This is a genomic window from Acinetobacter sp. CY79 (assembly GCF_059515845.1).
The window spans coordinates 1-55,023 of sequence record NZ_JCAKMY010000025.1; the positions used below are offsets into that span (position 1 = coordinate 1).

A 55,023-nucleotide genomic window follows, 5' to 3' on the forward strand; every position below is an offset into this window, starting at 1 on the left:
GTAAACATCCGCTGAACCCCATTGCTATGTTTTAACGGGGTTCAGGTTTCCAGCGGTGTGGCAGTAATTCTTCTATTTGAGTCACTTTATGTGTCGGCAACCTTTTCAGCACATCACTTAAATAGGCATACGGATCCAGCCCATTCAGTTTTGCTGACTGGATTAAAGTCATGATATTTGCCGCTCGCTGACCACTGCGCAGCGAACCTGCAAATAACCAGTTCTTACGCCCCAAAGCCCAAGGCCGCATTTGATTCTCTGCCCAATTATTGCAAATAGGTAGATTGCCATCATCCAGATAACGGCTTAAGGCTTCCCAACGTTTTAGGCTGTAATTGATGGCTTTAGCAGTTGCAGAGCTTAAGGGTACTGCAAGTTGATGTTGTGTCAGCCATTCATACAGTTGCTGCATAACAGCTTGACTATACTGTTGCCGGTACTTATAGCGTTGTTCTGCTGTACCGTCGGTATTTTTTCTTATTTCAGCCTCTATCGCATAGAGCTTCTGAATCAAGAACAAAGCCTGTTCTGCAATCTGACTTTTTCCAGTCACATGCAACTCATGGAATTTACGACGTGCATGCGCCATGCAGCCCACCTCAATGACCTGACCTGATCTAAAGCGTGCTTTGTAGCCACTGTAATCATCACAGACCAGATGACCCTGCCAGCCTTTCAGGAACTCTTCAGCATGCTGACCTGAACGGCTATCCTGAAAGTCATAAATCACGGCTTGAATTGGATTATATTGAGTTGTTGCATAAGCCCAGACATAACCTTTCTTCGGTTTTTTATCTTTATCATCCATCCGCATGATGGTGACAGGTGTTTCATCTGCATGAATCACCGCTTGCTGTAGGATCACCTTCCTTAATGCATCGGTTAGGCCTTCTAACTCTACACCACAGCGACCTATCCAGTCAGATAAGGTTGATCTGGACAGATCAACACCTGCGCGTAGAAAGATTTGACGTTGACGGTACAGTGGTAAATGATCGGCATATTTAGACACCAGTACATGGCTAAGCAGTTCAGGTGCAGCGATTCCTTTCTCAATCACATAGGCCGGCATTGCTTGTTGGGTCAGTGTGTCACATTGATCACACACCCATTTGCCACGCACATGCTGTTCCTTATAGAACTGTGCCGGTCTGAAATTCAGTTTTTCACTGATATCTTCGCCAATACGACGCAAGGTGCAGCCACAAGCACATTGGGTTGATGCAGGTTCATGCTCAATACGGAGGGTTGGCAGGTGATCTGGCAGTGGTCGACGTTTAGGTTTGTTGACTGGGGCTTTCTGCGCAGCTGCATTGGTTTTATCTGCATTCAGCCGTTCCAGTTCCAGATCAACCGCAGCAATATCTTCTTCGACCGCTTCGTCCCATAGATGGATTTGTTTTGCGCTTAGATGTTCGTTTTTACTGCCGAATTTATGCTGTTTAAATAGCGCAAGCTCATGCTCGTATTTTTGATTAAGAATGGAAAGATGTTGATTCGTGACTTCAAGATGTTGAACTTTGGCATCTAATTGTTGTTTATCTTCTGCGAGTTGTTGATGCTGCAGCGCCAACTGCCGGGTAAATTCCAGCAGTTGTTCATGGGTCAGTTGGCTTAAATCAGGCAGCGTATTCATGACCGCAGTATGGCTGAGATCATGAATATGTGTAAATAAAACGTTTGGAGAATAGCAGAATGGATGAGCTTGGTTTAGAGCATATTCACCACCTGCTGTAAGCCGATTCTCTGCCAGGGCAGACCCTGAATTAACGCCTGTAACTGTTCCGGGCTGATCGCCACGGTTTCACCCTGGTGAACCTGAGCCCAGTGAAATTTGCCCTGTTCCAACCGCCGGGCACACAGCCAGATGCCCAGTCCATCATGCACCAGTACTTTCATGCGATGGCCACGTTTATTACAGAACAGGTAGGCGCAGTGTGGTTTGATATAGCCAAATGCTCTCAGCACCTGAGCCATGGCAGTATCCATACCTGCACGCATATCCATCGGCTGGGTAGCAAGCCAGATTTCATCGATACGGATCATTTGATCAAGCCCTGAATTAAAGGCAGTAATTCCTTTGCCGATTCCACCGGCCAGTCGATCTCGATCATCTGATCCCGTGCGGAACCTTGTTCCTTATGCAATGGAATCCTGATATGAGCGACAGCATTCTTCTCTGGCACAGGTGGCGGAGGTGCTTCTTGTCTGACTGGAGTCGGGTGAAGAATGATGGGAAGAAAGTCGGTCTGTGGACTGGATGGGCTTTTTAATGCAGGGGGCATTGATCTGGACTGGCGAATCCATTTATGCAGCAGATTGGCATTGATCTGATGTTGCATTGCAACCTTAGCTACTGACGTATCTGGCTGCTGGCAAAGCTCGACCAGGTACTGTTTAAACTCAGCTGCGAAGATTCTGCGGGTTCTTTCTGTCGTTTGTTCAGTGTCTATAAAAGTGTCTAAGGCCATAAACATAATGTCCATTTAATAAATAATGGACACTATCGGGATATTGAGCAAATAAGAAAAGTGGGGTTCAGCGGACGCTTACGATTTATCTTATGATTTTAAAGAAAATCCTTATCCGTGATTCGCGGTTAATTAATAATTTTTTAAACATGATTCAACTCCATATAAGCCATTGAATTATAAAAGCCGTAGATAGAAAATTACATGACAAAAGTAGCCCTTATGCCTTCAAAACGCTTATATAGAAGGAGTTAAATTTTATTTATACTTTATTAAATACTTAGTCCGTTGATTTGTCATATCAATCTTACATTGCATAGCTTCAAAATGACTTTCTCTTCCATATTGTTTTTCATCAGCAACACAAGAAGACTCTACCTTTTTAATCCAATTGCGTTGTCGATGTTTAAGTTGAAGTTGCTTAGATTTACTTAAACTGCTCATTTTGTTTTTATAAGCAACATTTAACTTTTTATCTGCATCTTCAAAATCATCAATATAACAGCCTAAAATATCGTTAAAAACGACACTATCAGGAACACATTCAGCTCTGTATTCTTCGGACGTACTAGCAACAGTATTAAAGTTTGCAAATAGAGCAACTAGGGCTACAGAAAAACTGTATTTATTTATAGCAATCACAGTTAACTCCTTTTTCAAAAATATCTGCTTCTTCTCTGCGTCTCTTACCAACGCCACTATTTCCTTTAGGACCTGTTTTATTCCAAAGCTTAGACATATCCCTCATAATATTCGGAATTTTTTCAGGAGTATTTGCTTTAAGTGCATCACGGATTTGTCGCATGTGTACTCTGGTTAAACCATTTTTAGGATCTTTCAATGATGGACCTCTATTGAAGACTAGAGAAAGAAGTACACCTTGACAATGTGGATGTAGATCTAAAGCTTCAGGGTAAACAGATAGTACTTGTTCAGCATATCTTGTCTTTAATGCAGTTGCTAACTGATAACCTTTTTCTTTTGTAATCGTAATATCTGAAAGAGATGGTACTAAAGCTTTCGCTGCTGCACCTTTCTTACCTTGAGCTTTAAGCAATCTATCAATTTGAGCTTTTGTATAATAAGGTGCTAAGTCTTTTTGAATTTGAGCAACAGATTGCTGACCTAAATCATAACCAATCGCAAGTGTTACACCACTTACATTATCGCCTGGCTGATAAGGTTTTGATTCGAATTTTTCAAACTCTAAAATCTTTTTCCATGTTTCCATAGAAATAATATACGGACCTGGATTAGTGTTAAAGCTGATTGTTTCTACAACACATTCAGGAGGACAAGCTGTATTATTTTCAGCAACAAGACTATTTTGTAAAGCTTGCTGAGTATTAATTGGAGTTGATAGAGAAGGTACTGAAGAACCTCCGCCACCTGAACCACTACCGCTTGTTCTCACAACTAATGTTTGTTGAGGTAAAAAAGTAGCTCCGCAGCTAGTCTTATCACCTGCCATGATGATAGTTTTTGATCCTACTGTAAGAAAACCTTTACCTGAAGAAATAGCAGATACAGTCGTTTTACACTTAGGGCATACATGCTTCATACCCTCTAAATGAACTGCCTTACCTTCAACTAGAAAAGAACTATCAGCTTCTACGACAATTCCACCGTGATCTGTTTTGCAACCTATTGTTATGAGGGCTTTCATTTTTTTGTTTAATACTGCTTATATAATAGTTTATTTAAACACAATAAATGAACAACTGTAAACATTACATCTAATAACAAGAAACCATATCGGCTTTTAACGAAATTACGAATAGTCTCATCATTTTATCGATTTGGTATGACAACTCATTACATATTTTAAGAATAATTTGCATGAGGTTGAACAGTAGCAAGGGGGGAGTGTAAAACTTGAAAATGCTTCACTGACCTAGACCGCCCCCATCCCACGTATAAAAAAAATTCTGTTTTTAGCCAAAAAGTGCATGTAAAGCTAACTTTTTGGCTGTAAGCCTTTATTTACAAGGTTTATCGCGTCTTTGAGATTAACTTGTAAATTAACTTTCAGCATGTTTTCTAACCCAAAAGTTAACTTCTAAAGGTTAAAAGTGCATATAAAGTTAATGAAAGTGCATATCTGCACTTCTGACAGTTTTCAGCATAATCATATTGTTATGGGTTGGATTTAGAATCCAGACCTTTTCGCTACTTATAACGACAACCTAATTTATTGTTTTTAAAGCAAAGTGTAAAATTTCTCTGTCATCCATTCAGTATTTAAAATATGAAAATTGTAGCTTTTCAATTAGGATTTTCTAACATACATTTCTGCTCAACATCACTCATAAAGTTTGACATGATTACGGCGCTACCAATCATATCGGGGATTATTGGTTGTTCATAAGCTTCATCAATGAGTTTATTAATTTCTTCTTTGTTAAATTTATCACTCAATTTGCGAACATCTTTTTTAAGATTTTTTATCTTTTCCCCATCTTGCCTTAACCCCATGATTAAATAAGCTCTATTTGCTAACACAAAACAATAATCACCCTCCTGATTGCCAAGTATATCTTCAAGTTCATTTTTTTCATTAGCAAGCACTGAAAATGGAAATAAAAGGGCTGAAATAAGAAGGAGATTTATTTTTATAAATTTCAAGTTAATTCACTCTAAATTATGGTCTTATTATATTAGCCTAAAACTAACATCATCCATTGGGAAATTACTGGCTCTCGGGTTCACGACCCAATACACCCATTAATATAACTTTGTTCATGTTTGGCATTGTCCTAAATCTCTTAATTTTTTTGAGGATGTGCATTTATTAAGGGCAACATGGGCAACTTAGGCAACATGCTTGCTATGGTAGTGTTTCAGGCTGTTGCCTGTTTTTTTTAGCTTGGGCAACATGGGCAACACGTTAAGATTTAGCTTAATTGTTGCCTTTGTTGCCTGTTGCATTTTCAATAGGGCAACACGTTCAAAGCCTTTATTTTCAAGGCTGTTGCCCTTGTTGCCTTTGTTGCCCTCTATTTTCACTATCCCCAACTAAAAATAGCGTCTTTGACTGCATAAACTCGAATGGCTTTGCTTCGACTGGGTAATCGAACGGTTTTTGTGTTCTTACCTGTGTCATGCTCTATCAATTTCTCAATCAATAATGCTTTGGCAACCTTTCGACTGTCCTGTCCTTTACATACCTCATTCTTGAATTGCTCAGGCAGTACAAGAAATAACTTTTCGCCGTTTTCGATCTTCCAATAGCCCACACGATTGATAATTTTCTCGATGTGGTCGGGGTCAGGTGTAATTGCCTCGAATCGGCTTGATTCATTTGCCTCAAAGAACGCTTTTACATGCAAAATGTATTCTCTGCTCTGATAGTCCCCAACATACTCAAAGTCATTCACCCATGCATTAAAGACAGTTTTCACGGCATGGACTGCTGTACCTGTTTGCCATCCTGTAATCCCTGCTTGAGTTGCCAATTCGCCTGCAACGGCAATCAAAGCAAAAGCATTCGCCACTCGTACAATATGACCTTGTTGATGCTCAGCGACCAATTCAAGGTGGTATTGCGCTAGTAGCTGTTTGGCTTGGCTTATGACCTTATCCTTATCATGGGTGAGGTATTTCAGCCACTCCATGCCTGCTACGCCATAAGATTGATTAGAACGCTCTACCAATAGTCGGGACTGTTTTGCACCATCTTCGGCAAAGTCAATCTGATCAAATAAACCATATTCGGATTGGTCTATATCAATATCAATCAAACGGATTTCTTGCCCTAGCTTGGTCTTTTGTCCGTTCTCTTGCATGATTTCTTTAAGACTCTTTTCACCAGTAGACAGAAATATGACTTTCCATGCATAGGAGGGTTTAGCCGTAATTTGTTTGGTGAGTCGTGCCTTACCTTTACCATTGGCAAGCATATAGGCAATATTGCCTAGCTCTTTAGGATTGGCGACTTCACCAATTTCATCCAGTGCCAAGAATCCATCATTATGAATATAGGCGGTATGTTCTAAAGCATTGCCTGTAGACTTCCACGTTTTGCAATAATTGCTTGGTTTACCCCATACACTACACCCGACATATAACGCTGTAGTTTTACCTTTAGATGATTGCCCTTTGAAGTGTACGCCTGCGCCTGTTTGTTGCTCCAGTGGTGCAAGTAATTGCCCTGCAAAAGCAGAACTCAATGCAACGACTAATTTTGAGTGAGTTGCCAGGGGAATAGAAATATCCTTTTGCCACTGCTCTAGTGTGCCGTTGCTTTGATAGTTGCTATCAAGTCCTTGGGTCGTTTGATATACGATTAAATCACCATTTTCATGCTGTCCGATCTGTTTATTGGGCAATACAAAAACATCGTCATGCCATCCAACACGATCAACACATAAAGCCCTTGTTTCAGTCGGGTAGCTCATCAAATAACTTTGGAGTAAATTTCTAGCTCTGCCATCAGGGGCAATGATGACGCCTTGATAGGCTAGGGCTTTGCGTAGTTCGATGCCATCAGACTGAAATAGCTCCATCGACAAGGCTTGAGTATGTTTAATCCCATCAGCATCGTACCATTCCACTAAACGTCCCCAAGCGTTATTGGTGGTATCTCTTGTTTGAGCCAATACTTTGATCGGACTTGAAACATAGCGTTTGTGTTCATCATCTTTGGTCTGTTCAATGTAGTACAAGCCACTTTCTAAAAGATGGAATACGCCATCACCATAGCGGAATGGTTTAGCTAAATGACCCTTTGGTAGAGCATTATTTTTTGGCAATTTCTCGATTGCCTCATCAATGAATGCTTGTATTTCCTCGGCATCATCATCCTTAGATAGATCGGTATGCAAAGCAATATTTTCATATTGCACGGTTTGACTCAGCAACTTAACTACCGTGTTTTGCTCTAACTGCTGAAATGGCTCAAGCTGTATATGTTCGGCTCTCACTGGCATATATACCTGTGTATAGCCTGCCTTTGATAATTGCTGAATAACAAACTGTATTTGTTCAAAATCAAAGGCTTTGAGTGCTGTTTGAGTCTGATTACACAATTGAGGCAAAACCACCAAAACAACGGCATAACCTGTTTGAGCAATCTTAAAGAATGCCTCTAGGTTGTGAGAAATAATCACTGGCTGATCTTCTTTGAGTTCGCCAAAGTATGCAAAGCCTTTTGCTATGCTTCCCTCGCTAAACTCTACACGCTTACCCTCATCTAAAATGGCACAATGAATAGACTCTAAACGTCCGTTATAAATTGGCAATATTAAAGGCTGTTCATAAGCAATATCGTTTATTTCAACCGTGTTTTGATTCACATAGATCGGCTGTAATGGACTGCCAAATCGTTGAATAATGCCATGCTGTAAATACTGTGCATCTTGTGGCATCCACTTCACACAATCCGCTATAATTTGATCGGGTGTTATCTGTTGTTGGGGGGTATCATGATGAATCATTGTGTACCCCTTTTTAATTGCTTTAATTCGTTTTGCAGATATTTAGCAACATCCGATAGGCTCAAGGTATGACAACTCATTACATATTTTAGTGTTTTCATGCTCAAAGCTCCTCTTGAGTGATTTCAATCACTTCAATCATTCGTTCTTTGATAGCTTCCATTGAGAAGGTTTTACCCTCCTCAATATCAATAATTAAACCGACTGCAACATCGTAAATACTAAATAAACGAGCCTCATCATCTGTGATTGGTTGGCTGTCATGCTTAATTTTGGATTTAAAATCTATAATTTCACCCATGCTTTAAGCCCTCAAATGCAAGTTGTATATTTGATTTGCATGTTGCTATACGAATCGCATTTAAGAGTTTTTCATGTTTACGGCGGTGCATACCTAAGCTGTGAAATGTGCCTTTATCTTTAGATACTTTTTCTTGCATACAAAGGCGGTTTAATTCCTCAAAGGCTATCTGACGTGCTGAATAACTGCCTGTCTTACGAATCGTTGGTAGCACCTCTGCAAATACCCAATTTTGAAAATTCAATGCTTCAGGTTTATTGGATCGGAAAACAATGCGGTATAGATTTTCCTCACTGATAAAAGTAATGTTTTGATTACCGCTTGTGGTAGGGATACACAAACTATGTGTACCCTTTGGATTTAGGTTAAATCGGCTTGGGTTTGCTCGTTGCATCCCTAGAGCATTACAAGTATCAGCAAGACAAAAAAGAGGTTGCTCATTTTCATCAAGCACAATTCGAACACCGTGATGATTAAAATTAAAAATAGATGGTTTCATGGTTACACCCCTTTCAATTCATAACGTGCATGACTACCAGTCCCCGAACTATTACGCTCGTTGTAGGTCACAATGTCATAACCTGAATTACGTAAACGCTTGATGATTGCACTTAGCCGATAACATTTAAAAAGTCGGATGGCTTCTACTTGAGTGATGCTTCGACCTTGCTTGAGATGGGATAAAACTTTTTCAACTTGGGTGTTGTATATGTTTTCCATTTTTTAAGCCTCCATTTCTGCAAGGCTTTGTTTTTTGCTGTTATGCCATTCCAAAAGCTCAACATAGTCGAAATAAACTGGTGATTGTTTGCTTTCACCTGTTTTGATTGGTCGAGGGAATGAGGCATCTGTACGCACGATATGGCGCAATGATTCACGGCTTATATCTAGTAGTTTACAAGCTGTTTTAAATTGAATTCGAATTGGTTGAATAGCCATAAAGAGCCCATATATGAAAGAATATGGACAAAGTGTGGGATTTTTTTTTGATTATTAAAATTTGGGCAAGTACGCTTAATATAGATAAAGTAACACTTACTCTAGATTCTTTTTCCTTCCTGCCAATGTTGCGTATGTAGGAGTGACAGATTTAATCCAGCCTTTGATAGACTCCGGTTTATCTGGTAACTCATCCCTATACTCTGAATCGTATAGTGTATTCCAAACTATTTGACACATTTCTCCTGTTTTAATTAATTCTTCTTTATCATTCTTCCATAAATGCAATGCAATTGCCCTTGCTGATATTTGGGCATACTCCTTTGCAATACTCTTCCCTTTTGGCTTAGAAAAATCATGCCTTTCGTCTAAATCTTTTTGATTGATACTCTGACTATCACGAATACATAATTCAGAATTTAATACTCTAAGTAGCTGATTATGAGTTATACAAAGATCCTTTTGTCTCACTATAGGGTGATATATAAAATTGCCTTCATCATTTTCAAACTCATAATATTTTTTAGGTCTACTAAAATCCTGTTCACTTATTGATTTAAGCATTGGATAAATAGCTAATATTTTGATTTCATTTATTTCCTTCTCTTCTATATATTTTAAATATCTATGCTTCATAGTTGTGTAAGTTAGAAAATTCGATATATTTTGTGCTTCAGCTTGCAGATTCGTTATATTACAAAATCCAAAATCGTTGGTCTCAGCTTTGCCGAAGAGAACTATTTGATGAAGTGAAGAATATTCTACTTCCAACAAAGTCCCCCACATCATTTCCGTCTGAATAATTTCTTCTGTTATTCTTATTAATTCAAAGTATTTACCACCCTCTTGAGGCAATGCAATCGGACAGTTAACATCTACTGATACATCAAAATTTCCTAAAAAATATGTATGTAATTTTAAATCATATACTAGGGCTATATTTAACAATTTCTGAATGTTATAACAATCGGACTCTAACGTCTTATTCAATTCCTTAACTGCGTCTTGTAAACTATAAAATGGTGCGGGATGTTTAATACTTTTCATTCTTAGCCTTATTTTACCTAAGCATAATCATTAACTAATACAATTCAGTACTAACCTTTCAACCCTTCAGGCTAGACTTAGCAAACTGAATATAAACGATATTTGGCTATATATGTGTATTTATTGGAATGAGTGCGAAAAGTCTTGTCACTTAACTTTTTGAATTGAACAGCGTTTTGATATTTCTCGGTACGCAGTACGCATTAAAGTACGCACACTTGTTCTTATTTTTTATGCGCACTCCCATCATCAAAACATTTACTTAGCTTTTTTAAATTGAATAATGCTCTGATCTGCTATTTCTTCTAAATGGTCTGCATACCACTGCATCATTGTCGTTCTGTCTTGCAGGTACTGGGCTTTGTTATATACCCCTGCTACACCATCCTTAACATGGGCTAGAGCTGATTCAATGTGTCGCTCATCAAAGCCACGATTATTGAGTAAGGTACTGGCAATATGCCGAAATCCATGCGGTGTCTGTCTACCCTCGTACCCTAAACGCCGTAAAGCCATGATAAAAACTGCATCGGACTTCGGTTTATTCTTGTCGGATCGGCTTGGAAATAAATAATCAGAATGAGTTTCATACGTTCTCAATTCATTGAGTATGGCTACGGCTTGACTCGGCAAAGGTATAACATGCTCACGGCGTTTCTTCATTCTTGTTTCTGGAATATTCCAAACAGCATTATCTAAATCAAACTCATGCCACTGAGCTTCCCTTAATTCAGTAGGGCGACAAAACAACATAGATAAAAGCTGTAATCCCGACCTTACATCCATTGTTGGGTAGCTATTAATCGCTCTAAGTAGAACAGGTAGTTCTTGCTCACTCACATGAGCCATATTTTCTTTTTTGCCCTGCTGTAGATACTTTTGAATACCCTCTAATGGGTTGTAGTCTATACGTCCAGTCACTTTAGCAAAGTCATAAATATCACGACACATGGCACGAATACGATTTACCTGTTCAAAAATGCCCTGCTCTTGTTGTATCCCTTTTAAATGATTCATCCACTCAATCGGACGAATTGTGGTGTACAAGCGTTTCCCAAAAGTCGGAAATATATGCTTTTCTAAAGCTCCTTTATTTCGAGTCATTGTATCTACGACCCACGAATTAACTTTAGTGTCTAAATACTCTCTCGCTAAAACTTCAAAAGTTGCATTGTTCTGTTCTAGCTCTTGGCGTTTACGTTCCTGTTTAGTGATGATTGGATTATCGCCGTGAGAAATATCCTTAATAATCTCAGATGCTTTTTTTCTTGCACCTTTACCCGATAATTCGGGATAAGTACCAATACCAAGCCACGACCACTTACCATCAGCCTTTTTGTATCTGAATAACCATGCTTTTTTACCATCAGGCTTTACACGGAAGTACAGTCCATCACCGTCTAGCTCTCTATATTCTTTTGATTCGGCTTCGAGATTAGCTAAAACAGTATCAGACAATGGACGGCGTTTAATATCGGCTCTTTTCACTCTTGTACACCAATCAGTTCGATAAAACATGAAATGTACATGAGAGTGTACACGCCGTATGTACACTGTAGCTAGTTATATTTAGTTATGTTCAGGCATAAAAAAAGGCTTAAACCCTTACAGTTCAAGCCTTTCCACTTTATATTTTGCTATGTTTGCGCATATAAAGTTAGTGTTTTGGTGGAGATGGCGGGAGTCGAACCCGCGTCCGCAAGCACTACACTCGAGAATACTACATGCTTAGATATCGTCAATTATTTTAACCCGTTGCGACCCGACGAACAGGGTGCTAAGGCGATCCTCTAAATTTAGTACAAAGCCCCGAGGCGTGACTTTAATACGGACTTGTGTGCGTGCGCTTCAGTCGGACTCTCTAACCACAAGTATTCGGAGAGGCGGACAAGCTGCCCTTAGGCAGCTAGAGCGTATGATTCGTCGTTTGCGACTAAAAAATGCAAATTTGATTTACGAGAGAAAATGCGCTCTCGGCATGCATCTATGAGCTTCATCACCAGCGTCGAAGCCAGGAACATCCCCAAAGTACAGCGTAATCATAGCATACTTGTAGAAAAATACGATGTAATTTTCAAACAATTACACATCTTCATGCGCTTAATTTCATAATTGCGCTAATATTTTGTTTTTCAAGTCTAAGATTTAAAAATATATGAGTTACTTACTTGCACTTGATCAGGGAACGACGTCCAGTCGTGCGATCATTTTTGACGAACACGGAAATGTTCACGCAACAGCTCAACGTGAAATCCACATTAAGACTCCGCAATCTGGCTGGGTTGAACAAGATGCTCAAGAAATATGGACCACTCAAATTGCAGTCGTTCAGCAAGCGATTGCTTCCGCTCGTCTACTCGCCAAAGACATTAAAGCGATTGGACTCACCAATCAGCGTGAAACTACCGTGGTTTGGGACAAGCGTACAGGTCAGCCACTCGCCCCTGCAATCGTCTGGCAAGATCGACGTGCAAGCTCATGGTGCCAACAACTCATTCAAAATCAGCATGAAAAGTGCATTCAAAACATTACAGGTTTACGCATCGACCCCTATTTTAGTGCTGGAAAATTGGTCTGGTTATTCGAACATGTAGATGGCTTACGTAACCTTGCAGAAAAAGGTCATGTCGCTTTTGGAACGATTGACAGTTGGTTAATGTGGAATCTAACTCAAGGTTCCGAACATGTGATTGAAATGAGTAATGCCTCTCGAACCATGCTCATGGATTTGCAAACTCAGACTTGGAGCCAAGAATTACTCGATTTATTTAATATTCCAAGCGGTGTATTACCTCAAATCGTCAGTTCCGACCACTATATTGCTAACACTGCCAAAGGTTTATTAGGTGCAGAAATTCCAATTATGGGCGTTCTAGGCGATCAACAGTCGGCATTATTTGGTCAATCTTGCTTTGAAGTTGGTACTGCTAAAAATACCTATGGCACAGGTTGTTTTGTGCTATTCAATACAGGCGATCAGATTCAGACCAGTCAAAATCACCTGCTGTCTACGCTCGCTTGGAACTGTCAAAACAAAAATACCTATGCACTTGAAGGAAGTGTATTTATGGCAGGTGCAATTGTACAGTGGTTACGTGACGGTTTAGGCATCATTAAAAACAGCCAAGACATTGAGCGTTTAGCCTGTCAGGTCGAAAGTGTTGAAGGTGTCGTTCTCGTTCCTGCATTTACAGGACTGGGTGCACCGCATTGGGACAGTGATGCGCGTGCCTTGCTTTGTGGCATGTCGCGTGGAACGAATAAAGCACATATTGCACGGGCAGCATTAGAAGCAATTGCATTTCAAGTTTCTGATGTACTTACAGCGATGCAGTCGGATATTGGACAGCCACTGAAAGAACTGCGTGTCGATGGTGGTGCGAGTAGCAATGATATGTTGATGCAATTCCAAGCAGACATTTTAAATGTCCCTGTCCTACGTCCTAAAATGCTTGAGTCCACCGCTTGGGGTGCAGCAGCCATGGCAGGTTTAAAAGCCGGTGTATTCACACAGCTTTCAGATATCTCTGAATCTTGGCAACTTGATCGTGCTTTTGAGCCAAATATGAGTGATGATCAACGACAAGCTCATTTAAAACTTTGGCAAAATGCCTTAAATCGAGCGAAGTCTTGATAGCGTTTGAATGACATCAAAAAGCCCTCACTTTTAGCATTATGTAAATTGAGGGCTTTTATTCTTTTATCCTTTAATAAAGACTTACCAATTAGTAAGCATAAGACGCGATACCTGTTGCGATTGGCTTACCTTCATCATTGACCATATTCATGCGCATAGTACAGCCTTTACGCCCCATACGAAGGACTTCAGCCGTGGCAATAAAGTGTTTTCCACGACCCGGTGCGAGATAATCGACACGCATATCAACCGTGGCCAAACGAGAGACTTTCTTTAACGTTTCCGCCATCTGATCAGGTTCAGCACGATTATAAAGCTCTGCCATCGCCACGATACCGCCAATACTATCCAGTAAAGTTGCAGATACACCACCATGCAAAATTTGGAATGAAATATTCCCGATCAGATTCGGTTTCATTTCGATATAGCCTTGGATTTGACCATCGACTACACGCATTTGCATTTCATTGTATGAAAAATAAGGCGAAGTATTAAATACTTGAACCAATTGGTTTAAAACCACATTCAAGTCAACCTTTGCACCGTAATGCAAATTGCCCGTCCACTTTTTTTCTACATCATTCATAACAAACTCAAATCAACATAATGAGAAAAAACCATTCAGGAATTCTCCCCAAAACCGCATTAAGGGGGCTACAATAACCGCAAGTTAAATACCGAACATCGAGAATGTGATGACTTATACGTTTAATCGCCCAGCTTTTCCTGCTACACGTATGCGCCGTATTCGAAAAAATGAAAAACTCCGTGAGATGGTGAGAGAAACGCATCTATCTACAGAGCACCTCATTTATCCGGTATTTGTGCTACCAGGTCAAAATAAAACCCAAGACATCCCTAGTATGCCAAAAATCCAACGCCTTTCCGCGGATTTGTTGTTAAACAAAGCAGAAAAACTTTTGGAATTGGGTGTATCTAAATTGGCACTTTTCCCTGTAACCCCTCAAGAAGACAAAAGTTTATCCGCTGAAGCTGCTTGGCGTGATGACGGCCTCGTTCAAACTACAGTTCGTTTACTTAAAAAAGAACTGCCTGAAATGGTGCTGATTACTGATGGCGCACTTGATCCATATACCACACATGGTCAAGATGGCATCATTGATGAAACAGGTTATGTGCTCAATGATGAAACGGTTGAATGCTTAATTAAACAGGGGTTAAGTCATGCAGAAGCAGGTGCAGATGTGTTTGCACCAAGTGACATGATGGATGGTCGTATCGCTGCGATTCGTCAAGCTTTTGAAACCAATGGTCATATCTATACCAACATCATGGCGTATTCTGCGAAATATGCATCGAGTTTCTATGGCCCATTCCGCGACGCTGTCGGTTCTTCAAGTAACTTGAAAGGTGGTAACAAATATAATTACCAAATGGACGTGGGTAACCGAGCTGAAGCGCTACATGAAATTGCTCTCGATATTCAAGAAGGCGCGGATATGGTCATCGTAAAACCAGGTATGCCTTACCTCGATATCGTGCGTGAAGTGAAAGATACTTTTGGTATTCCAACCTTTGTTTATCAAGTCAGTGGTGAATATGCCATGTTGGCTGCTGCCATTCAAAATGGCTGGTTATCTGAAAGTGTAATTTTAGAATCTCTGATGAGCTGCCGTCGTGCAGGCGCAGACGGGATTTGGACTTATTTTGCTGAAGATGCAGCAAAAATGCTCAAAGGGATGAACTGATTCTTGCCATCTCACTGCATCACACACTAAAAGGCTGATCCATGATCAGCCTTTTTATATGTTTAATGCTCCTTAATCCTGTGCTCGATGCAGATGAATATTTCTTTTAAAGTTATAGTGATGAAAATGTATTTGAACATCAAATTGATTTCAAATCACTTGCAATCTAAGCGCTGTGTTTTAATATCTCACACTGTTATGAACTAGATTGAGTTTAAGATGCATATTGCCATCATTGGCTGTGGGATTAGCGGTCTATTATCTGCACTTGAATTACTCGAGCAAGGGTGCTCGATCAGCTTATTTGATCAACAACAGGCGGGTAAAGCCGCATCTTGGGCAGGTGGTGGAATTCTTTCTCCAATGTATCCATGGCGTTATCCTCAAGCCGTAAATGATTTAGCTCAGCATGGCAAACGTTTATACCAACAATGGAATAAAAAACTAAAACCAATCACAAGGATCGACTTTGAGATTCATGACAGTGGTTTGCTGATCTTTGATGAAGACGATTTTGAGATTGGTCAGCACTATGTAGATCGCCACCATGAACCAATGCAACGCTGCCAACTCCTCAATCGTGAAAAACTAGAACAAACCAATCCGCATATTGCTCAACAATTTCAGCATGCGATGTATTTCCCTGAAATTTCCAATGTACGTAATCCGCGCTTACTCAAGTCCATCATCACCTATTTAAAACAACATCCCAAAGTCAATGTATATGAAAATACATGGATTGATCATTTTGAGATTAGAAATAATAAAATCAATTCGATTAAAACCACTCAAGGTCAACACTTCACGGCGGATCAATATGTAATTGCCACAGGTTCATGGTCAGAGCATTGGTCAAATCAACTTGGACTGAAAATTCCCGTATACCCCGTTCAAGGTCAAATGCTTTTATTTAAAACCCCTGAACAATGGCTACCGACCATGTGTATGAATAAAGTCATGTATTTAATTCCGCGACAAGATGGACACATCGTCTGTGGCTCAAGCATGGATGATATTGGTTTTGACCATCGTCCGAATATCGACACGCAACGTAGAATTTATGAAGCAAGTGTGGAAATGGTGCCTGAACTCGAACAATTTCCGATTGTAAAATCATGGGCAGGATTACGTCCAAGCTCTCCGACAGGCATCCCCTATATCGGACCACTCCCAGAGCTTGAAAATGCGTGGGCGAACTTTGGACATTTTAGAAATGGATTATGCATGGGACCTGCCTCAGCCCAAATTTTACGCCAATTGATCTTAAATCAAGACACCTTATTCAATGCTGAAGCATATAGTCCAAATCGTTTACAGCCGACTGAAGCCATTTAAAGGCTTCAGTTTTAAAATATTTCTTTCAATACTGATTTTACCAATTAACCAAACTTTTTCATTGCCATACGTTGTGCTTGTTTGCCGTAAAACCAATAGGTAATGAGGTATAAGGGAATAGCTAAGATCATGATCATAATAACCGTAAGACTTAAAAATTTCCCATTAGTCATATAAAGCGTAAAGTTTTGCCATACTTCAGGGTCATTACGAGAAAACAAAAATACTCCGAACAGCACCCCTGCGATGTTATAACCCCAAAATATAAACGTATAGGCTAATGTAAACTTTTTTCGCTCTTGGTCTGTAGGCGCACGGCGTTGTTGTTTAATAAATAAATTGAGTACAAAGATCATGGCGATCATATAAGGTAAAGCCGTTACAATTCCTGCCACTTGTGGTGGTAATAATGCAGCGACTACGCCTGCGATCAATGTTAGCCCTAAACAAAGTAAAAAGAACCATAGGTAATATTTGTTCAAAGAGACCATTTTTGTTCAACCAACACTGAATAAAACAGCAGTATAAAAAAAATTGAATTTTTTTTCAGTTTATTGTCAACGGATCTGTGTAAGCCGACGTTATATAGAGTAGAAGGTCAGTAGCAACCATGAATCATTTGCCACGGCATCCGCAAATGTTCTTGGTGACCTCTAAACCAATCAGACTTATAAATCATGCTTCAAGCATTAAAGTTTAGTTGTAGCAGCCTAAATTTTCATGATCGAAGTATTTTAGCCGACGATTTTCTATCACTCGAATCGTCGGCTTTATTTTGTCTAATTTTTCGAAACTCATAATCGTAATGACAACTTTTTTTATCAATGTCATAATTACTCAGCTCCAAAAAACTAAATAAAATAGAAAAGAATCGATGCCTCCAAAGCAAAAGAACTCCAAAAACTCTAAATTTAATTTATCTGTTGGAACTCTCTTTCAAAACCCATTTATTATTTTTTTAACGACCATTGTCTTAACACTTTACTTCTATATTTGCTATGTTGCATTCCAAGAAGAAAAAAGTCTCATCCCACTGACGATGGTGACATTGATTCTAGGCTTAATCTATCAAAGTTATAAAATCACTAAAAGTTTCAAAAAAATCCTCTTTTATCTAACCATTAGTTCATTTGTAAGTTTGTTAGCATTCAGTCAAGGAGAAAATGAAACGCATTATGTTTTCGCAGAACATATAGAGATATGGATTTATTTTTTTCTTGCTATTTATCTCATTATTATGTCTATAGAGCATGATAAAAAAATAACAACACCTTTCGGTGAAGGGCTCAGTTTATTGTTTTGTTTGGCTTTTCTATATTGGCTCTTTGAAAATTACTTATTCGACTTTTCATTTATTTTGACCCAAGTCTTAAGCATGACGGTGCTTTCAATTACAGCATTTTCTGTCATACATGCATTATTTAAAATTAAACATAATGCTGTCAGTCGCTTCATTTTAAGTATAAGTACCTGTATTGCTGTTGTGATACTGTCTTTAGATAACTTATTTCAACTGATGGATCAAGGTGAACCGAGCTTAAGTAAAACACTTGCTGCAAATATGATTTTACTGATTCAATACTTCCTACTTGGCATTTCTGCATTATTTCTATTTCAAAATATCATGTTGCTACTGCAATACTTGCCCAACAAATATACTCGTTCTTACTTTTTAGATATTAAAGAAAATACTCAAGCTCATATCGAACGTTTTTCTTTAGATCAAATTTCATGGATAGAAGCGAGTTTATGTTTATTTATATCAACGTTTGCTTATACCTTGAATTATTACTTCCAAATCATTCCACCCAATATGTGCATTTGGTTGGTGATTTTGTTATGTCCACTACTCATGCAATATCTATTTGCACACTCCACACTAAAAGTTTTTGAAAATCAAACACCATTGAAAAAACACTCGACCAATCCGAATAAACGCAGAGCTAAAAGAAAGAGAAAATAATAAATATCGTTCAGAGAAATTCGTGACACAAATTGTCGTCTAAATCTTGCGTAAGCAAAGATTTCTGAATAAATATTCGCTACTATGCTTCTCAAGGCATGGGGCAAACAATATGGCAGTTCATTTTCTACATACATCAGATTGGCATTTAGGACAGTTTTTCCATAATCATAATCGTGAATTTGAACATGCTCAATTTCTGAGCTGGCTCTTAGAACAGATTAAGCTCAAACAACCCAACGCATTATTAATTGCTGGTGACATTTTCGATGTCATCAACCCAGCATCCTCTGCCCAAAAACAGCTTTATCAATTTTTAGCCGATGTACATGAAATCGCCCCACACCTACAAACCTTAATGATTGCAGGTAACCATGACTCTGGTTATCGGATTGAGCAAGTCGACCCACTATTAGCCAAATATAACGCCAAAGCAGTTGGTGTGATCCAACGTACAGACCCAAAAACCTTAGATCTTGATCGTTTGATTGTGCCTATTTATGACCAACAACAAAAAGTTGTGGCTTGGTGCTTGGCGCTTCCCTATTTGCGAAGTAGTGAGATCACAGGGATTAATGAACAGACCACCAATCAACAAAGTGCCATTAGTTATTTGCACCAACAGCTGATTGCCGAAGCAAAAGCACGTAAACAGCCTGACCAAGCCTTAATTTTGATGTCACACGCGCATATGCAAGGTGGTGAAACATCAGATTCTGAGCGTCCAATTGTGGTCGGGAATGAAGAAGCCATCTCCACCACTTTATTTGATGATGTGATTGATTATGTTGCGCTTGGTCATTTGCATAAACCACAGAAAGTAGGACAAGAGCATATTCGTTATAGTGGCTCGCCTATTCCTCTGTCTTTTAGCGAGCGCAACTATAAGCATCAAGTGGTCGAAGTCAAAATTGATCCTGAGCTTAAAGATCATGCATTTAGTTTTGAACCTTTAATTATCCCAAGAACAGTCGATTTAATTCGGATTAGTGCTGATCTATCCCATTTAATTGAGACCTTAAAAGTATTACCTGATGGCGAAATTGAAGATTTAGCCGCACGCCATTTTATCGAGATTGAATATAAAACCGATGCACCGCCTCCTGTAGATTTAAGACAACAAATTGAACTAGCCCTACCCCCTAATCGCTATCGTTTGCTGAGAATTGCACGTTTATATCAAAAAATTGATGATCGAGATCAGGCGCACAGCTCTAAAATTGATTTAGCACCGCCAACACCTGAGTCTTTATTTTTAAGGATGTGGGAAAAGAAAGGTTATAGCGAAGATCCTGCAGTCAAACAAGATTTCTTACATCTGTTGCACGAAGCACAAGACGCCCTTGACCAAGATTAATCAGGATAAACCATGAGAATTATACGTTTAAGTTTAAATAACTTGGCATCTTTGGCAGGCACGCATGAGATCAATTTTGAAGATACGCCTTTAGCGCAAGCAGGCCTCATTGCGATTACAGGCAAAACAGGGGCAGGTAAATCTACGCTTTTAGATGCAATGTGTTTGGCACTCTATGATGGTATTCCACGTTTACCTGATAGTGATAATCCTCGCTCTCGCCGTGATAACACGATTCTAGATGCGAGTGGTCAAGCGATTGCGATCAATGATCCTAAAAATATTTTACGCCGTGGCACGACCTCAGGCTTTGCTGAACTTGAATTTGTCGCACTCGACCAAAAACGTTATATCGCACGTTGGGAAATCCAGCGCGCACGTAAAAAAGTGGACGGCAACATTAAAGTCGATCGCTCGGTATTTTGTGTTGATGAATCACGTTTAATGACACAAAAGACTTCAGAGTGCACACCATTTATTGAGCGGATTACAGGTCTTACCTTTAAACAATTTACCCGTGCGGTTTTACTTGCACAGTCAGAAGTCGGTGCATTTTTAAAAGCCAAAGATCAAGAACGTGCGGATTTACTGGAATATCTCACCAACTCACAAATTTTTAGTGAAGTCAGTAAACGTGCCGCTGAAAAGTACAGTGAAGTCAGCCGTAAAAGAACTGAACTTGAAAAGTATGTAGGAAAGTTGGAACTTCTGTCGGATGAGCAAATCGAAAAGTTACAATCAGAGTTTCAAGCGTCTAATCTTATTTTAGAGAACTTAAGCAAAACCGAAAAACTGCTCGAAAATGACTTGAAGTGGCATAAAGATCGTCATGAATTGTATGCCAACATGCAGGCAAAAAAAGAAGTCTATGATGTACAGATAGATGCCGACCAAAAGTTACAATCTCAAAAACAATTATTGGTGTATTTAGATCAATTTCAGCCGATTCGAGATTCTTTTAATCAGCAACGAAACACACGAATTCACTTGAATACACTTCAAGAAAGTTTAAAAACCTTTCAACCTCAGTTAGATCAAGCACAACAGAATTTTAATGCACAGCAACAACTATTTGAACAATCTCAAAAACAATTGACCGAATGGCAAAATCATCGTGAACAACTCAAGCCACAGCTTGAACAGGCGCGCCAAATTGATCATGAGATCCATACGCAAGCTGAATTATTTAAGAAAACTGAAGCCGATAAAAATCATCTACTCAAAGTGGATATTGCCCCGTTACAGCAACAGATCACGTTGCAACAACAGCAGTTTAATCAACAGCAACACGCTTTACTCGAAATTGAGCAACATCTTAGCCAAACTGCGGATTGGACAGTATTTGATGATGTATTGCCATCGGCCTTACAGAGTCTAGAACAGTACCAAAACTTATATGTTCATCTACAACAACATTATCCAATGGCTTTGCAATCTTCAGAGGCAGATCTCATTCTGCAACAACAAGAGATTCAGTCTCAAATTGAAACTTGGCAGACGACATTTAAAGATTTAAATACATTAGAACAAGACTTGAATCAGAAACAAAAACAGCAAGAAAAGTATGCGCAAGATTTACATCATTTAGATAACTTGAAACAGCACTGCCAGCGTTGGCAACACGATGTTATTTTATTGAAGAACATCCAACACGATGATCTCAAAAATCAGCAAAAAAATCAGCAACTGAACGCTCAACTTGACCATCAACAAACGGCGTTACAACAAGCAGAGTTACATCTAAAAAAAGTGAAGGACATTTTTGAGCAACAACGTTTATTGCAAAACCAAAGTGTGCAAGATTTGCGTGTGCAGTTACAACCTGATGCTCCCTGTATGGTCTGCGGTAGTCAAACTCACCCCTTTGTCGAACATCAAGCCTTACTTCAAGATGCTTTAGCCAATCTACAGCATCAACAACTTGAAGATGCAGAACAACAAGTCAAATTAGCACAGCAACAGTTAAATGATTTAAAGATTCAAATCTCCCAGTTGGACAGCACGCTTGCACAGCAACAGCAGCGTATTGATGAATTGAATCAGCAAACCACAGCGCAATATCAACAGATCAGTGACATGATCCAAACCCATGCTTTATCCATTGTAATCGACCGCCCTAGCGATGAGCTCAATCAAACGATTCAGCAAAATATCGATGCGATTATCCAACAGCAACAACAGCTGAAATTACAGCGTGAACAGCAGGAGACTATTTTACTTACGTGGCGTAATCATTTAGGACAGTTAGAACAACTTAAAATTGCACTGCAACAAAGACAACAACTGTCGCAAATTATCACGCCGATGATGTCTCCATTGCCACAGCATCTACAGCAAAAGTGGCGAGATCAATCCTTGGCACAATGCCAAACTGCACTTGCAGAGCTACAGGTACGCCAACAAGGTTTGAATCAGCGCTTAGGTTTGCAAAATCAATTGAAGGATCTGCAGCAAAATCTCAAAGCTTTTGAAGAACGTCTGCAATTCTTACAACAACGCGAACAACAACTCGATGCATCCATGCAAGAGGTACTGAAAAAAGGCAAACAACTGCGTGAACAACTGAATGAACTTACCGAAACCTACGCAGGTCAGCAATATCGGAAATTTGCAGATTGGCAACAGGCTTTAGAGACGCAAGATCATGCCTTACAGCAACAGCTCCATGCACAGCGTCACAATGTTGAGCAAACGCAGCAAAGTATGCAAGATTTGCGTCTTGAACAGCAACGTTTACACAGTCAAGTACAGCAACATGAAAACGCCTTAAAGCATGCCACAGATGCCATTTTTGTTTGGAAGCAACAGCATCCTGAGTTTAGCGATGTATGCATTGAACAATGTATGGCGCTTTCACACCAACAAGTCCAAAGCATGCGTGCCGATTTAGAACGACATCATCATGCATTGAGCAGTGCCAAAAGTGCTTGGGAAACACTCGAAGAACACTATAAAAAGCACTTAAGCCAACAGCCAGCGCTTGATTTTGAAATGATTCAGCAAAAGTTAAGTGAACTCGCCGAGCAAAAATCGATACAACAAAATGCATCAAATACAATCGATGCAGAATTGCGTATGAATGACCATCAAAAGTTAACGCTTGCAAAGTATCAATCTGAAATTGAGGTGGTGAAAGCAGAAGAATATCGTTGGGGCAGGATTTACGAATTAATTGGTCATCGTGATGGTGTGAAGTTCCAAAAAATTGCGCAAGAGCATCACTTAGATATTTTGGTGGAATATGCCAATCAACAATTACAACCGCTTGCTCCACGCTATCAATTGCATCGTATTCCAGACAGTCTAAGTTTGGCGATTCTAGATTTAGACATGAACAGCGAAATGCGCCCTGTATTGTCTCTTTCAGGGGGTGAAACTTTTTTGGTTTCCCTTGCTTTAGCATTGGCCATTGCCAACATGGCTTCAGGCTCGATGAAGCTCGAATCCTTATTTATTGATGAAGGCTTTGGCACGCTCGATCCGAGTTCATTACATATGGTGATGAATGCCTTAGACAGCTTACAAAGCCAAGGGCGTAAAGTGGTGCTGATCTCCCACATCCAAGAAATGCATGAACGTATTCCTGTACAAATCCAAGTTAAACCTGTGGGCACTGGTGCAAGTACCATTCAAATCGTAGGTTGAGCGAATAAATAATATAAGATTAAGCCAACTTTGCTTATCTGCATGGTTGGCTTAATTTGGTTGAAAATCTTTATATTTCAATCCAATTGGCGTAAAGTCAAAATTTGTTCGCTACGACCAAAGGGTCCTTGTTCATCATGCAATATCGAGCTGGTTAAGCCAATTCCATCATTGCCATATTGTTGAACGGTCTCTAAACCAAGCCATTTCCCTTGTGGCATTCGATACAGATGAATCTGCAAATCTAAATTCGGAAATGCAAACTGAAATGGCCAACCTTGACGCGAAACAATTCCATTCGCGGTGTCTACCATGCCCATTAATTTGACAAAATCAGCAGTGGGCTGACCTTCAACCATATCATGCGAATTGGTCAACCATACAATGCCTTTCCCTGCCCTGCGTCCGTGAGTGCGGGCTTCAATTGATTGGATATAACCACCTGGCCAATTTCGAATTTCAGTCCAAACAGGTGCATGTTCAGGTGTCTCAACATTTTGATCTTCAATTCCCATCACTGCCTGAGAATCGCTAAGTATCATCCGCCATGTTCTCGCGATAATACAAGGCTTACCTTGCGTACTCATCACAGACTCTAATAATTCAATCGTTTTACCCGGACGAATGACTTTGGTTTCAATACTAAATTCGCCACCGTGAATTAAACCCAATATATCTAGACTGACCCGACCAATACGCATGTCTGCGCGAGGATGGTAACGATATATTTCCTCACAAATAATCCCTGTAGCAGGTGCCATATGTTGTTCATGAGGATTCCATGCCCCTTGAGCCAACGCTGTTGATCGATAATGTGCAATGACGGATCCGTCTTGTTCTTCTTGACGTTGAATGAGTTGATAATATCCAGTCATCTTGTTCTAATCCTTGAATAATAAGTGAAAAATACACTGTTTATGTTTTAATCAAATTATGCAAAAACATCAACCCTAAACTTGATACTTTTCTCATCATTGATAGTTTTAAGCCTTTAATTCCTTTCTATATTTACCTATTCCAAATAAAAAGACTTCCGAAGAAGTCTTTTTTGTTTTTTTATATCAATTAATTTTTATCCGCTGGAAATGCATTCGGTGCTGGTGCATATTCACTGGTCGCATCAACAACAACAGGTTCAGGGTTACTTAATTCAAAAACCACTGTACCAATAATGCCTGTATTATCAATTGAACCATTTGAGGAATTTGCCGCGTAGGATTCATCAGGCTTTCCAAAGGTAAATGAAGCAACCGCTTGATCACTTTTTCGGAAACCTTCAATCGACAAAGTATCATGTGCATTCAACACATAACCCGAACTATAAATTGATGCTTCTTGACCATTCAGAACATCTAGACCATCTACGCTTGCCACGATTTCATAGGTATTTGACGTGTTATTTTCATAACGTAATTGATAACTTTGACCTGCTTTTGCTTTGACATAATAATTCTTACCATCACGGATCATTGCAAGGGCTTTACCCTGATCATCAACAATAGAAAAACTTACTTTACCTGCGGCGATCGACAGGCTATTGACCGCCTTACCTTTAAAATCTTTACTGGCATAACGTACAGTCGCTTGAGCAATCGGTTCATCCGACATACGGTGTAAATCAACTTTGGTAACATGAGAGCTAACATCATCTCCCCATTTTGTTCCTAATTTTTCATTAGATGCAATATCGGCATTTGAGGGTGCAGCATCGGCTACGATTGCCGAATCTGAAGCGGCTTCCTCTGTTTTTTTAGCACAAGCAGTTAGAAATAACCCTATGAGCAGGCAGAGAAAAAAATTGAGAAAATGTTTTAAATTCATGATTCACCTTTAGTTTTATAAATTATTTAAACACCAATACATTTTTATGTAGTTTTCATAAACAGTATATGACATTTGCTTTTATACTGGTTGACATGACTTTGTTATTTTTTTGTACAATTTTAAATCTTAAAAAAAACCCTGAGTTTTTCAGGGTTAAACTTTATGCTCACGAATTAATTAGGCATCTTAGTTAAGTTATAGATTGATATTTATTGAGCATAATCTCGAGCACCAAATAAGGCAGTTCCCACACGAACCATAGTAGAACCCGCAGCAATGGCTTCTGTCATATCTCCTGACATTCCCATACTTAAAGTGTCCCAATCGTCAGGATGTGCGTGATGAGATTTAACCTGTTCGAATAATTTTTGTGCATCTGCAAACGCAGCGGTGTTGTTTGGTGCAGGAATCACCATGAGTCCACGAAGTTTAAGATGAGGCAATTGACTAATTGCAGCAACTAAATCGGCTACTTCTTCAGGCTGACAACCATCTTTTGTATCTTGAGCATCAATATTGACCTGCAAACAAATGCTAAGCGGTGCTTGATCAGCTAATCTTTGATTCGATAAACGCTCTGCAATGATCAATCGATCCACACCATGCACCCATGCAAATTTTTCAGCTAGATGTTTGGTTTTATTGCGTTGTACATGCCCAATGAAATGCCATTCGATATTGAGGTCATTTAAAGCTTCCATTTTATCTAAAGCTTCTTGCAGATAATTTTCACCAAATGCACGTTGACCTGCATTGAACATTTCACGTAAAGCTTCACTTGGATGTGTCTTTGAGACAGCCAAAAGTTGTACAGTATTTTCTGCACGACTGGATTGCTGACAAGCCTGTTGAATCTGTTGTAACACCAGTGATCTGGCTTGTTGAAGACTATTCATTGACACATATCTCACTTAATTCATCTTTTTTTACTTTCCTATTCGGTCAACTGTTGGTTAAGCTAGAGGAAAGCATTATTATTCTAACAAAATAATTAAGATTTATTTGCACTCGGGGTTTTTATGGATATTACAGAACTACTAGCTTTCTCTGTTAAAAATGGCGCGTCTGACTTACATTTATCTGCGGGCATGCCGCCAATGATTCGTGTAGATGGTGAAGTTCGTCGTATCAACCTACCAGCATTAGAGCATAAAGATGTCCACCGTTTGGTGTATGACATTATGAATGATAAACAACGCCGTGATTTTGAAGAAAAGTTGGAAACTGACTTTTCATTTGAAGTTCCGGCCGTGGCTCGTTTCCGTGTCAACGCATTTAACCAAAACCGTGGCGCAGGTGCAGTCTTTCGTACCATTCCATCGAAAGTATTGTCGATGGATGATCTGGGAATGGGACAAATTTTTAAAGATATTTGTGAATATCCACGCGGCATCGTATTGGTGACAGGCCCAACGGGTTCTGGTAAATCAACCACCCTTGCAGCAATGATGGATTATATTAACGAAAACCGTTATGACCACATTTTGACTGTGGAAGATCCGATCGAATTTGTACACCAATCTAAAAAGTGCTTGATTAACCAACGTGAAGTACATCGTGATACTCATGGCTTTAACGAAGCTTTGCGTTCAGCACTGCGTGAAGATCCAGACATTATCTTGGTCGGTGAGATGCGTGACCTTGAGACGATTCGTTTGGCGCTTACCGCTGCTGAAACAGGTCACTTGGTCTTTGGTACTTTACATACCACGTCTGCTGCGAAAACCATTGACCGTGTCATTGACGTCTTCCCTGCTGAAGAAAAAGATATGGTTCGTGCGATGTTATCTGAATCACTTCAAGCTGTGATTTCTCAGACGCTGCTCAAGAAAAATGGCGGTGGTCGTGTCGCTGCTCACGAAATCATGATTGGTATTCCTGCGATTCGTAACTTGATTCGTGAAAACAAAGTTGCGCAAATGTATTCTGCGATTCAAACAGGTGCAAACTATGGCATGACCACCCTTGATCAAAGCTTAAAAACTTTGGTTGCCAAAGGCGTGATTAGCCCACAAATTGCACGTACTGCTGCCAAACAGCCAGAATCGTTCCTATAAAAGCATAAAAATACATGGAATGAACATATGGATTTTAACGATTTATTAGATTTGATGATTACCCATAAGGCATCCGATTTATTCGTGACTGCCGATGTTGAACCCTCAATGAAAATCAATGGTGAAATCATTCCTGTGGTCAAAACCAAGCTCAACGGTGAAATTATCGGTCAATTGATTCATTCAATCATGACCGATAAACAGCGTAAAGAGTTTGCCGATACCCGTGAATGTAATTTTGCAATTTCCAACAAAGATAAAACAGCACGATTTCGTGTCAGTGCATTTCAACAGCGTGATTTACCGGGTATGGTATTACGTCGTATTGAAACACAAATTCCAACCCCTGAAGAACTGAAACTCCCGCCTATTTTAAAAGATCTTGCCATGACCAAACGTGGCATCATTTTATTGGTGGGAGCAACAGGTACAGGTAAATCGACCTCGCTGGCCTCTTTGATTGGTCATCGAAATCGCAACTCTAAAGGTCATATCATCACCATTGAAGACCCGATTGAGTTTGTCCATCAACATGAAGGTTGCATCATTACTCAACGTGAAGTTGGTATTGATACTGAAAGCTATGAAATCGCGCTTAAAAATACGCTACGTCAAGCCCCAGATGTGATTCTGATTGGTGAGATTCGATCTCGCGAAACCATGAACTATGCGATTGGCTTTGCTGAAACAGGTCATTTGGTTTTTGCAACGCTCCATGCCAACAATGCTAACCAAGCGATTGATCGAATTATTCATTTCTTTGAAGCAGATCGACATAGTCAACTGTTTATGGACTTATCACTTAATCTTAAAGCCGTCGTTGCTCAACAGTTAGTGCCGACCATTGATGGGCAATCACGTCGTGCAGCCATTGAAATCTTAATCAATTCGCCTTTAATTTCTGATTTAATCCGAAAAGGTGAGGTTAATGAAATCAAAGATTTGATGAAGCGATCTCGTGAGTTAGGCATGCAAACCTTTGACCAAGCTTTATTTGATTTATATAAAGAACGTCAAATCAGCTATAAAGATGCACTGAAATATGCAGACTCTGAAAATGATTTACGTCTGCAAATTAAACTCTCGGAAGATGGTGCTGATCAATTATTGGGTTCTGCATCAAAATTGACTTTCGATGGACAATAATCGATAGATCCGTTTGAATAATTTAAAAATCAGTCACAAAAAAGAGCTCTTAGGAGCTCTTTTTTATTCATAGATCTGATGAATTACTTTTTACGATACACTTCCTGACACTCAGGAGCATCACAGTAACCGTATAAATTGAGTGAATGACCCGTCAAAGTGAAGCCCATTTTTTCAGCCACTTGATGTTGTTCATGTTCAATAACGTCATTGGTAAACTCAACCACTTTATTGCAGTTGTAGCAAACCAAATGATCATGATGATCATCCTGCATAATCTCAAATACAGAGTGATTATTTTCAAAATGGTGACGCTGAATAATACCTGCTGCCTCAAACTGAGTTAACACGCGGTATACAGTCGCTAAACCGACATCTTCGCCTTGTTCAAGTAAGGTCTTATAAATGTCTTCAGCACTCAAGTGATGCTGTCTAGAGTTTTCCAATAATTCCAAAATCTTGATTCGTGGAAGGGTAACTTTAAGTCCAGCTTTGCGTAAATCTTGATTGGAAATAGGCATATAAAAAGGTCTCTCAACAAATTTTAAGTTGGAATATGCAACAGAGTTTAGATGCAGTATGATCTATCCTTGGATCAATTGCATCATAATTAATTTGGGATAGTGTAGCAAAATGCAAAAAATCATGCTGGCGTTATTCGTCACTTCTTTACTGGGTGGTTGTTCTGTCTTCGGTGTATATAAAGTCGACATTCCACAAGGGACACCACTCACCCAAGCCCAAGCATCAAAAATACAAGTCGGGATGACTCATCAACAAGTACGCTTTTTACTCGGTAGTCCGACTGTAACTGATCCGATGAATCCATTACGTTGGGATTACCTGTACCACTATATCCCAGGCACCTACGCTAAAAAAGCGAAAATCCCTGCTGTTCAAGGTCAACACCTTAAAGTGTTCTTTGACCAAAATGGTGTGGTAAATAAGATTGAAGGTCTGGAAACAATTCCAGAATCTCAACCCGGTTTACCGGCATCTAAAGAAGCAATTCTCAATGCCCCACCACTATAGTAACTTTTAAATAAAAGAAAACCCCTCATTGAGGGGTTTTTAAAAATCACTTCAATAGTTTAAAGCGATTGCCACGGCAATATAGCCCGACAGGGTTTTCTGCCGCACGTTTTCGACGCTTATCTTTGGGATTCACGGTTAAAGCTCTATAAATTTCAACACGATCACCTACTTCAATTAATTGTGTCAAATCTCGAACCCTTATACCAAAAATTCCGCATTGTAATATCTCAGGCAAAGTCGTTAAATTCTTAATTTGACTCATCTCAATAGCATCATTGACCGTCATGCCTTCCACAAAATCAACAGCGATATGAAATTGCTGATCAACACTCGCAAATGCAACCCAAACCTTTTGTGGCATCATTGAATGTTGATTGGTATTCACTGGCTGATTGTCCTGCGTATTCATGATCAAACCAATTGCCCAAGATATGAAATAATTGCCAACACAATGCTGAGTGGCAACACGATACGAACGGCAATACGCCAAATATTATAAAAAGCCTCATTGCTGAAATTTAAGGCTTTACGTAAATGACTGATTTTCATGATCCAACCGACAAAGATTGAATAGATTAAACAAATCAACAAGCCCCATAACATCAATACACTATTTAATACATGAGCCACGAATGGAATGACCCACACTGCAACTGCTATAATCAAAATCACAAATTGAATAATGAACGCAATATTACGTTGTGCGAGTTGCTCTTTCGCCATCTGGATCATCAGTGCAGATGCCATCACCGTTGCAAACAAAATACTATAGGCAGGTAATGCTGTACTCACAGCAAAATATCCAAAGGCAACGACTGCAATAATTTGTGCAATCCAAATCGGTAAAGTTTGTTGAGTCGCTGGCTCATCTTGAGTGTTGTTCACATTATAAGATTGCCAATACAACCCCAACCCTAAGCCACTTGCCACTAAAGCCAAAATTGTGGCATTGCCCCACTCTTTAAATTCAATCGGCGTCATTTGCCATGCTATAACTTGCGTACCTGTTATTTTTGAGAGAACAAGAGAAGCAATTACACCAAGTGCCGTCAATACCACTAAAATCACCCGGGGTACAAATGACAAAGCAAAAGCAATGACAGTACTTACCAGAAATACAAGTTCAACTTTAAAATCTAATTGCCCTTGGCTGACCACGAGCTGACTTAAGTTATACATTAACCCACCAGCTAAGAATGGAATAAATACAACTGACATCCATCCGACAATGCGCCATCTTTGTGATGCATCGGCATCACGAGTCAAACTTGATAATGCATTTAAAGCTGAAGTCTTAGAACGTTTGGCAAGTGCAATTTCTAAGTAAATCACAGGTAAGGCTAAAAGCAACATCGTGCCTAACCACAATGCCCAAAAATCTATTTGGCGGTCAATTTGTAAACCAAGGCTTGGTGCTAACCCAGCAATAATAATAAATGATAGACAAAATGCCATGAGCGGCGATAACCATCGCGACATAGATGTATCCTGCATGACGAGTTCCGTGAAAAAGTCTTGTGCTATTTTGCCTTTGTCCCTGATGAAAATCAAAGCATAGAATAAAAAAAGCAAACCATCTTTACAGATGATTTGCTGCGCAAGCTTGAGTTCATTTATTCTTTTTTCTTGTACTCTTCGTTATTATCTGGAAGAAGTTGCAATTAAGAGAAGAAACGAGAGAACCAATTTTTACCTTTTTTCTTTTCATTGCTTTCAATAATACCAATCATATTCATTTTTACCGCACCAACATAGTCGGCATCATCGTGTTGAATATGATTAATTAACCATTTAGAAAGCACTTCATGTAATTCACTTTCGATCGAATGGCCTTCCGCAAAACGATCACGATAGCTTTCAATACGTTTAATAAATAAATCATGTACACGTTTATGTGGTACACGGTATTTATATCCCGCTTCTTCTTGTAAACTTTCTTCGAATGTAAAATGTGATTGAGTGTAATCAATAATATTATTCAAAATCTGTTTAACACGATCACGATCAGTAGTAGAACTAATCTCATCAATTTCATTGATGAAGTCTAAAATTCGTCTGTGTTGATCGTCAATCACATCGATTCCAGTGTTATATTCTGGTACCCAATACATCTTCATACGATCACCTTAAAACATGAGCTACACTAACTTGAGCCCTATCTTATAGTGGAAAATATGAAATAAAAATAAACTTGATTAGTCGGGATTCAAGATTTACAAGTCAAATCAAGTAAGTAATTGTTTTATATTGTTAATAATTATAATACCAACTAAAACACTCAATTATTTTTTAACCAAAAAATAAATATTTTTCAATAAGTTATGAAATTTTTAAAATTCAGATAAAGCGACCAAAATCACATAAAAAAACTTAATATTGATCTGCTTTGGTGATTCTTTTCAGGCTCGGATTTACTGCTTCGCGTATTAAACGAACAATTACGGTTTGAGCATATTTTATAGGGCGACCATGCTGAAATAAAATCATTTCACCGGGTTGATACGCTTGCCAAATCTCATTATCGGTTAATGGTTCAGTGGTGATCACAGCAACACGATCTTCTGGTGTCGTGACATGACTAAAATCGACTTCTACATCAAGGTCAATCAAACGCGCTTGCTTAAACGGATACTCTCTAACGATCCAATGCAATTTAGTCACAGCATAACTAAACAAGGCCTGTCCATTGGATAGACAAAAATTAAACGTCCCATGTTCAGCAATTTGAGGGGAAATTCGCTCTAGTACAACAAAAATTTGCTCAAGACTCGGCTCCACAAAACCAAACTCTGCAACCAACTGATCTAATAAATAACAAAAAGCTCGCTCACTGTCTGTGTTACCGACGGGTGTAAACTTTCCAGTCAGTGTTGGATCAAAATCATGTAAATCCCCATTATGGGCAAAAATCCACTGTCGCCCCCATAACTCACGTATAAAAGGATGTGAATTCTCTAAAGTAATTTTACCTTGAGTGGCTTTACGAATATGTGCGATCACATTACGTGACTTAATTGGATAGTTTCGGATCAGTTCAGCGATCGGGGATTCAACAGCCGACTGATTATCGACAAATAAGCGACATGCCTTATCCTCAAAAAATGCAATACCAAAGCCATCTGAGTGATCGGATGTCACACCTGCACGTTGAGAAAAGCCACGGAAGGAAAATGTAATATCCGTAGGTGTCGCACAGTTCATTCCAAGGAGTTGGCACATAATTTATCAATAGCTTGTCGTTATATTGATTATTGTGCAACACAGCGTACATGCATGCAAATAACAATAACTTAAAAGGACTAAAAAAAATGCAATGAAGCGACTATTTAAACAACGCCATTAAATATAAAAATACCTGCGCACAAAAAAAAGCCACTCAAAGTGGCTTTTTAGATGACTCTTAGATTAAATAATGACTAACTCTAATGTCATTGAATACTTTTATGGTTTCGCAGTTTTGGCACGATTGGTAATCAAAGTACCGACACCATGATCAGTGAAAATTTCCAATAAAGTTGCATGCGGTACACGACCATCTACGATATGCGCACTGATTACACCACCTTTCACAGCATCAAGCGCACAACCTACTTTAGGAATCATACCCCCATAGATCACACCCGTTTCAATCAAGCGATCGACTTCCTGTGTGCTCAAGCCAGTCAGTAGATTTTTATTTTCATCCAACACACCGCTGATATTAGTGAGAAGAATTAACTTTTCCGCACCCAAAGCTTCAGCAACTTTGCCTGCCACTAAATCTGCGTTGATATTGTACGTATTGCCTTCCTCATCTACACCCAGTGGTGCAATTACAGGAATAAAATCACTTTGCGTGAACATTTCCAAGACATCAGTTTTGACACCAACCACTTCCCCAACGAGACCTAGATCGATCTGTTGAACAGAACCATCTTCGGCTACTTTTTCCATCAAAAGTTTTTGCGCACGAAGTAAATTACCATCTTTACCCGTTAACCCAATCGCACGACCACCATGCTGATTAATCAGATTTACGATTGACTTATTAACGCTGCCACCCAAGACCATTTCCACAACTTCCATTGTTGCAGGATCAGTCACACGCATACCATCAATACGGTCAGATTCACGCCCCAGTTGCTTCAAAAATGAATCGACCTGTGGTCCACCACCGTGGACAACAATTGGGTTTAGACCCACGGTTTTAAGTAAAACAATATCTCGAGCAAATGAACTTTCCAAAGCAGGATCAGTCATTGCATTGCCACCATACTTTACAACGAGAGTCTTACCTGTGAATCGTTGAATATATGGCAAAGCTTCAGTCAAAATTTGAGCTTTGTCGATGCCATTCTGTTGTTGTGGCATTCGCCTCTCCTCTAGTATTCCTAAAATGTACTGCTAGCGCTATTTAGCATTTAAAATGCCTTGGGCGATTTTAGGATATTCGTCACTTAACATCGAGATAAATTTTTGACGAATCTCGCCCAAACTTAACTCACAGTCAGCATCAAATCGTACAGTGAAGAAATCACCTGTATTTGAAGCCCTTAAAATGCCAAAACTATTTTCAAAATCCAATCTAACACCGTCAATATCTTGAACTTGAGCACCAAATTGATGACTTCGCTTAGCAACCAAATCTAGAACTTTTTTAGGTTCAATGCCATGTGTGTGGATATAAGTATCTTCTGTACCACATCGTTCAGGATATTGCTCAAAAATCTGAGATAAAGTTTGATTATTTTGTTGACTCAAATATTCCATTAGGCGTAAAGCTGCATACAAGCCATCATCATAGCCATAACCTCGACCATCATTAAATACGTAATGACCTGCATACTCACCACCAAACACTGCACGACCAGAAGTTTCAGCGATATATTTACGCATAAAACTACTACCTGTACGGATCATGGTGGCTTTGCCCCCTAGTTTCTCAATCGTATTTTTGACCATGCTTGAGCATTTCACGTCAAATACAATTTCATGCTGAGGATGAGCTTCAAGGCATAACTGAGCAAAGAAACTCAGCAAACGATCAGGGCTAATAATTTGAGCATGCTCATCCAAGATCACTACGCGATCACCATCACCGTCGAGCGCAATCCCTAAATCAGCTTGATGTAATCGAATTTTCTCTTGCAGTAGCTTTAGATGCTTTTCTAAAGATGGATCAGGTGCATGATCTGGAAAATGCCCATCATGTTGGCATCGTATCGAAATGACTTCACAACCCATTTTTTGCAAAATATGGTCAGCACAACGTCCTGCTGAACCATGCATACCATCTAAAACAATTTTTAATGGTCTGTGCAAATGTATATCACTTAACAGAGCTGACTGATAACGCAAACAAAAATCGGATTTCATTTGATGTGAATCATATTCACTTATTTCGATTTGATTATTCTTATCAAACTCCAGCGCTGCATATTCTCCGACCGACTGAATCATGGCTGGCGTAGGTGGTTCGAAATTTATAATCCACTTAATTCCATTATCATCTTTAGGATTATGACTTGCTGTCACCATAATACCATTCCCTCCCACTTCACGGGCAGCGAAATACATCTGTGGTGTTGAGCAACAGCCAATTTCAATCACTTTAATGTTATAGACTAAAAATACAGTTTTCAGAATTTGAGCATAACTTGGGCTAGTCAATCGCGCATCGTATCCCAATACGAGCGTATCTTGACCATAATCAATAAACTGTTTTGCCAAGCCATTTGCAATTGCATTTACAACATCAGGGTTTAGAAAACTTACATTACCTCGAATATCGTATGCTCTGAAAATTTGCTTAGGCAATAATTGCTGAAGTGTATTCATATATTTTATAAAATTAAGACTTAAATAAATTTTTTATATTTAAGTAAATGGATTTAGTCATAATGAACTTTAAATCTAATTTTCACTATAAATATTTTATTACATTTTTATAAGTTTTTTGTTTCTGATTTTCCTTATTTAAAAAGAAAAACCCGATAAATCGGGTTTTTCTTTATTCTGAATAATTTTATTCTGAATAATAATGTTTCAATTTCTCATTATTGCTGACCGGTATGACCAAAGCCACCTGCACCACGCTCAGTTGCTTCAAACTCATTCACTAAATCAAATTCAGCTTGAATTACAGGGACGAGCACATATTGAGCAAGACGCTCTCCTGGCTCTAACGTAAATGTGGTCTGGCTACGATTCCATACTGAAACCATGAGTTCACCTTGATAATCCGAATCGATTAAACCCACGAGATTACCCAATACAATACCGTGCTTATGCCCTAGCCCTGAACGTGGTAAAATCAAGCCTGCATATTGTGGATCTTGAATATAAATCGCCATGCCTGTTTTAACCAAAACGGTTTGACCTGACTCAATTTGAATTGCTTCTTCTACGCAAGCGCGTAAATCTAATCCAGCTGAACCTGTGGTTGCGTAGGTCGGTAAAGGCCATTCTTGACCCAAACGTTGATCTAAAACTTTAACTTGAACTTTCATTCGAAATCCTATGGTCTAAAATAACTTTACGTTGTAATCATTTAAAGGATGATCATTAACGTTTTAATAATGCTTTTAAATTTTGCAAATACTGTTGAGCTTGCAGTTTAGGATCAATATTTTCCGTCAGTTTCTTCTTACGACCTAACCAATCCACTTCATCTTGAGGCAACTCATCCAAGAAACGACTCGGCGTCATTTGCTTCATTTGACCACCATTCTTACGCTGCTCAGCCAAAGTCAATGTCAGACCTTGTTTTGCACGTGTAATTCCCACATACATTAGACGGCGTTCTTCTTCAATCGTTTCCGCGGCAATCGAGTTCTTATGGGGTAATAGCTCTTCTTCAAGTCCCATGATATAAACAAATGGAAACTCTAAGCCCTTCGATGCATGTAGAGTCAGCAGATTGACTTTATCCAAATCTTCATCTTCTTGTTGTTGCTCCAACATATCGAGTAACACCATTTTACGAATCACACTTTCGATATTCTTTTCATCCACATCTTCAGCGCGATTAATCAGACTTTGGATACTGCTATAAAGCACTTCAATATTATCAAGCTTGGTTTTCTCTTGTGCAGGCGTTGCAGCAGATTCTTTTACATAATCGATATAACCCGCTTCCAGCATCATCTGACGAATCTTCGGCACAGGTTCATCGTCATCTAAGAGTTCACGTGTGAAATTATTGATGAACTCTGCAAACTCTGCCAACTGAGAAGTCGCTTTCTTAGGCATAACCATGCTAAGGCGCTGATCACTCGCTGCAGCCAATAACGATAAGTTATTCTCTTGCGCAAACAGACCTAATTTCTCAAGGGTCACAGGGCCGATCGCACGTTTGGGCGTATTGATAATGCGTAGAAAAGCACTGTCATCTTCTGGGTTAATGATCACGCGCAAATAACTCATCACATCTTTAATTTCAGCACGACCGAAGAAAGACTGCCCACCTGATAATTTATACGGGATTTGCATTTGGCGTAATTGTGTCTCTAATACACGTGCTTGAAAGTTGCCACGGTAAAGCACCGCATAATCCTTCCAACTTTTACCATTCATGAGCTTATGCGTGAGTAAGTCCTTAACGACACGCTCTGCTTCATCGTCATCATTACGACAAGTGATGATTCGAATCACCTCGCCATGACCTTTATCACTCCACAATTTTTTATCAAAAATGTGCGGATTATTTTCAATCACATGGTTTGCTGCTTTAAGAATACGACTGGTCGAACGGTAGTTTTGCTCAAGTTTAATGACTTTCAAATTCGGAAAATCTTCTTTGAGAAGTGCCATATTTTCAGGCTTAGCACCACGCCAAGCATAGATGGATTGGTCATCATCACCTACAGCGGTGAACTGTCCCATCACACCAACCAAAAGTTTCACCAACATATATTGTGCTGTATTGGTATCCTGATATTCATCGACCAAAAGATAACGAACACGGTTTTGCCATTTATCACGAACTTCAGCATTTTCTTGCAAGAGGCGTGTTGGCATGACGATCAAATCATCGAAATCAACAGCATTATATGCACGCAAATTTCGCTCATACAATTGATATAAATGCGCAAACTGAACATCGTCCTGCGTTTCACAAGTGGTGTGTGCTTGTTCAGGCAAGATCAGATCATTTTTCCAATCTGAAATCATTTTCATTGCTTTCGCAATCAATTCTTTACTTTCGGCACCGGATAAATTGTCACGATGCATCAGATCCATCAAAATCCGCTTACAGTCATCCGCGTCTAAAATAGAGAAGTTATTTTTAAGGGGTGTATGTTTAAGTTCTAAGCGTAGTAGGTTCAAACCAAAGGTATGGAATGTCGAAACCGATAAGCCCTTACCATCCTCTTTTCCCAACAACTTACTGACACGCTCTTTCATCTCACGTGCAGCTTTATTGGTAAAAGTCATCGCGGTGATACGATGTGCAGGAATACGACATTGTTTTACTAGATACGCAATTTTTTGCGTAATGACGGAGGTTTTACCAGAACCAGCACCAGCAAGTACTAACAAGGGACCTTGAGTATATTTCATGGCTTCAAGTTGCTTGTCGTTCAAATGACTTGCAGCTGACATAGTGATTCCTCTCTTATTTCAGCGCTCGATTATAGTCGTCTGGTATGCAGTTGCCTAACGATTTGCAAAAAATTATCAGTTACTCTTAAAAATTCACAAATAAAAAAACCACCCGAAGGTGGTTTTTTTAATCAACAAATAACTTAAAAATTATTTAGTTTGATATACAGAAATTTCTACGCGACGGTTTTGTTCGCGACCAGCAGCAGTTGAATTATCAGCTACAGGTGAAGTTGAACCATAACCACGTGCAGTGATACGGTTAGAAGAAATACCTTGGTTAGACAAGTAAGTTCTTACAGCATTCGCACGGTTTTGAGACAATGGATTGTTCACCGCATCAGAACCAGTATTGTCTGTATGACCATGTACCACAATCGCTAATTGGTTAGCAGTACCATCTTCGCGAAGTACTTTAGCAACATCGTTCAACGCACCTTGGAATTGACCTTGGATTGTAGAAGAATTCGTTGCAAAAGTTACGCTTGGCATAACCATGTTGATCGAACCATCTGGATTACGGTTTACATCAACACCCGTACCTTGTAATTCTTCACGAAGGCGTTTTTCTTTACGGTCAAGTAATGCACCTGCGCCCGCACCAACTACAGCACCGATTGCAGCGGCTTGACCCATTTTATCTTTATCAGCATTTGAGTAAGCAATACCAGCACCCAATAAAGCACCGATACCAGTACCAATTGCTGCTTTATCATATTCCATATTTTGACAACCAGTAAGTGCCATCGCCCCGACTAAAGTTGAGATTACTAGTGCACGCATGATGTGCCTCCTCATTGTGTTTTTTGTATAAGTAGAAATATATTTAACGGTCTAACTATAACCGCTATTATTTGCTTAATAATAAACACATTAAATTGTATTTGTAATATTTAGTTTTATCTTTTGTAAAGCTACCCACATAATTTATACATAGTTGCTAAATATTGCTTTTTTGACAACCAATCAGTCATTATAGTCCCTTCTTCTAAATACTTTAACTTTGTCGTTTAGGACTGTTCGATGGACGCTGAAGCACAAAAACAACCGATTCTAAAAAAAATTTCAAAAGGTTTGGCCGTTGGTTCTGCAATGTCAGCCAGTACTTTTTTATTGGGTCCTGCCATCTTAGCTTTGGGGCTGACTAAACTTGTTAAAAAATCTAAAAAGATCGATGAAACCAATATTCATATCGCGAATCATTGGATTGGTGTCAATAACTGGCTGATCGATCATGTCTTACCCCAACTCAAATGGCACATGAGTATCGATGACAGACTCGACATTTCCATGCACGGTCGTTATTTAATGACCTGTAATCATCAAAGTTGGGTGGATACTACTGTCAACCAATATTTTGGTTTAACACGTATGCCTTTAACACGGTTTTTCACCAAATGGGAACTGATCTTCATTCCATTTGTTGGTCAAGCTTTTAAAATTCTTGGCTTCCCAATGATGAAAAGGCATACCAAGGAACAGATTGCGAAGAATCCAGAATTAAAGTTTCGTGACCTTGAAGAAGCACGTAAGTCCTGTGAGCAACTGTTGAGTCAGCCTTTCACCTTATTAAATTATTTAGAAGGGACACGATTTACGCCTGAAAAACACGCCAAACAAAACTCACCTTATCGAAACTTATTAAAACCTAAAGCGGGTGGATTAGCCCTAGCCTTGAGTATTTTAGAAAATGAAATAGATGCATTGGTCGATATGACCATTGTTTATCCGGATGGCATCCCTGATTATGGCGACTTCTGGTTGGGTGACGTTTCTCAAATTGCTGTAGATCTTCGTAAAATAGACATTCCAGATTGGGTTCGTGGTGGAAATTATGAAGATGATGCAGAGTACCGTGCACGTTTCCAAAAATGGGTCGATCAACTTTGGTCTGAAAAAGATCAATTGATCACTGAACTCAAACAAAAGTTTAGTACATAGCTTTGGGCGTGGTTTCTATTTGTTCTTTTGCTCAAAATTATCCTTATAATTCGCTCTGATGTTTAAACTGTTAAAGATACTGCTATGAATGTAACCAAAAATAAGAAGAAAACAGGATTCGATGCAATTCCACACGATACACTGACGTGGAAACTTTATATTGCGTACGATATTTTTATGATGGCAATTATTGTCATCAATATTATCTGTATCAGTGCCAATGCATTTTTAATGAGTAATTTTGGCGCTTGGGTATTTGAACAGATTCAACTGACTCAGGCACTTCAATATTATAAAGCTGAACTGAATCCGTGGGTCATTAAAACCGAAAGTTGGTTTATTACATTCTTGATTGCTGAATTGGGGATTCGATGGTTTATTGCCATTATACAAAAACACCATAAGCGTTGGTTTTTCTTTCCATTTATCCATTGGTACGAAATTGTTGCGATTCATCCCTATTTCCGCTTCTTGAGATTAATTCGTGCAGGCATCATTGCTTATCGTTTACACGAGTTAGGGTATAAAGTTGTTCCAAACAGCCTCCTTAGACAATTAAACTTCTATTATCAAGTCATTATGGAAGAACTTTCTGATCGTGTTGTATTGACCGTGATTGATAGTGTCAAAACAGAACTCGATACCAGTTCAACACATAAAAAAATTATTCATGATCTTGTCGATCATCATCGTCAAATGTTCGCAACCACATTAACTCAGGTTCTACAAGAAACTTTGGCTGTCGAGTTAAAAGCCCAACAAAAAAATATTTCAGATAATGTGGGTCAAGTGGTGATTAAAGCGATTGAAGATACACCTGAATTGACACAACTTTTGCGACTCATCCCAATTGTCGGCGGACGTATCGAGCAACAAATCCATAGTATCGGACAACATTTGGGTGAAAATATTACTCAAGGACTCATTCAACCGTTTGTTGAGGGTTCACCCAAAAATCCAAATACACACTATCAATTGATCGCTGAAAAAGTCAGTCAACTGAACATTGAAAACCATGCACTGGAACAATTAGTTGAATCTGTGGTGTATGAAAGTTTAAAATCACTTCGACGTCAAGTTGCAGTAAAACAATGGCAAATTCAACTTGAAAAAAATGATCAACTTAAAGAATAGCCAATGCATTGAAATTAATTGTATCTTTGCTAGTGAATTCATCTAAATTGATCTAGCATTTGCAAAATTAGATTGTTTTAACTTCGACGAAACAATACGAAGGATTTAAGGAAAAATTATGGCAGATATTCGGATTACCGGCAGAATGGTTAATTTCACCCGAATAACCTTTGACACCAATGATCACAAAGTTATCCGCCAACAGCTGACTGCTATGATGAGTGAAACCTCTTATCAAGGTGCACTTGTTATTTTAGATAGCACTGTAGAACAAGAACTGATTGCCTTAATTCAACTGCTCGTTAGTCTTGATTTACAACCGATGGCTGTCGTGGACGGCTTAATGGGTGATGAGGCTCGTTCTATTCAATTCCCCGTATTGGCTGCAGACCGTCCATTACAACGAATTAAACCAACTAAAGAACAAGTGGTTGAATCAAAAGTAGAAGATCCAGTTCAACAAACGTCATCTACGGCTCCACAAGCAATTGTAAAATCGGTTAAACACATTACCTCATATCACAATGAAGTATTGCGTACAGGTCAATGCCTAGTTCAAGATCATGGTGATATCATCTCAAGTGCAGGGATCAATAGTGGATCTGAGGTAATTGCTTCAGGAAATATACATATTTATGGTAGTGTCCGTGGTAGAGTCATCGCCGGTGCAGGCGGTAATCATGCCGCGCGTATATTCTGTCATTCATTAGAGGCAGAATTGGTTTCAATTGCAGGAACTTACTGCGTTGCAGATGACATTCCAGCGCATGTAACTAAAAAACCCGTACATATCTATTTAAATGACAGTCAAGAGCTGGTATTTGAACCTTTAGAATTTTAATGTATAAATAAACACCTAATAACCTCATTATTAAAATGAGGAGTAAACCATAACAGGAGTGGATTCGGTGGCGAAAATTGTTGTCGTTACATCAGGTAAAGGTGGCGTAGGTAAAACAACTACGAGCGCATCTTTTGCAACAGGCTTAGCCCTACGTGGCCACAAAACTGTTGTTATCGATTTTGACGTAGGCTTACGTAACCTTGATTTGATCATGGGTTGTGAACGTCGCGTTGTTTATGATTTTGTGAATGTGTTGAATAATGAAGCTCGTCTTCAGCAAGCATTGATTCGCGATAAAGAAATTGAAAATCTTTATATTTTGCCTGCTTCTCAAACGCGTGATAAAGATGCTTTAACAGATGAAGGCGTTGCTCGCGTAATGGATGAGCTTTCACAAGAGTTTGATTATATTATCTGTGACTCACCTGCCGGGATCGAGCGCGGTGCAATTCTTGCAATGTATCACGCAGATGAAGCGATCATCGTGACGAATCCTGAAATTTCTTCTGTACGTGACTCAGATCGTATCATTGGTATGCTGGACAGCAAGACCAAAAAAGTTGAAAACAACGAAGGTCGTATTCGTAAACATTTATGTATCACGCGTTTCAATCCTGAACGTGCCGATAAACAAGAAATGTTAACGATTGATGATATTTCAAAAGATATCTTACGTGTCCCTACTTTAGGTGTTATTCCTGAATGTGAAGTGGTCCTTCAAGCGTCTAATGAAGGTAAACCTGTCATTCTTTTCACGGACACTGAAGCTGGTCAGGCTTATGATGACTTAGTTGCCCGTTTTCTCGGTGAAGATCGCCCTTACCGTCACATTACGGTAAAACCTAAGGGTTGGTTAGCACGACTATTTGGAGCGTAATTATGGCTGGTTTTTGGAGTAAGCTATTTAACGGCGATGACAAACCATCAAGTGCTCAAACAGCCAAAGATCGTTTGAAAGTAATCGTTGCCTCAGAGCAAGGTTTGGGCAAACGCTTGAGCCAAGAAAAAATTGACCAAATGAAAAAAGAAATCATGCAAGTGGTCAATCGCTACGTTCGCGGTGTAGATGAGCAACATATTCAAATGTCTGTTCGTTCTGAAGCGAATTTAGAAATGTTAGAAATGAATATCAATTTGCCTGAAGAACGTTAATCTGAATATTGATTAGTCAAGCAAATTGATTCAAGGCAAAATATGAGCCCTAACGAAGCACTGCTTTGTTAGGGCGCAAGACGAGAATTTTAATTCGAGTGGTTTAGATCAGCGAAGTACTGCTTCGCCCAGTCGCAAGATGAGAAGCCATGCTTCGAGTGGCGGAATAGCAAACTTAAAGCATTGCTTTAAGGCTTTGCCCAGCCATAAGACGAGAAGCTATGCTTATAGTGGGCTGGATCAAAAAATTACTGTTTTTCCTAAATGAGAGACGAGAAGTAATGCTTCGAGTAAGCTCGGTTAAATGATTACTTTTGCATATTCTCTATACTTTGCCTTTTTATTTTTTCAGTATTTACAAGGAGATTGCCATGGCATTATCTCAACCAGCGACATTCAATGAAGAATGGTCAGATGAGCGTGTATTTGCCTACTTAACTCAGCTCCCTCCTGAAGGAGTAAATGCTGATTTTCACGTGCTATACCACGCGTTTAAACATATGCGTCCATTTGATTATGAGCGTTTATTGACTCAGTTTGTGGCTGATGGTCGTGATGTCAATGCAACAAGTCCAGAGGGTCAACGCATCCACGACGTGATTGCAACCTTCCCACGTCAGAAAGATGGTTTCTTAGAAGTTTTAGCTAAATTTGCCTAAGCTTTCTTTGAATAGTAAAAAAACCTGCAAATGCAGGTTTTTTTATTTATAGGTAAATCTCAAAATCTAAACGAGAATTTCACGCTTGCCATTGGCACCCATCGCACTCACGATACCATTTTCTTCCATTTGATCAATAATACGGGCTGCACGGTTATAACCCAAACTGAACTTACGCTGTAAAGATGATGTTGAAGCTTTACGAGTTTCTAAAACAAAAGAAACACACTGATCGTACAAGGCATCACGATCTGAACCGCCATCTCCATCTTCAAAGCCACGAGAAGTCGGTTCTTCATCATACGGCGTCAGAATCTCATCAATATAATTCGGTGAACCACGCTCTCGCCATGCATCACAGACACGGTTAACCTCATCATCTGAAATGAATGCGCCATGTACACGTTCAGGTTCAATCTTACCTGGACCTAAAAATAGCATATCACCATGTCCTAATAAATCTTCCGCACCGCCTGCATCCAAGATAGTACGAGAGTCAATCTTACTGTTCACACGAAGTGCGACACGTGTGGGAATATTGGCTTTAATTAAGCCTGTAATCACATCGACCGAAGGACGTTGCGTTGCAAGCAATAAATGAATCCCCGCTGCACGAGACTTCTGTGCCAAGCGTGTAATCATTTCTTCAGCTTTCTTCCCCACCTGCATAATCATATCGGCGAATTCATCCGCAACAATTACAATCGAAGGTAATGGCTCTAAACGAGGTGCACGTTCACCCACAACCGAATCACTGGCTTTCCATGTTGGATCAATCAGATCTTCACCATTGGCAATGGCTTCTTCCACTTTACGGTTATAGTCTGACAACTTACGAATTTTTAGGAATGACATGAGTTTATAACGACGCTCCATCTCATTTACACACCAATTCAATGCATTTACTGCATCTTTCATGTCGGTGACAACTGGTGTTAACAAATGGGGAATATCATTGTAGTTTGCTAATTCTAGTTGTTTAGGATCAATCAGAATTAAGCGTAACTGATCAGGCGTATATTTCAATAGGGTCGATAAAATCATTGCATTTACAGCAACAGATTTACCTGAACCTGTCGTTCCTGCCACCAACATATGTGGTGCTTTCGCAAGGTCAGTCAATACTGGATTACCAGAAATATCCTTACCCATCGCCATTGAAATTAAACCATTCGGATCACGATAAGCAGGTGTTTCGAGCAATTCAATGAGACGAACCATTTCACGGGTAGAGTTTGGTACTTCGATACCGATATACGGCTTACCAGGAATGACTTCAACCACACGAACAGAGGCCATTGACATTGAACGCGCCAAATCGCGAGAGATATTGGTGACTTTAGATGCTTTAACACCCGGAGCTAAATCCAATTCAAAGCGTGTGACCACAGGTCCTGGCTGAGCCTCGATGACTTTTGCTTTAACGTTGAATTCTTGAAGTTTAATTTCCAACAATTCAGATAAACGTGCCAGTTGCTCTTCCGTGAAATTCACTTTCTTATTTGGATCAACTTTATCAAGAATCTCTAAACCCGGCAAAGGTGAAAGATCTTTACGTCTTTGTGCCACCTGCATCGACAGAGACATTGGGCGTCCAAATGCATCGGTCAGTGGTGCATCCAGATCGAAATCGTCCTCTAGTTTGCTATCTTCTTCAACTTTACCTGTCGTTTCCTGCCACGCTTCTCTAAACGCATCTTTATCGGCTGCAACACGTTGCTTTTCCTCTTCAGACACAATTGGAGCCCTTGGCAATTCAGTTTGAATTGAAGCACGAACTAAAGGGGTCGATTGAGCATAACTACTTAACCGAGATTCAGCCAAAGGATTAGGTTCTGCTAAAGGAGTATGCTCAACTCGATTGGATACAGGTTGGCTTTCAAAATGATCAATCTCTAAGGATTGTGCATCACGATGATCAGCATCATATCTTGAAAACTCATCATCCGCGAGTAGTGCCAAATCATCGAGCTCAGCGGCTAAACTTTGTGTTGTTTGAGATGTTGAACGAGTCAATGGTGCTGAAACTGCTTGAGTAATACCATGCCCGACTGAGCCTCCAGATACTGCATTTGATTTAAATGCCATTGCATCGCTCTTAGTTGAATGATGACTTGAATCGCTTTGTTCCGTATTAAATGGAGAATGCATCGTTTTAGATTCATTGGGTACGACAGCAAGAAGCTCATCAAAGATTTGATCATCATTCCAATCTAAATGATCTTTAGATGCAGTGCCTTGTTCGTTATTCGAATAATGAGTTGCAGATTGAGTTGCAGATAATGAATGAGAAGAGCTCACAGGTTTTGCACTTAAATCATCTTCGGCAGATCTAAGCAGTTCATCGATGTCACGTTTATGATCGTTTTGCTGATGCAAAGCTTTCCAAACTTCACCAGTAGGCACAACACGTTGCGTATCTTGCTCTAAACGATGTGCTTTAGCTAAAGTTTTTTCAAATTCAGCTTCATCTTCATCTTCAGGGTCAATCGCCTGTTGAGCCAACTGTTCTTTATCCAATACATCCTGAAATAATCGCTCAGCCATTTGTTCGCTTCGCTTATCTTTTACAGGCGCAGAAGCAACCACTTCATTCAGCTCTTGATGTAAATTTTCTGGCTCACTGACATTTTCAACTGATTTTTTATGTGTAGCATGTGGTGCTTTAGGACTGGTTAAATCATATGCTGATTCTGTATCAGGGACATTTTTATAGAATAAATCTTGTAGATATGCCGGTGTTGCTTTTAAAGTTACCCATGTACGATTCCATTGAATCCCAAATGCCAATGTAAACAGCACCAAAGTCAATGCAACTAAAAAAATAACGGCACCGTAAATAGTAAGTAAGCTTTTAAGGCTCTCCCCTAACTCATAACCAATAATACCACCTGAGGCATTGGTTAAAGTATCTGCGGGTACATTCCAAAACAAGTAAGCCAGACTCGCCGTGGTTAATAAAATGAAGAACTGCGCAGCATAACGAAATGGAGGATTCAGGAAACTACGAGGCCACCATACTTGAATCGCTTCAATAAATAAGTAGATTGGGATCAATAAACTTGCCCAACCCAAGAAGCCAAACAATAAGTCTGCAATCCAAGCCCCTGCCACACCACTCGCATTTGAAACGTGCTGTGTATCACTTGAAAGATGCATCCATCCTGGATCAAAAGGTGTATACGTGACTGTTGCTAAAAACAGGTAAATACCAAATGAAATCAAGAAGAATGTTAAAATTAAGCGCTGTGCATATACACTTGACACCGCAGTCATAGATTGTCCTGTAAAAGCTTATTCATTAATTTTTTAATGTTTGATTAAATCGATTTCTTCAAAGAAGAAAACTTTATATTATGCACTTCTTATTCAAAAAAAGATGCAACATTGTTACAGTGACTTGTTAACATCACGATAGCTCATCACTATATAGCTCAATTCGATTTAGATGATCAATATAATCCACATCTAATCGACACATCTTTCACAAACTTTCACGTATAATTTGATCAAAATCGATATTTAGCATGATATAAGGAAGACTCGCATGAGCGCTCGTCACTCACGTTTAATCATTTTAGGTTCTGGTCCTGCTGGTTATAGCGCTGCTGTTTATGCTGCACGTGCCAATTTACAACCGATGCTCATTGCAGGTATGCAGTTGGGTGGTCAATTAACGACAACAACTGAAGTGGATAACTGGCCAGGTGATCCTGAAGGCTTAACGGGTCCTGCACTCATGGAACGTATGCAAGCACATGCTGAACGTTTTGGTACTGAATTGGTTTACGACCATATTAACGAAGTTGATCTTAATGTACGTCCATTCGTATTAAAAGGTGATATGGAAGAGTACACCTGTGATGCCCTTATTCTTGCTACGGGTGCGACGGCACAATACCTTGGTTTAGAATCAGAAGCGGCTTACATGGGTCAAGGTGTCAGTGCTTGCGCAACCTGTGATGGTTTCTTCTACAAGAATCAAAAAGTCATGGTAGTTGGTGGTGGTAACACTGCAGTTGAAGAAGCTTTGTATCTCTCGAATATCGCTTCTCATGTAACGCTCGTTCATCGCCGTGACAAATTGCGTTCTGAAAAAATTCTTCAAGATCATCTTTTTGCAAAAGAAAAAGAAGGCAAAATCAGCATTATTTGGAATCATGAAGTTGAAGAAGTTTTAGGTAACCCTGAGGCAGGTGTAACAAGTGTCCGTTTAAAATCGACAATTGATGCGACTCAACAAGATGTTGATGTAACTGGTTTATTTGTGGCTATTGGTCATAAACCAAATACTGCAATGTTTGAAGGTCAACTTGAACTTCGTGATGGTTATATCCAAGTTCAAAGTGGCACCCAGGGCAATGCGACAGCGACTTCTGTTGCGGGTGTTTTTGCTGCAGGTGATGTTGCCGACAATATCTATCGTCAAGCGATTACATCAGCGGGTTCAGGCTGTATGGCAGCACTAGATGCTGAAAAATACTTAGATAACTAAATCTTAAAATTAAGTTTATGAAATCTAATGATAAAACCACCAGCTAGGTGGTTTTATTTTATTGCTAGTTCCGCTATAACTTAAAAAGTATTTTATTGAATAAGCGGAAAATGAAAATGAGTAGCCAATGGACTGATGGATATCAAACAACCGTAAATTATACCTATGGCTATTACAAAGATCTCAGCCCCAATTATCAGCGTTTTTGCCTCCTACTCAACGGAGTAGATTGCCCAGAACCACAAGCCGATCATAAGCATTGCGAACTTGGTTTTGGTCAAGGTGTTAGTTTAAACATTCATACAGCTTCAAACTTGGGTACATTTTATGGTACAGATTTCAATCCAGCCCATGCTGCACATGCAAATGCATTGGCTGAGCAAAGCTGTAATGATCATCACTTCTATGATGATAGTTTTGAAGAACTCTTAAATCGAGATTTACCACAATTTAACTCAATCAGCTTACATGGAATATGGAGCTGGATTAGCCATGAAAATCAATATATTATCTTAAAATTCATTCGGAAATTTTTAAAACCAAATGGTATTGTCTACATCAGTTACAACTGTGTAACTGGCTGGGCTGCCAATATGCCCATTCGAGAACTGTTCCATAGCCACTTCAAGTTTAGCAGCACCAGTACTAACCCTATTCAAAATGTGCATGATTCTTTAAAATTTAGTGAAGAACTATTAAATCAAAACCCATCGTTTGCCCAACGAAATCCAAATGCTTTAAATAAAGTCAAAGACTTGCAAAAACAAAATCCTCATTATTTAATTCATGAATATTTAAATCAAGATTGGCAGTGCTTCTCTTTTCAACAAGTCGTTAGAACCTTAGAAGACATTAAATTATCGTATGCAGGGTCGACTGATTTAAATACCCAACTGAACAACATTAATTTTAGCGAACAACATCAAAGCTTTCTAAATGCTATTGAACATCCAATTTTTAAAGAACAATGTCGCGACTATTTCGCGAACACACAATTTAGACGCGATCTATTTATTCGTGGTTTAAACAACTTAACCCCTTTGCAAACACAGCATCGCTTAAGAAAAATTCCTTTCACTCTACTCGTTGCACCTGAAAAATTCCCGAAAAAGATTGCAGGTTATTTAGGTGAATTCAACCTTATTCAAAGCATATATGAACCGTTAGGAAATGAATTCAAAGCTAAAAACTATCAAGCTCTAACGATTGCAGAATTAGAAAAAAGTCATCCTGACATCAGTTATAACCAAATACTCAATGCCTTGGTCATTTTATGTCATTTAGGACTTGCACAGCCTTGCCAGGAAGAACCGACTGAAAAAATGCTAGAACAATCTCAAAAGATGAATCTTTATTTACTTGATCAAGCAAGTTATCAGGCAAATTATCAAATTTTGGCATGTGCAAAAACTGGAATCGGGATACCCACGGATCATTTCACCCAGTTGTTTTATCGAGCTCATTTTGTAGATGGTTTGAAGACAGCTAAACAATTTGCTGAATATGTATTCAATGTGATTAATAATCTGAAATGGCTCGTTTTAGACAAAGATGGCAATACTGTTACTGATAAGCTAGAAAGTATTAAAATCATCCAACAAAAAGCCCAACAGTTTTTAGATGAAGACAGAATCAAGATTGCAAAACAACTTAAACTTTTTGCATAAAAAATAAAGTCACGGTATAAGGATCAGTTAAAATCAAGCTAGTCCTTATACCTGTTCAAAGCATGCTAAAACCATCTCAATTTATATTTCCAAATCCATTAGAAACAGATCCTGAAGGTAAAGGACTGATTTGCATTGGTGCAGATCTCTCCCCTTCAACACTGTATGAAGCGTATACGCATGGATTATTCCCATGGTTTTCAGAGGGTGAACCCATTTGTTGGTGGTGTCCAGAGCCACGCTGTATTATTCGTCCAAGCGATTATCATCCAAGTAAATCACTTCTTAGAAATATGAAAAAGCTAGATTACAAGATCACTTTTAATCAAGGCTTTGAACAGGTTATACGCTCCTGCTCACTCCCTCGTGTTTATGCCGATGAGACTTGGATTAGTGAAGATATTATCCAAGGTTACTGCCAACTGTTTAAAGCAGGCTTTGCCTATAGTGTTGAAGTCTGGAATAAAGAGGATAGTCTAGTCGGTGGGCTATATGGTGTCAGTATTGGTAAAGGATGCTTTGGTGAGTCGATGTTTAGTACTGAAACCGATGTCTCCAAGATGGCTTTTTACAGTCTGATGTTATTTGCACAGGAAAATCAATTGCCATGGGTCGACTGCCAATTGGTCAATGATCATTTACTGAGTTTAGGTGCGAGTACAATTTCTCGCCAAGACTACTTAATATCGTTACAAGATGTAATAAAAACACCTTCGTTAGATTGGCAAAAATATCAAGACAGTGTATTTTCAAGTAAAACAATAGTAACAACTCGATGTTTACTGGATTTATAAAATGCTGGATGCATTAGAAAAATATTGGACAAATAAGGAATAGGGACGACCACAATGAATTCTTATCAACCCAAGTCCCCACTGAATGATTTACAGTACTACATCACTCCCCCACATGATTGTAGCTACTTAACAGGAAAATCTGCCAGAATGGTTTTCCTTGATCCTGCACATCGAATTGAAGTGGTGACGTTGTCCGAATTATCACGTGTAGGGTTTAGACGCAGTGGTGAATTTGTTTATCGCCCCGAATGTCATTTGTGCCGCCAATGCTTATCCAGTCGGGTTCCTGTACATTCTTTTACAATGAATAGCCAGCAAAAAAAAGCATGGAAACGAAATCAAGATCTTGATGTACGTATTAGTCTCCCTAAAGATGCAACGGAAATTCATTATAAGCTTTATGAGCGCTACATCATTGAACGCCATGCAGATGGTGATATGTATCCACCAAGTTACGATCAATTTGAGAAGTTTTTAATTCAAAGTTGTAGTCATAGTTTTTTTTTAGAGCTTTGGAAAGAGAGTCGACTCATTAGCGTTTCAACTTGTGACATCTTAGATGATGGAATTTCAGCTGTTTATACATTTTTTGATCCAGATGAAAATCGTCGTTCACTCGGAGTTTTTGCAATTCTTAAGCAGATTGAATACGTCCAATCTAAATTTCAGAGTTACCTGTATTTAGGTTATTGGGTACCACACTCTGAAAAGATGAACTACAAATCACAGTATTCACCTTTTGAGATATTACTTGATGGGCAATGGCGCCTTATTAATCGCACCTTAAGTGCTGAAGAAATAAAGCACCTCGGTCATATGCTTATGACGACTCTCCCCTCTGAGTGGGAAAGCTTTATTGTGAAATAATGGATGATCTATTGTGACTTACTCATCTCACAGCGCGTTCATAGCTTGAATAAATCTGAGAAATTATCACTACACATTTTCACCATAATCACCGCATGTTCTTTACCACCCTCTTTCTTAGGATAGTAGTTTTTACGAACATCAATTTGATGAAATCCGGATTTCTCATACAGTGCAATTGCTGGTGTATTACTTTCACGTACTTCTAAAAAAACTTGTACCGGATCATTTTTAAGTAATTGTAAAGACTGATCTAAAAGCTGGTAACCTAAACCCTTACCTTGCATGGTTGGCTCAATTGCCATTAACAATAAATTAGCTTCATCAACAACAGGCTGTAATATACAAAATCCAACCACTTCCCCTTGATACTCAACCACCGTACTTGAATAAGCATCTACAGACTGCTTGAATTGATTGGCTGTCCAAGGGTGACTTTGAACTTTTTGTTCAATTTCTAAAACTTTGGGCAGATCGGCTATTTGCATATAACGAATCATAAAATCTAGACTTTAAGAGTTTCAATGTAAATCAATTATAGTTTTTTAAGTTCGAATACCCAATGTTTAAAGTTTTTATATTTTAAACAAAAAAAAGGTAACATCCGTTACCCAATAAGCACTAACTTCAAGAAAATAAAAAGCTAAAAAATACTTTTAACTTGAAGCCTGAGTTTAAATTAAAACCCAAGTTTAGCCTTCCAATCATTTAATAATTCAACCGTATCTAAATCATTCGGGTGAAATCCAGGTTTAAAATAAGCCAACATTTCTCTACCCATTCCAGTAATAATTCCCTTAGAAGGACTGTATGCATAGGTGTAAATATCTTTCAGAGAATCAAAATTTAACTTCTCATCATCTTTCAACAAACGCATCACAAAATAGCTTTGTACTAAAAAGAGTATGACCATTGCCAAAGCGAGTCCACCTGTTCGTACCGCATAAGCCTTAAACCCTTGACCAAACACAGCCTCAAAAACATCATAAGCAACAGCTTTATGTTCATTTTCTTCAATTGCATGCCAAAGCCACATAGTCTTCATGGTTTCATCCGACATTAACTCTTGAATATGTGAGTTACGCAGTAACTCAGATGCGATGGTTGCAGTGAAATGTTCAAGAGCAGTTGTGCCGATTAAATCAATCATTTGCTGATTTACACCAAAAGGTTTACCAAAAAATGCTGCAGTCTTTCGGAAGGATTGGATTACTGTATCTGTATATTTTTCTAGGCGTGATACATTATGACCATATTTTTCAGCTGAAGCGTTAAATCCTGCATGCTCATGAGTATGCATCGCTTCCTGACCAATAAAACCACTGATTTCTTTCTGTAATGCTTCATTATTTTTGACTGCAGGATGCTGTCGAACCGCGCGAACACTATCAATAAAGAATTTCTCACCAGCAGGAAAGAGTGCCGACAAAGCCGTCATAAAATGTGTGAGTCCTGCTGAACCCGACATCCAGTATTCTGGCACATCATTAAAATCAAATTGCATACGACGAACTGGGAACGATGCACCAGCACGATTTGAAATATTTACTCTAGCATTCATTGATCTACTCCTATTCTGTGAACTCGTTTTAATCGCTATTCACTTCGAGTTTTATGATTATTTTGTCTATGTTTTTATATTACTGAGATTATTTTTATTCTTAAATGCTGTGTGGGTCACATTATTATCAGTTAAGGACAGAGTGACTAAAATTTTGTTAGACAATCAACTTTTATCAAATTGAAAAAAAACGCCTCAAAGAGGCGTTTTTTCACACAATTAATACTTATGCAGTTACTTTAGCAACAACACCAGCACCAACTGTACGACCACCTTCACGGATCGCAAAACGTAGACCTGGGTCCATTGCGATTGGGTGGATTAGTTCTACTGACATTTCTACGTTGTCACCAGGCATAACCATTTCAACGCCTTCTTGAAGAGAGATCGCGCCAGTTACGTCAGTTGTACGGAAGTAGAACTGTGGACGGTAACCGTTAAGGAATGGAGTATGACGACCACCTTCTTCTTTAGAAAGTACGTATACTTCTGCATCGAATTTAGTGTGCGGTTTGATCGCACCTGGTTTAGTCAATACTTGACCACGTTGAACGTCTTCACGTTTAGTACCACGTAGAAGTACACCACAGTTCTCGCCAGCACGACCTTCGTCAAGCAATTTACGGAACATTTCAACACCAGTAACTGTCGTTACTTGTGTATCACGGATACCAACGATTTCAACAGACTCGCCTACTTTAACGATACCAGACTCAACACGGCCAGTCACTACTGTACCACGACCTGAGATTGAGAATACGTCTTCGATTGGCATAAGGAATGCTTTATCGATTGCACGTTCTGGCTCTGGAATGTAAGAGTCAAGCGCTTCAACAAGAGCAACAACAGCTGGCTCGCCGTATTGACCTTGGTCACCGTTAAGTGCAAGAAGAGCAGAACCACGGATGATTGGAGTATCATCACCTGGGAAGTCATAAGTAGAAAGAAGTTCACGAACTTCCATTTCAACGAGTTCAAGAAGCTCTTCATCATCAACAAGGTCGCATTTGTTTAAGAATACAACGATGTAAGGTACACCTACCTGACGAGAAAGAAGGATGTGTTCACGAGTTTGTGGCATTGGACCATCAGTCGCAGCACATACAAGGATCGCACCATCCATCTGAGCAGCACCAGTAATCATGTTTTTAACATAATCGGCGTGACCTGGGCAGTCTACGTGTGCGTAGTGACGAATAACTGAGTCATACTCAACGTGTGAAGTATTAATCGTAATACCACGTGCTTTTTCTTCAGGTGCAGAGTCAATTGCAGCGTAGTCTTTCGCTTCGCCACCAAAAGTTTTTGCACAAACAGTTGCAATTGCAGCTGTTAAAGTTGTTTTACCATGGTCGACGTGACCAATTGTGCCCACGTTAACGTGTGGCTTATTACGTTCAAACTTAGCCTTAGCCATGAGAT

52 protein-coding genes and 1 other RNA gene are annotated in these 55,023 nt (G+C 39.2%); 19 read left to right on the plus strand and 34 right to left on the minus strand.

Translation table 11 applies throughout. The features are described 5' to 3' along the window. Window positions 1-31: 31 nt before the first annotated feature. The 15 genes from tnpC to ssrA form a co-directional block, all read right to left on the minus strand. Complete coding sequence (gene tnpC / locus AC5YCE_RS11170) at window positions 32-1,636, minus strand: IS66 family transposase (protein WP_496171426.1); 1,605 nt, start codon at window positions 1,634-1,636, stop codon at window positions 32-34. Window positions 1,637-1,710: 74 nt separating this feature from the next. Next, window positions 1,711-2,046 carry an IS66 family insertion sequence element accessory protein TnpB gene (gene tnpB, locus AC5YCE_RS11175; protein ID WP_496125721.1) on the minus strand — a complete coding sequence of 112 codons (336 nt, stop codon included), beginning with the start codon at window positions 2,044-2,046 and terminating at the stop codon, window positions 1,711-1,713. Further along, window positions 2,043-2,471, minus strand: coding sequence for a transposase (locus AC5YCE_RS11180; protein WP_496125720.1), 429 nt, complete (start codon window positions 2,469-2,471; stop codon window positions 2,043-2,045). Before AC5YCE_RS11180 ends, tnpB begins: the two co-directional genes overlap by 4 nt. A gap of 258 nt (window positions 2,472-2,729) precedes the next feature. Further along, window positions 2,730-3,113 (minus strand): lysozyme inhibitor LprI family protein, encoded by a 384-nt coding sequence (locus AC5YCE_RS11185; protein WP_496172092.1) that lies wholly within the window; start codon window positions 3,111-3,113, stop codon window positions 2,730-2,732. Continuing rightward, window positions 3,097-4,137, minus strand: coding sequence for a pesticin C-terminus-like muramidase (locus tag AC5YCE_RS11190; protein ID WP_496172093.1), 1,041 nt, complete (start codon window positions 4,135-4,137; stop codon window positions 3,097-3,099). The genes AC5YCE_RS11185 and AC5YCE_RS11190 overlap by 17 nt, the downstream gene beginning before the upstream one ends. Before the next feature lie 599 nt (window positions 4,138-4,736). Next, window positions 4,737-5,096 (minus strand): hypothetical protein, encoded by a 360-nt coding sequence (locus AC5YCE_RS11195; protein WP_496172094.1) that lies wholly within the window; start codon window positions 5,094-5,096, stop codon window positions 4,737-4,739. A 186-nt stretch (window positions 5,097-5,282) separates the two neighbouring features. Continuing rightward, window positions 5,283-5,477 (minus strand): hypothetical protein, encoded by a 195-nt coding sequence (locus tag AC5YCE_RS11200; RefSeq protein WP_496172095.1) that lies wholly within the window; start codon window positions 5,475-5,477, stop codon window positions 5,283-5,285. Then, window positions 5,477-7,906, minus strand: coding sequence for a DUF927 domain-containing protein (locus tag AC5YCE_RS11205; protein WP_496172096.1), 2,430 nt, complete (start codon window positions 7,904-7,906; stop codon window positions 5,477-5,479). Before AC5YCE_RS11205 ends, AC5YCE_RS11200 begins: the two co-directional genes overlap by 1 nt. A 103-nt stretch (window positions 7,907-8,009) precedes the next feature. Continuing rightward, on the minus strand, window positions 8,010-8,207 hold the full coding sequence (locus tag AC5YCE_RS11210) for a hypothetical protein (protein ID WP_496172097.1): 198 nt from the start codon (window positions 8,205-8,207) through the stop codon (window positions 8,010-8,012). Beyond that, on the minus strand, window positions 8,200-8,706 hold the full coding sequence (locus AC5YCE_RS11215) for a BRO-N domain-containing protein (RefSeq protein WP_496172098.1): 507 nt from the start codon (window positions 8,704-8,706) through the stop codon (window positions 8,200-8,202). Before AC5YCE_RS11215 ends, AC5YCE_RS11210 begins: the two co-directional genes overlap by 8 nt. A gap of 2 nt (window positions 8,707-8,708) precedes the next feature. After that, window positions 8,709-8,927 (minus strand): helix-turn-helix domain-containing protein, encoded by a 219-nt coding sequence (locus AC5YCE_RS11220; protein ID WP_496172099.1) that lies wholly within the window; start codon window positions 8,925-8,927, stop codon window positions 8,709-8,711. Between the two features lie 3 nt (window positions 8,928-8,930). After that, the gene (locus AC5YCE_RS11225; RefSeq protein WP_496172100.1) at window positions 8,931-9,146 is read right to left on the minus strand and encodes a transcriptional regulator; all 216 of its coding nucleotides are present in this window, start codon (window positions 9,144-9,146) and stop codon (window positions 8,931-8,933) included. Between the two features lie 96 nt (window positions 9,147-9,242). Further along, window positions 9,243-10,193, minus strand: a complete 951-nt coding sequence (locus AC5YCE_RS11230) for a hypothetical protein (RefSeq protein ID WP_496172101.1) — start codon at window positions 10,191-10,193, stop codon at window positions 9,243-9,245. 258 nt (window positions 10,194-10,451) lie between these two features. Then, window positions 10,452-11,681, minus strand: coding sequence for a tyrosine-type recombinase/integrase (locus AC5YCE_RS11235; RefSeq protein ID WP_496172102.1), 1,230 nt, complete (start codon window positions 11,679-11,681; stop codon window positions 10,452-10,454). Between the two features lie 178 nt (window positions 11,682-11,859). Continuing rightward, window positions 11,860-12,218: a transfer-messenger RNA gene (gene ssrA / locus AC5YCE_RS11240) on the minus strand. A gap of 130 nt (window positions 12,219-12,348) precedes the next feature. Here ssrA and glpK point away from each other — a divergent pair. Next, entirely contained in the window at window positions 12,349-13,827 is a 1,479-nt protein-coding gene (gene glpK, locus AC5YCE_RS11245; RefSeq protein WP_496172103.1) for a glycerol kinase GlpK, read from the plus strand. Between the two features lie 91 nt (window positions 13,828-13,918). Here the strand turns inward: glpK and AC5YCE_RS11250 are convergent, their stop codons facing one another. Then, window positions 13,919-14,416 (minus strand): thioesterase family protein, encoded by a 498-nt coding sequence (locus AC5YCE_RS11250; protein WP_496152544.1) that lies wholly within the window; start codon window positions 14,414-14,416, stop codon window positions 13,919-13,921. Window positions 14,417-14,525: 109 nt separating this feature from the next. On the opposite strand from AC5YCE_RS11250, the gene hemB reads away from it, so the two are divergent. Together hemB and thiO are read left to right on the plus strand one after the other, a co-directional pair. Continuing rightward, window positions 14,526-15,539, plus strand: coding sequence for a porphobilinogen synthase (hemB, locus tag AC5YCE_RS11255; RefSeq protein ID WP_496172104.1), 1,014 nt, complete (start codon window positions 14,526-14,528; stop codon window positions 15,537-15,539). 219 nt (window positions 15,540-15,758) lie between these two features. After that, the gene (thiO, locus tag AC5YCE_RS11260; RefSeq protein WP_496172105.1) at window positions 15,759-16,874 is read left to right on the plus strand and encodes a glycine oxidase ThiO; all 1,116 of its coding nucleotides are present in this window, start codon (window positions 15,759-15,761) and stop codon (window positions 16,872-16,874) included. A gap of 44 nt (window positions 16,875-16,918) precedes the next feature. Here thiO and AC5YCE_RS11265 read toward each other — a convergent pair whose 3' ends face one another. Then, entirely contained in the window at window positions 16,919-17,365 is a 447-nt protein-coding gene (locus AC5YCE_RS11265) for an ABZJ_00895 family protein (RefSeq protein ID WP_496172106.1), read from the minus strand. Window positions 17,366-18,249: 884 nt separating this feature from the next. On the opposite strand from AC5YCE_RS11265, the gene AC5YCE_RS11270 reads away from it, so the two are divergent. From AC5YCE_RS11270 to AC5YCE_RS11280, 3 genes are all read left to right on the plus strand, one after another. Beyond that, on the plus strand, window positions 18,250-18,837 hold the full coding sequence (locus tag AC5YCE_RS11270; protein WP_496172107.1) for a hypothetical protein: 588 nt from the start codon (window positions 18,250-18,252) through the stop codon (window positions 18,835-18,837). A gap of 112 nt (window positions 18,838-18,949) precedes the next feature. Further along, window positions 18,950-20,194, plus strand: a complete 1,245-nt coding sequence (locus AC5YCE_RS11275) for an exonuclease SbcCD subunit D (RefSeq protein ID WP_496172108.1) — start codon at window positions 18,950-18,952, stop codon at window positions 20,192-20,194. 12 nt (window positions 20,195-20,206) lie between these two features. After that, the gene (locus AC5YCE_RS11280; RefSeq protein WP_496172109.1) at window positions 20,207-23,839 is read left to right on the plus strand and encodes an AAA family ATPase; all 3,633 of its coding nucleotides are present in this window, start codon (window positions 20,207-20,209) and stop codon (window positions 23,837-23,839) included. Between the two features lie 77 nt (window positions 23,840-23,916). Here AC5YCE_RS11280 and AC5YCE_RS11285 read toward each other — a convergent pair whose 3' ends face one another. The 3 genes from AC5YCE_RS11285 to AC5YCE_RS11295 form a co-directional block, all read right to left on the minus strand. Then, window positions 23,917-24,714 (minus strand): thioesterase family protein, encoded by a 798-nt coding sequence (locus AC5YCE_RS11285; protein WP_496172110.1) that lies wholly within the window; start codon window positions 24,712-24,714, stop codon window positions 23,917-23,919. 190 nt (window positions 24,715-24,904) lie between these two features. Beyond that, window positions 24,905-25,660: a hypothetical protein gene (locus tag AC5YCE_RS11290; RefSeq protein ID WP_496172111.1), complete on the minus strand. Its 756-nt coding sequence runs from the start codon at window positions 25,658-25,660 to the stop codon at window positions 24,905-24,907. A gap of 212 nt (window positions 25,661-25,872) precedes the next feature. Next, window positions 25,873-26,559, minus strand: coding sequence for a YggS family pyridoxal phosphate-dependent enzyme (locus tag AC5YCE_RS11295; RefSeq protein WP_496172112.1), 687 nt, complete (start codon window positions 26,557-26,559; stop codon window positions 25,873-25,875). 123 nt (window positions 26,560-26,682) lie between these two features. Between AC5YCE_RS11295 and AC5YCE_RS11300 the strand changes: the two genes are divergently transcribed. Both AC5YCE_RS11300 and AC5YCE_RS11305 read left to right on the plus strand, forming a co-directional pair. Continuing rightward, on the plus strand, window positions 26,683-27,720 hold the full coding sequence (locus tag AC5YCE_RS11300) for a type IV pilus twitching motility protein PilT (RefSeq protein WP_496126407.1): 1,038 nt from the start codon (window positions 26,683-26,685) through the stop codon (window positions 27,718-27,720). Window positions 27,721-27,747: 27 nt separating this feature from the next. Beyond that, the gene (locus tag AC5YCE_RS11305) at window positions 27,748-28,866 is read left to right on the plus strand and encodes a PilT/PilU family type 4a pilus ATPase (RefSeq protein ID WP_496172113.1); all 1,119 of its coding nucleotides are present in this window, start codon (window positions 27,748-27,750) and stop codon (window positions 28,864-28,866) included. 83 nt (window positions 28,867-28,949) lie between these two features. Here AC5YCE_RS11305 and fur read toward each other — a convergent pair whose 3' ends face one another. Further along, window positions 28,950-29,387 (minus strand): ferric iron uptake transcriptional regulator, encoded by a 438-nt coding sequence (gene fur / locus AC5YCE_RS11310; protein WP_496126409.1) that lies wholly within the window; start codon window positions 29,385-29,387, stop codon window positions 28,950-28,952. 112 nt (window positions 29,388-29,499) lie between these two features. Here fur and AC5YCE_RS11315 point away from each other — a divergent pair, with 112 nt between their 5' ends. Continuing rightward, entirely contained in the window at window positions 29,500-29,898 is a 399-nt protein-coding gene (locus AC5YCE_RS11315; RefSeq protein WP_496126410.1) for an outer membrane protein assembly factor BamE, read from the plus strand. Between the two features lie 46 nt (window positions 29,899-29,944). On the opposite strand, the gene AC5YCE_RS11320 is transcribed toward AC5YCE_RS11315, so the two are convergent. The 9 genes from AC5YCE_RS11320 to AC5YCE_RS11360 form a co-directional block, all read right to left on the minus strand. Further along, window positions 29,945-30,265: an RnfH family protein gene (locus AC5YCE_RS11320; protein ID WP_496126432.1), complete on the minus strand. Its 321-nt coding sequence runs from the start codon at window positions 30,263-30,265 to the stop codon at window positions 29,945-29,947. A 47-nt stretch (window positions 30,266-30,312) separates the two neighbouring features. After that, window positions 30,313-31,395 (minus strand): hypothetical protein, encoded by a 1,083-nt coding sequence (locus AC5YCE_RS11325; RefSeq protein ID WP_496172114.1) that lies wholly within the window; start codon window positions 31,393-31,395, stop codon window positions 30,313-30,315. Between the two features lie 167 nt (window positions 31,396-31,562). Continuing rightward, window positions 31,563-32,018: a bacteriohemerythrin gene (locus tag AC5YCE_RS11330; RefSeq protein WP_496126412.1), complete on the minus strand. Its 456-nt coding sequence runs from the start codon at window positions 32,016-32,018 to the stop codon at window positions 31,563-31,565. 253 nt (window positions 32,019-32,271) lie between these two features. Next, window positions 32,272-33,120: a class II glutamine amidotransferase gene (locus AC5YCE_RS11335; protein ID WP_496172115.1), complete on the minus strand. Its 849-nt coding sequence runs from the start codon at window positions 33,118-33,120 to the stop codon at window positions 32,272-32,274. Window positions 33,121-33,342: 222 nt separating this feature from the next. Further along, window positions 33,343-34,251 carry an acetylglutamate kinase gene (argB, locus tag AC5YCE_RS11340; RefSeq protein ID WP_496172116.1) on the minus strand — a complete coding sequence of 303 codons (909 nt, stop codon included), beginning with the start codon at window positions 34,249-34,251 and terminating at the stop codon, window positions 33,343-33,345. Between the two features lie 39 nt (window positions 34,252-34,290). Then, window positions 34,291-35,718, minus strand: coding sequence for a phosphomannomutase/phosphoglucomutase (locus tag AC5YCE_RS11345; protein ID WP_496172117.1), 1,428 nt, complete (start codon window positions 35,716-35,718; stop codon window positions 34,291-34,293). 218 nt (window positions 35,719-35,936) lie between these two features. Further along, window positions 35,937-36,389: a dUTP diphosphatase gene (dut, locus tag AC5YCE_RS11350; RefSeq protein WP_496172118.1), complete on the minus strand. Its 453-nt coding sequence runs from the start codon at window positions 36,387-36,389 to the stop codon at window positions 35,937-35,939. A 55-nt stretch (window positions 36,390-36,444) separates the two neighbouring features. Further along, entirely contained in the window at window positions 36,445-38,484 is a 2,040-nt protein-coding gene (locus tag AC5YCE_RS11355; protein ID WP_496126417.1) for a UvrD-helicase domain-containing protein, read from the minus strand. A gap of 150 nt (window positions 38,485-38,634) precedes the next feature. Continuing rightward, on the minus strand, window positions 38,635-39,267 hold the full coding sequence (locus tag AC5YCE_RS11360) for a YiaD family glycine zipper/OmpA-like lipoprotein (protein ID WP_496126418.1): 633 nt from the start codon (window positions 39,265-39,267) through the stop codon (window positions 38,635-38,637). Between the two features lie 240 nt (window positions 39,268-39,507). Here AC5YCE_RS11360 and yihG point away from each other — a divergent pair, with 240 nt between their 5' ends. From yihG to AC5YCE_RS11390, 6 genes are all read left to right on the plus strand, one after another. Beyond that, window positions 39,508-40,425 (plus strand): 1-acylglycerol-3-phosphate O-acyltransferase, YihG family, encoded by a 918-nt coding sequence (gene yihG / locus AC5YCE_RS11365; protein WP_496172119.1) that lies wholly within the window; start codon window positions 39,508-39,510, stop codon window positions 40,423-40,425. An 84-nt stretch (window positions 40,426-40,509) separates the two neighbouring features. Beyond that, the gene (locus tag AC5YCE_RS11370; protein ID WP_496172120.1) at window positions 40,510-41,559 is read left to right on the plus strand and encodes a preprotein translocase subunit SecA; all 1,050 of its coding nucleotides are present in this window, start codon (window positions 40,510-40,512) and stop codon (window positions 41,557-41,559) included. 118 nt (window positions 41,560-41,677) lie between these two features. Continuing rightward, the gene (gene minC, locus AC5YCE_RS11375) at window positions 41,678-42,400 is read left to right on the plus strand and encodes a septum site-determining protein MinC (RefSeq protein ID WP_496172121.1); all 723 of its coding nucleotides are present in this window, start codon (window positions 41,678-41,680) and stop codon (window positions 42,398-42,400) included. 67 nt (window positions 42,401-42,467) lie between these two features. After that, the gene (minD, locus tag AC5YCE_RS11380) at window positions 42,468-43,280 is read left to right on the plus strand and encodes a septum site-determining protein MinD (protein WP_496126422.1); all 813 of its coding nucleotides are present in this window, start codon (window positions 42,468-42,470) and stop codon (window positions 43,278-43,280) included. 2 nt (window positions 43,281-43,282) lie between these two features. After that, window positions 43,283-43,555 (plus strand): cell division topological specificity factor MinE, encoded by a 273-nt coding sequence (gene minE / locus AC5YCE_RS11385; RefSeq protein ID WP_496126423.1) that lies wholly within the window; start codon window positions 43,283-43,285, stop codon window positions 43,553-43,555. A 371-nt stretch (window positions 43,556-43,926) separates the two neighbouring features. Beyond that, a complete protein-coding gene (locus AC5YCE_RS11390) occupies window positions 43,927-44,214 on the plus strand; it encodes a PA4642 family protein (RefSeq protein ID WP_496152567.1) in 288 nt (95 codons plus the stop codon). A 66-nt stretch (window positions 44,215-44,280) separates the two neighbouring features. Here AC5YCE_RS11390 and AC5YCE_RS11395 read toward each other — a convergent pair whose 3' ends face one another. Further along, window positions 44,281-47,490 (minus strand): DNA translocase FtsK, encoded by a 3,210-nt coding sequence (locus tag AC5YCE_RS11395; protein ID WP_496172122.1) that lies wholly within the window; start codon window positions 47,488-47,490, stop codon window positions 44,281-44,283. A gap of 271 nt (window positions 47,491-47,761) precedes the next feature. Between AC5YCE_RS11395 and trxB the strand changes: the two genes are divergently transcribed. The 4 genes from trxB (at window position 47,762) to AC5YCE_RS11415 (ending at window position 52,040) form a co-directional block, all read left to right on the plus strand. Then, a complete protein-coding gene (trxB, locus tag AC5YCE_RS11400) occupies window positions 47,762-48,709 on the plus strand; it encodes a thioredoxin-disulfide reductase (protein WP_496172123.1) in 948 nt (315 codons plus the stop codon). 116 nt (window positions 48,710-48,825) lie between these two features. Beyond that, window positions 48,826-50,376 (plus strand): methyltransferase regulatory domain-containing protein, encoded by a 1,551-nt coding sequence (locus tag AC5YCE_RS11405; RefSeq protein WP_496126427.1) that lies wholly within the window; start codon window positions 48,826-48,828, stop codon window positions 50,374-50,376. 62 nt (window positions 50,377-50,438) lie between these two features. Continuing rightward, a complete protein-coding gene (aat, locus tag AC5YCE_RS11410) occupies window positions 50,439-51,170 on the plus strand; it encodes a leucyl/phenylalanyl-tRNA--protein transferase (protein ID WP_496172124.1) in 732 nt (243 codons plus the stop codon). Window positions 51,171-51,224: 54 nt separating this feature from the next. Beyond that, window positions 51,225-52,040, plus strand: a complete 816-nt coding sequence (locus tag AC5YCE_RS11415) for an arginyltransferase (RefSeq protein ID WP_496172125.1) — start codon at window positions 51,225-51,227, stop codon at window positions 52,038-52,040. A 38-nt stretch (window positions 52,041-52,078) separates the two neighbouring features. Here AC5YCE_RS11415 and rimI read toward each other — a convergent pair whose 3' ends face one another. The 3 genes from rimI to tuf all read right to left on the minus strand — a co-directional run bounded on the left by rimI (window position 52,079) and on the right by tuf (window position 55,018). Beyond that, window positions 52,079-52,540: a ribosomal protein S18-alanine N-acetyltransferase gene (rimI, locus tag AC5YCE_RS11420; protein ID WP_496172126.1), complete on the minus strand. Its 462-nt coding sequence runs from the start codon at window positions 52,538-52,540 to the stop codon at window positions 52,079-52,081. A gap of 179 nt (window positions 52,541-52,719) precedes the next feature. Next, a complete protein-coding gene (locus AC5YCE_RS11425) occupies window positions 52,720-53,601 on the minus strand; it encodes a metal-dependent hydrolase (RefSeq protein ID WP_496172127.1) in 882 nt (293 codons plus the stop codon). A 226-nt stretch (window positions 53,602-53,827) separates the two neighbouring features. Further along, window positions 53,828-55,018, minus strand: coding sequence for an elongation factor Tu (tuf, locus tag AC5YCE_RS11430; protein ID WP_496125792.1), 1,191 nt, complete (start codon window positions 55,016-55,018; stop codon window positions 53,828-53,830). Window positions 55,019-55,023 lie beyond the last annotated feature (5 nt).

Coding starts and splice junctions, on each gene's coding strand:
- tnpC (WP_496171426.1), bottom strand. CDS start 1,636: ATGAATACGCTGCCTGATTTAAGCCAACTGACCCATGAACAACTGCTG.
- tnpB (WP_496125721.1), bottom strand. CDS start 2,046: ATGATCCGTATCGATGAAATCTGGCTTGCTACCCAGCCGATGGATATG.
- AC5YCE_RS11180 (WP_496125720.1), bottom strand. CDS start 2,471: ATGGCCTTAGACACTTTTATAGACACTGAACAAACGACAGAAAGAACC.
- AC5YCE_RS11190 (WP_496172093.1), bottom strand. CDS start 4,137: ATGAAAGCCCTCATAACAATAGGTTGCAAAACAGATCACGGTGGAATT.
- AC5YCE_RS11205 (WP_496172096.1), bottom strand. CDS start 7,906: ATGATTCATCATGATACCCCCCAACAACAGATAACACCCGATCAAATT.
- AC5YCE_RS11210 (WP_496172097.1), bottom strand. CDS start 8,207: ATGGGTGAAATTATAGATTTTAAATCCAAAATTAAGCATGACAGCCAA.
- AC5YCE_RS11215 (WP_496172098.1), bottom strand. CDS start 8,706: ATGAAACCATCTATTTTTAATTTTAATCATCACGGTGTTCGAATTGTG.
- AC5YCE_RS11220 (WP_496172099.1), bottom strand. CDS start 8,927: ATGGAAAACATATACAACACCCAAGTTGAAAAAGTTTTATCCCATCTC.
- AC5YCE_RS11225 (WP_496172100.1), bottom strand. CDS start 9,146: ATGGCTATTCAACCAATTCGAATTCAATTTAAAACAGCTTGTAAACTA.
- AC5YCE_RS11230 (WP_496172101.1), bottom strand. CDS start 10,193: ATGAAAAGTATTAAACATCCCGCACCATTTTATAGTTTACAAGACGCA.
- glpK (WP_496172103.1), top strand. CDS start 12,349: ATGAGTTACTTACTTGCACTTGATCAGGGAACGACGTCCAGTCGTGCG.
- AC5YCE_RS11250 (WP_496152544.1), bottom strand. CDS start 14,416: ATGAATGATGTAGAAAAAAAGTGGACGGGCAATTTGCATTACGGTGCA.
- hemB (WP_496172104.1), top strand. CDS start 14,526: ATGACTTATACGTTTAATCGCCCAGCTTTTCCTGCTACACGTATGCGC.
- thiO (WP_496172105.1), top strand. CDS start 15,759: ATGCATATTGCCATCATTGGCTGTGGGATTAGCGGTCTATTATCTGCA.
- AC5YCE_RS11265 (WP_496172106.1), bottom strand. CDS start 17,365: ATGGTCTCTTTGAACAAATATTACCTATGGTTCTTTTTACTTTGTTTA.
- AC5YCE_RS11270 (WP_496172107.1), top strand. CDS start 18,250: ATGACGGTGCTTTCAATTACAGCATTTTCTGTCATACATGCATTATTT.
- AC5YCE_RS11275 (WP_496172108.1), top strand. CDS start 18,950: ATGGCAGTTCATTTTCTACATACATCAGATTGGCATTTAGGACAGTTT.
- AC5YCE_RS11280 (WP_496172109.1), top strand. CDS start 20,207: ATGAGAATTATACGTTTAAGTTTAAATAACTTGGCATCTTTGGCAGGC.
- AC5YCE_RS11285 (WP_496172110.1), bottom strand. CDS start 24,714: ATGACTGGATATTATCAACTCATTCAACGTCAAGAAGAACAAGACGGA.
- AC5YCE_RS11290 (WP_496172111.1), bottom strand. CDS start 25,660: ATGAATTTAAAACATTTTCTCAATTTTTTTCTCTGCCTGCTCATAGGG.
- AC5YCE_RS11295 (WP_496172112.1), bottom strand. CDS start 26,559: ATGAATAGTCTTCAACAAGCCAGATCACTGGTGTTACAACAGATTCAA.
- AC5YCE_RS11300 (WP_496126407.1), top strand. CDS start 26,683: ATGGATATTACAGAACTACTAGCTTTCTCTGTTAAAAATGGCGCGTCT.
- AC5YCE_RS11305 (WP_496172113.1), top strand. CDS start 27,748: ATGGATTTTAACGATTTATTAGATTTGATGATTACCCATAAGGCATCC.
- fur (WP_496126409.1), bottom strand. CDS start 29,387: ATGCCTATTTCCAATCAAGATTTACGCAAAGCTGGACTTAAAGTTACC.
- AC5YCE_RS11315 (WP_496126410.1), top strand. CDS start 29,500: ATGCAAAAAATCATGCTGGCGTTATTCGTCACTTCTTTACTGGGTGGT.
- AC5YCE_RS11320 (WP_496126432.1), bottom strand. CDS start 30,265: ATGATGCCACAAAAGGTTTGGGTTGCATTTGCGAGTGTTGATCAGCAA.
- AC5YCE_RS11325 (WP_496172114.1), bottom strand. CDS start 31,395: ATGCAGGATACATCTATGTCGCGATGGTTATCGCCGCTCATGGCATTT.
- AC5YCE_RS11330 (WP_496126412.1), bottom strand. CDS start 32,018: ATGAAGATGTATTGGGTACCAGAATATAACACTGGAATCGATGTGATT.
- AC5YCE_RS11335 (WP_496172115.1), bottom strand. CDS start 33,120: ATGTGCCAACTCCTTGGAATGAACTGTGCGACACCTACGGATATTACA.
- argB (WP_496172116.1), bottom strand. CDS start 34,251: ATGCCACAACAACAGAATGGCATCGACAAAGCTCAAATTTTGACTGAA.
- AC5YCE_RS11345 (WP_496172117.1), bottom strand. CDS start 35,718: ATGAATACACTTCAGCAATTATTGCCTAAGCAAATTTTCAGAGCATAC.
- dut (WP_496172118.1), bottom strand. CDS start 36,389: ATGAAAGTTCAAGTTAAAGTTTTAGATCAACGTTTGGGTCAAGAATGG.
- AC5YCE_RS11355 (WP_496126417.1), bottom strand. CDS start 38,484: ATGTCAGCTGCAAGTCATTTGAACGACAAGCAACTTGAAGCCATGAAA.
- AC5YCE_RS11360 (WP_496126418.1), bottom strand. CDS start 39,267: ATGCGTGCACTAGTAATCTCAACTTTAGTCGGGGCGATGGCACTTACT.
- yihG (WP_496172119.1), top strand. CDS start 39,508: ATGGACGCTGAAGCACAAAAACAACCGATTCTAAAAAAAATTTCAAAA.
- AC5YCE_RS11370 (WP_496172120.1), top strand. CDS start 40,510: ATGAATGTAACCAAAAATAAGAAGAAAACAGGATTCGATGCAATTCCA.
- minC (WP_496172121.1), top strand. CDS start 41,678: ATGGCAGATATTCGGATTACCGGCAGAATGGTTAATTTCACCCGAATA.
- minE (WP_496126423.1), top strand. CDS start 43,283: ATGGCTGGTTTTTGGAGTAAGCTATTTAACGGCGATGACAAACCATCA.
- AC5YCE_RS11390 (WP_496152567.1), top strand. CDS start 43,927: ATGGCATTATCTCAACCAGCGACATTCAATGAAGAATGGTCAGATGAG.
- AC5YCE_RS11395 (WP_496172122.1), bottom strand. CDS start 47,490: ATGACTGCGGTGTCAAGTGTATATGCACAGCGCTTAATTTTAACATTC.
- trxB (WP_496172123.1), top strand. CDS start 47,762: ATGAGCGCTCGTCACTCACGTTTAATCATTTTAGGTTCTGGTCCTGCT.
- AC5YCE_RS11405 (WP_496126427.1), top strand. CDS start 48,826: ATGAGTAGCCAATGGACTGATGGATATCAAACAACCGTAAATTATACC.
- aat (WP_496172124.1), top strand. CDS start 50,439: ATGCTAAAACCATCTCAATTTATATTTCCAAATCCATTAGAAACAGAT.
- AC5YCE_RS11415 (WP_496172125.1), top strand. CDS start 51,225: ATGAATTCTTATCAACCCAAGTCCCCACTGAATGATTTACAGTACTAC.
- rimI (WP_496172126.1), bottom strand. CDS start 52,540: ATGATTCGTTATATGCAAATAGCCGATCTGCCCAAAGTTTTAGAAATT.
- AC5YCE_RS11425 (WP_496172127.1), bottom strand. CDS start 53,601: ATGAATGCTAGAGTAAATATTTCAAATCGTGCTGGTGCATCGTTCCCA.
- tuf (WP_496125792.1), bottom strand. CDS start 55,018: ATGGCTAAGGCTAAGTTTGAACGTAATAAGCCACACGTTAACGTGGGC.